The organism is Pseudomonas rustica (assembly GCF_018336155.1).
Classification (GTDB): Bacteria; Pseudomonadota; Gammaproteobacteria; order Pseudomonadales; family Pseudomonadaceae; genus Aquipseudomonas; species Aquipseudomonas rustica.
In genome coordinates this window covers 1-57,671 of the sequence record NZ_JAGYHF010000017.1, presented here as the reverse complement: position 1 = coordinate 57,671, position 57,671 = coordinate 1, and the positions used below count along the sequence as shown (strand labels likewise).

General features: G+C 56.2%; 52 protein-coding genes (1 of these 52 running past the window's edge). 20 read left to right on the top strand and 32 right to left on the bottom strand.

Features of this window, described 5'->3' with window-relative positions:
• The 10 genes from aauR to KFS80_RS25270 form a co-directional block, all read right to left on the bottom strand.
• Positions 1-1,147: the 5' portion of a two-component response regulator AauR gene (aauR, locus tag KFS80_RS25315; RefSeq protein ID WP_053123444.1), read on the bottom strand. Its footprint begins 182 nt before the window's first position; only the first 1,147 of its 1,329 coding nucleotides appear in the window; it begins with the start codon at positions 1,145-1,147; its stop codon lies off the left edge, out of view.
• The gene (aauS, locus tag KFS80_RS25310) at positions 1,144-3,045 is read right to left on the bottom strand and encodes a two-component sensor histidine kinase AauS (RefSeq protein ID WP_212546294.1); all 1,902 of its coding nucleotides are present in this window, start codon (positions 3,043-3,045) and stop codon (positions 1,144-1,146) included. Before aauS ends, aauR begins: the two co-directional genes overlap by 4 nt.
• A gap of 241 nt (positions 3,046-3,286) precedes the next feature.
• Positions 3,287-4,021 (bottom strand): amino acid ABC transporter ATP-binding protein, encoded by a 735-nt coding sequence (locus tag KFS80_RS25305; RefSeq protein ID WP_212546293.1) that lies wholly within the window; start codon positions 4,019-4,021, stop codon positions 3,287-3,289.
• Entirely contained in the window at positions 4,018-4,689 is a 672-nt protein-coding gene (locus KFS80_RS25300) for an amino acid ABC transporter permease (protein ID WP_003227756.1), read from the bottom strand. Before KFS80_RS25300 ends, KFS80_RS25305 begins: the two co-directional genes overlap by 4 nt.
• Positions 4,689-5,435: an amino acid ABC transporter permease gene (locus KFS80_RS25295; RefSeq protein WP_053123437.1), complete on the bottom strand. Its 747-nt coding sequence runs from the start codon at positions 5,433-5,435 to the stop codon at positions 4,689-4,691. Before KFS80_RS25295 ends, KFS80_RS25300 begins: the two co-directional genes overlap by 1 nt.
• A gap of 193 nt (positions 5,436-5,628) precedes the next feature.
• Positions 5,629-6,555 carry a glutamate/aspartate ABC transporter substrate-binding protein gene (locus tag KFS80_RS25290; protein WP_159815120.1) on the bottom strand — a complete coding sequence of 309 codons (927 nt, stop codon included), beginning with the start codon at positions 6,553-6,555 and terminating at the stop codon, positions 5,629-5,631.
• Between the two features lie 523 nt (positions 6,556-7,078).
• On the bottom strand, positions 7,079-8,620 hold the full coding sequence (gene glpD, locus KFS80_RS25285; RefSeq protein WP_212546292.1) for a glycerol-3-phosphate dehydrogenase: 1,542 nt from the start codon (positions 8,618-8,620) through the stop codon (positions 7,079-7,081).
• Between the two features lie 244 nt (positions 8,621-8,864).
• Complete coding sequence (locus KFS80_RS25280; protein WP_007916700.1) at positions 8,865-9,620, bottom strand: DeoR/GlpR family transcriptional regulator; 756 nt, start codon at positions 9,618-9,620, stop codon at positions 8,865-8,867.
• A 95-nt stretch (positions 9,621-9,715) separates the two neighbouring features.
• Positions 9,716-11,218 (bottom strand): glycerol kinase GlpK, encoded by a 1,503-nt coding sequence (glpK, locus tag KFS80_RS25275; RefSeq protein ID WP_212546291.1) that lies wholly within the window; start codon positions 11,216-11,218, stop codon positions 9,716-9,718.
• A 77-nt stretch (positions 11,219-11,295) separates the two neighbouring features.
• Positions 11,296-12,147, bottom strand: a complete 852-nt coding sequence (locus tag KFS80_RS25270) for an MIP/aquaporin family protein (protein ID WP_212546290.1) — start codon at positions 12,145-12,147, stop codon at positions 11,296-11,298.
• Between the two features lie 361 nt (positions 12,148-12,508).
• On the opposite strand from KFS80_RS25270, the gene ybaK reads away from it, so the two are divergent.
• Both ybaK and KFS80_RS25260 read left to right on the top strand, forming a co-directional pair.
• The gene (gene ybaK / locus KFS80_RS25265; protein WP_053123427.1) at positions 12,509-12,979 is read left to right on the top strand and encodes a Cys-tRNA(Pro) deacylase; all 471 of its coding nucleotides are present in this window, start codon (positions 12,509-12,511) and stop codon (positions 12,977-12,979) included.
• A gap of 98 nt (positions 12,980-13,077) precedes the next feature.
• Complete coding sequence (locus KFS80_RS25260) at positions 13,078-13,860, top strand: PhzF family phenazine biosynthesis protein (protein ID WP_159815123.1); 783 nt, start codon at positions 13,078-13,080, stop codon at positions 13,858-13,860.
• Between the two features lie 59 nt (positions 13,861-13,919).
• Here KFS80_RS25260 and KFS80_RS25255 read toward each other — a convergent pair whose 3' ends face one another.
• Positions 13,920-15,029, bottom strand: a complete 1,110-nt coding sequence (locus KFS80_RS25255; protein WP_212546289.1) for an ABC transporter ATP-binding protein — start codon at positions 15,027-15,029, stop codon at positions 13,920-13,922.
• A complete protein-coding gene (gene argF, locus KFS80_RS25250; RefSeq protein WP_045123046.1) occupies positions 15,026-15,946 on the bottom strand; it encodes an ornithine carbamoyltransferase in 921 nt (306 codons plus the stop codon). The genes KFS80_RS25255 and argF overlap by 4 nt, the downstream gene beginning before the upstream one ends.
• Positions 15,947-16,349: 403 nt before the next feature.
• On the opposite strand from argF, the gene KFS80_RS25245 reads away from it, so the two are divergent.
• The 3 genes from KFS80_RS25245 (at position 16,350) to grxD (ending at position 19,319) form a co-directional block, all read left to right on the top strand.
• Positions 16,350-16,640, top strand: coding sequence for a hypothetical protein (locus KFS80_RS25245; protein ID WP_053123421.1), 291 nt, complete (start codon positions 16,350-16,352; stop codon positions 16,638-16,640).
• A gap of 134 nt (positions 16,641-16,774) precedes the next feature.
• The gene (locus KFS80_RS25240; protein WP_212546288.1) at positions 16,775-18,880 is read left to right on the top strand and encodes a molybdopterin oxidoreductase family protein; all 2,106 of its coding nucleotides are present in this window, start codon (positions 16,775-16,777) and stop codon (positions 18,878-18,880) included.
• 97 nt (positions 18,881-18,977) lie between these two features.
• Complete coding sequence (grxD, locus tag KFS80_RS25235; RefSeq protein WP_007916674.1) at positions 18,978-19,319, top strand: Grx4 family monothiol glutaredoxin; 342 nt, start codon at positions 18,978-18,980, stop codon at positions 19,317-19,319.
• A gap of 213 nt (positions 19,320-19,532) precedes the next feature.
• Here grxD and bfr read toward each other — a convergent pair whose 3' ends face one another.
• Both bfr and KFS80_RS25225 read right to left on the bottom strand, forming a co-directional pair.
• Positions 19,533-20,006, bottom strand: a complete 474-nt coding sequence (gene bfr, locus KFS80_RS25230) for a bacterioferritin (RefSeq protein WP_042560739.1) — start codon at positions 20,004-20,006, stop codon at positions 19,533-19,535.
• Positions 20,007-20,207: 201 nt separating this feature from the next.
• Positions 20,208-20,426, bottom strand: a complete 219-nt coding sequence (locus KFS80_RS25225; protein ID WP_003227725.1) for a bacterioferritin-associated ferredoxin — start codon at positions 20,424-20,426, stop codon at positions 20,208-20,210.
• Positions 20,427-20,740: 314 nt separating this feature from the next.
• Between KFS80_RS25225 and KFS80_RS25220 the strand changes: the two genes are divergently transcribed.
• On the top strand, positions 20,741-21,343 hold the full coding sequence (locus KFS80_RS25220; protein ID WP_003227723.1) for a peroxiredoxin: 603 nt from the start codon (positions 20,741-20,743) through the stop codon (positions 21,341-21,343).
• A gap of 72 nt (positions 21,344-21,415) precedes the next feature.
• Here the strand turns inward: KFS80_RS25220 and rnt are convergent, their stop codons facing one another.
• Positions 21,416-22,093, bottom strand: coding sequence for a ribonuclease T (gene rnt / locus KFS80_RS25215; protein WP_007916667.1), 678 nt, complete (start codon positions 22,091-22,093; stop codon positions 21,416-21,418).
• Complete coding sequence (pyrC, locus tag KFS80_RS25210; protein WP_008079419.1) at positions 22,090-23,136, bottom strand: dihydroorotase; 1,047 nt, start codon at positions 23,134-23,136, stop codon at positions 22,090-22,092. Before pyrC ends, rnt begins: the two co-directional genes overlap by 4 nt.
• A 160-nt stretch (positions 23,137-23,296) precedes the next feature.
• Between pyrC and KFS80_RS25205 the strand changes: the two genes are divergently transcribed.
• A complete protein-coding gene (locus tag KFS80_RS25205; RefSeq protein ID WP_159815395.1) occupies positions 23,297-24,205 on the top strand; it encodes a flagellar protein MotY in 909 nt (302 codons plus the stop codon).
• Between the two features lie 129 nt (positions 24,206-24,334).
• Positions 24,335-25,552: an argininosuccinate synthase gene (locus KFS80_RS25200; RefSeq protein ID WP_053123414.1), complete on the top strand. Its 1,218-nt coding sequence runs from the start codon at positions 24,335-24,337 to the stop codon at positions 25,550-25,552.
• Between the two features lie 113 nt (positions 25,553-25,665).
• On the opposite strand, the gene KFS80_RS25195 is transcribed toward KFS80_RS25200, so the two are convergent.
• The 6 genes from KFS80_RS25195 to KFS80_RS25170 all read right to left on the bottom strand — a co-directional run bounded on the left by KFS80_RS25195 (position 25,666) and on the right by KFS80_RS25170 (position 34,319).
• Positions 25,666-26,310, bottom strand: coding sequence for a hypothetical protein (locus KFS80_RS25195; RefSeq protein WP_212546287.1), 645 nt, complete (start codon positions 26,308-26,310; stop codon positions 25,666-25,668).
• Between the two features lie 585 nt (positions 26,311-26,895).
• Positions 26,896-27,297: a TetR/AcrR family transcriptional regulator gene (locus tag KFS80_RS25190; RefSeq protein WP_212546286.1), complete on the bottom strand. Its 402-nt coding sequence runs from the start codon at positions 27,295-27,297 to the stop codon at positions 26,896-26,898.
• Entirely contained in the window at positions 27,294-29,189 is a 1,896-nt protein-coding gene (locus KFS80_RS25185) for a site-specific integrase (RefSeq protein ID WP_212546285.1), read from the bottom strand. Before KFS80_RS25185 ends, KFS80_RS25190 begins: the two co-directional genes overlap by 4 nt.
• The gene (locus tag KFS80_RS25180) at positions 29,186-30,865 is read right to left on the bottom strand and encodes a hypothetical protein (RefSeq protein WP_212546284.1); all 1,680 of its coding nucleotides are present in this window, start codon (positions 30,863-30,865) and stop codon (positions 29,186-29,188) included. The genes KFS80_RS25185 and KFS80_RS25180 overlap by 4 nt, the downstream gene beginning before the upstream one ends.
• Entirely contained in the window at positions 30,865-32,007 is a 1,143-nt protein-coding gene (locus tag KFS80_RS25175) for a tyrosine-type recombinase/integrase (protein ID WP_212546283.1), read from the bottom strand. Before KFS80_RS25175 ends, KFS80_RS25180 begins: the two co-directional genes overlap by 1 nt.
• A 1,001-nt stretch (positions 32,008-33,008) precedes the next feature.
• Entirely contained in the window at positions 33,009-34,319 is a 1,311-nt protein-coding gene (locus KFS80_RS25170) for a DUF6161 domain-containing protein (RefSeq protein ID WP_212546282.1), read from the bottom strand.
• A gap of 255 nt (positions 34,320-34,574) precedes the next feature.
• On the opposite strand from KFS80_RS25170, the gene KFS80_RS25165 reads away from it, so the two are divergent.
• Together KFS80_RS25165 and KFS80_RS25160 are read left to right on the top strand one after the other, a co-directional pair.
• A complete protein-coding gene (locus tag KFS80_RS25165) occupies positions 34,575-37,706 on the top strand; it encodes an SIR2 family NAD-dependent protein deacylase (RefSeq protein WP_212546281.1) in 3,132 nt (1,043 codons plus the stop codon).
• A 938-nt stretch (positions 37,707-38,644) separates the two neighbouring features.
• Positions 38,645-39,235 carry a response regulator gene (locus KFS80_RS25160; protein WP_212546311.1) on the top strand — a complete coding sequence of 197 codons (591 nt, stop codon included), beginning with the start codon at positions 38,645-38,647 and terminating at the stop codon, positions 39,233-39,235.
• Between the two features lie 88 nt (positions 39,236-39,323).
• Here KFS80_RS25160 and KFS80_RS25155 read toward each other — a convergent pair whose 3' ends face one another.
• The 8 genes from KFS80_RS25155 to metG all read right to left on the bottom strand — a co-directional run bounded on the left by KFS80_RS25155 (position 39,324) and on the right by metG (position 46,324).
• Entirely contained in the window at positions 39,324-39,506 is a 183-nt protein-coding gene (locus tag KFS80_RS25155) for a PA3496 family putative envelope integrity protein (protein ID WP_212546280.1), read from the bottom strand.
• 107 nt (positions 39,507-39,613) lie between these two features.
• On the bottom strand, positions 39,614-40,252 hold the full coding sequence (gene nth, locus KFS80_RS25150) for an endonuclease III (protein WP_212546279.1): 639 nt from the start codon (positions 40,250-40,252) through the stop codon (positions 39,614-39,616).
• On the bottom strand, positions 40,249-40,818 hold the full coding sequence (locus KFS80_RS25145; protein ID WP_212546278.1) for an Rnf-Nqr domain containing protein: 570 nt from the start codon (positions 40,816-40,818) through the stop codon (positions 40,249-40,251). The genes nth and KFS80_RS25145 overlap by 4 nt, the downstream gene beginning before the upstream one ends.
• Positions 40,815-41,420, bottom strand: a complete 606-nt coding sequence (locus tag KFS80_RS25140) for an RnfABCDGE type electron transport complex subunit G (RefSeq protein WP_212546277.1) — start codon at positions 41,418-41,420, stop codon at positions 40,815-40,817. Before KFS80_RS25140 ends, KFS80_RS25145 begins: the two co-directional genes overlap by 4 nt.
• Complete coding sequence (locus KFS80_RS25135; protein WP_212546276.1) at positions 41,417-42,400, bottom strand: RnfABCDGE type electron transport complex subunit D; 984 nt, start codon at positions 42,398-42,400, stop codon at positions 41,417-41,419. Before KFS80_RS25135 ends, KFS80_RS25140 begins: the two co-directional genes overlap by 4 nt.
• Positions 42,387-43,592, bottom strand: coding sequence for an electron transport complex subunit RsxB (gene rsxB, locus KFS80_RS25130; protein WP_212546275.1), 1,206 nt, complete (start codon positions 43,590-43,592; stop codon positions 42,387-42,389). The genes KFS80_RS25135 and rsxB overlap by 14 nt, the downstream gene beginning before the upstream one ends.
• Complete coding sequence (locus KFS80_RS25125; protein ID WP_212546274.1) at positions 43,589-44,158, bottom strand: electron transport complex protein RnfA; 570 nt, start codon at positions 44,156-44,158, stop codon at positions 43,589-43,591. The genes rsxB and KFS80_RS25125 overlap by 4 nt, the downstream gene beginning before the upstream one ends.
• 114 nt (positions 44,159-44,272) lie before the next feature.
• Positions 44,273-46,324, bottom strand: coding sequence for a methionine--tRNA ligase (metG, locus tag KFS80_RS25120; protein WP_212546273.1), 2,052 nt, complete (start codon positions 46,322-46,324; stop codon positions 44,273-44,275).
• A gap of 322 nt (positions 46,325-46,646) precedes the next feature.
• On the opposite strand from metG, the gene apbC reads away from it, so the two are divergent.
• Positions 46,647-47,741, top strand: coding sequence for an iron-sulfur cluster carrier protein ApbC (gene apbC, locus KFS80_RS25115; protein ID WP_212546272.1), 1,095 nt, complete (start codon positions 46,647-46,649; stop codon positions 47,739-47,741).
• Between the two features lie 129 nt (positions 47,742-47,870).
• Here apbC and KFS80_RS25110 read toward each other — a convergent pair whose 3' ends face one another.
• Positions 47,871-48,629, bottom strand: a complete 759-nt coding sequence (locus tag KFS80_RS25110) for an SDR family oxidoreductase (protein WP_053123391.1) — start codon at positions 48,627-48,629, stop codon at positions 47,871-47,873.
• Between the two features lie 164 nt (positions 48,630-48,793).
• Here KFS80_RS25110 and KFS80_RS25105 point away from each other — a divergent pair, with 164 nt between their 5' ends.
• The 4 genes from KFS80_RS25105 to groL all read left to right on the top strand — a co-directional run bounded on the left by KFS80_RS25105 (position 48,794) and on the right by groL (position 52,317).
• Positions 48,794-49,525, top strand: coding sequence for a HugZ family pyridoxamine 5'-phosphate oxidase (locus tag KFS80_RS25105; protein WP_053123387.1), 732 nt, complete (start codon positions 48,794-48,796; stop codon positions 49,523-49,525).
• A 65-nt stretch (positions 49,526-49,590) separates the two neighbouring features.
• A complete protein-coding gene (locus KFS80_RS25100) occupies positions 49,591-50,067 on the top strand; it encodes an FxsA family protein (RefSeq protein ID WP_212546271.1) in 477 nt (158 codons plus the stop codon).
• Positions 50,068-50,326: 259 nt separating this feature from the next.
• Positions 50,327-50,620, top strand: a complete 294-nt coding sequence (locus KFS80_RS25095; RefSeq protein WP_007916610.1) for a co-chaperone GroES — start codon at positions 50,327-50,329, stop codon at positions 50,618-50,620.
• 50 nt (positions 50,621-50,670) lie between these two features.
• Positions 50,671-52,317 (top strand): chaperonin GroEL, encoded by a 1,647-nt coding sequence (groL, locus tag KFS80_RS25090; RefSeq protein WP_053123383.1) that lies wholly within the window; start codon positions 50,671-50,673, stop codon positions 52,315-52,317.
• Between the two features lie 165 nt (positions 52,318-52,482).
• Here the strand turns inward: groL and KFS80_RS25085 are convergent, their stop codons facing one another.
• Positions 52,483-53,226: a phosphatase PAP2 family protein gene (locus KFS80_RS25085; RefSeq protein ID WP_212546270.1), complete on the bottom strand. Its 744-nt coding sequence runs from the start codon at positions 53,224-53,226 to the stop codon at positions 52,483-52,485.
• 221 nt (positions 53,227-53,447) lie between these two features.
• On the opposite strand from KFS80_RS25085, the gene KFS80_RS25080 reads away from it, so the two are divergent.
• The 5 genes from KFS80_RS25080 to KFS80_RS25060 all read left to right on the top strand — a co-directional run bounded on the left by KFS80_RS25080 (position 53,448) and on the right by KFS80_RS25060 (position 57,171).
• Positions 53,448-54,119, top strand: coding sequence for a response regulator transcription factor (locus tag KFS80_RS25080; RefSeq protein WP_053123379.1), 672 nt, complete (start codon positions 53,448-53,450; stop codon positions 54,117-54,119).
• On the top strand, positions 54,119-55,393 hold the full coding sequence (locus KFS80_RS25075; RefSeq protein WP_212546269.1) for a sensor histidine kinase: 1,275 nt from the start codon (positions 54,119-54,121) through the stop codon (positions 55,391-55,393). Before KFS80_RS25080 ends, KFS80_RS25075 begins: the two co-directional genes overlap by 1 nt.
• 161 nt (positions 55,394-55,554) lie before the next feature.
• Positions 55,555-56,223, top strand: coding sequence for a class I SAM-dependent methyltransferase (locus KFS80_RS25070; protein WP_053123376.1), 669 nt, complete (start codon positions 55,555-55,557; stop codon positions 56,221-56,223).
• 4 nt (positions 56,224-56,227) lie between these two features.
• Positions 56,228-56,941, top strand: coding sequence for a lipopolysaccharide kinase InaA family protein (locus tag KFS80_RS25065; protein ID WP_212546268.1), 714 nt, complete (start codon positions 56,228-56,230; stop codon positions 56,939-56,941).
• A 2-nt stretch (positions 56,942-56,943) separates the two neighbouring features.
• Entirely contained in the window at positions 56,944-57,171 is a 228-nt protein-coding gene (locus KFS80_RS25060) for a hypothetical protein (protein ID WP_053123372.1), read from the top strand.
• Positions 57,172-57,671: the final 500 nt, after the last annotated feature.

The following is a 57,671-nucleotide window of genomic DNA, read 5'->3' as shown; positions in this document are numbered from 1 at the left end:
ACTTTTTGAACGCCGGCAGGCCGAGAGCAAATCGCTCAGCAACGTTACGTAATTCACGCACGTTGCCCGGCCAGTCGTGGCTCATCAGGTTCGACAAGGTCTGGTTGTCCAGCTCCGGCAGCGCGCGGTCGAAGCGCAGGGCCGATTGCTGAGTGAAGTGTTCGAACAGTTGCAGAATGTCTTCGCGGCGCTCGCGCAGGGGCGGCAATTCCAGCGTCACCACGTTGAGGCGGTAGTACAAATCGCTGCGGAATTCGCCAGCCTTGCTCGACTCGTCGAGATCGGATTTGGTCGCTGCGATCACCCGGCAATCTACTGCCACGCTCTGGTTCGAGCCGAGGCGTTCGAGGGTGCGTTCCTGCAACACGCGCAGCAGTTTGATCTGCAACGGCAGCGGCATGCTTTCCACTTCATCGAGGAACAGCGTGCCGCCGTCGGCGTGTTCGATTTTGCCGATGCGCCGTTTGCCGGCACCGGTGAAGGCGTTGGCCTCGTGGCCGAAGATCTCACTTTCGAAGAGGTTTTCCGGCAGACCACCGCAGTTCAGCGCGACGAACTGTTTGCTGTGGCGCCGACTGAAATCGTGCAGGCAACGGGCGACCAGTTCTTTACCGGTGCCGGTTTCGCCTTCGATCAACACGTTGGCCGAGGTGTCGGCGACGTTGGCGATCAGTTCGCGCAGGTTCTGCATGGCCGGCGAGCGACCGATGATGCGTCCTTCGAGCGAATCACGTTCGGCCAGTTGCCGACGCAGCGACGACACTTCGCGAGCGAGGCTGCGTTGCTCCAGCGCACGTCGCGCAACATCGACCAGACGTTCCGGCGAGAACGGTTTTTCCATGAAGTCGTAGGCGCCTTTCTGCATCGCGCCGACGGCCATGGAGATGTCGCCATGCCCGGTGATCAACACCACTGGCAGGCTACGGTCGCGCTGCTTGAGGCGCGTGAGCAGTTCGAGGCCATCGATGCCCGGCAGGCGAATATCGCTGATGACGATGCCGGCAAAATTGTCGCCGACCCGCTCCAGCGCTTCTTCGGCACTGCCGACGCCGACGCAGGGAATGTCTTCCAGCGTCAGCGCTTGTTGGCAGCCGAGCAGCACATGGGGGTCGTCTTCGACGATCAGCACACTGAGTTCTTGGTTCATATTGGCTCGGCGGGAGTAGGGCTTACCAACGGTAAACTGAGGACGAAGGTGGTTCCGCCGCCGCCCGGGTGTTCGACACCCAGATGACCGCCGGTGGCAGCGGCGAGGCTGGCGGAAAGCGTCAGGCCCAGACCCAGGCCTTGTTCGCCGGGTTTGGTGGTGAAGAACGGTTCGAACAGATGCTTGCGCGCTTCGGCGTCGATGCCGTGACCGTTGTCGCGCACGCGCAGGCGATATTTGCCGTTGAATTCTTCGCCCTCCAGCCACAGTTCGGGCTGCGGTTGCGCCTGCATCGCATCGAGGGCGTTGCCGACCAGATTGACCAGAATCTGTTCGAGGCGAGTCTGGTCGATCTGCACTTGCACATCGATGAACTGCCGATGGATTTGCAGCGCCGCATGTTCAACACGCGCGCCGAGCAATTGCAGTGCGGCGTCCACGGCTTTGCCGAGACTGGCCTGACCCTGATTGTCACCCCGGCGGGCGAACGAGCGCAGGCTCGCGGTGATTCGGCCCATGCGGTCGATCAGGTCATTGATGGTCTTGAGGTTGGTGCTGGCGACGTCGAGCTGACCGCGTTCCAGAAAACGTACGGTGTTGCCCGAGAGCGTGCGCATCGCGGCCAGTGGCTGATTCAATTCGTGGGCAATGCTGGTCGACATCTGGCCGATGGCGGCGAGTTTACCGGCCTGCACCAGTTCATCCTGCGCGCGGCGCAAGGTCTCTTCGGCTTGACGGCGTTCGCGGATCTGACTCTTCAAGCGCTCGTTGCTGGCGCGCAGGTCGGTGGTGCGTTCGGTAATCCGACGCTCCAGTTGATTATTGGCTTCCTGCAAGGCTTCGCGGGCGGCGAGGCGGGTGGCGATCACTTTGCGCCGCTCGTTCCAGGCGATCAGCAGGAAGGCGACCAGTGCGAACGCCACGGCGACGAGAATGCCTTGGTTGATCGCCTCGCGGCGCAAGTCCTGCAACGGCGTGAGCAGGGTGAAATTCCACGGCGTGTCGCTCAATGGCCGGGTCTGCGCCAGGTAGCTGATGTCGTCCTCGCCTGACTGCACTTCGCTGTTGGCCGGGAAGGTGAGTTTTTCCACGCCTTCGGCCAATGTTTCGCGGGCCAGCGGTTGTAGTTCGATTAGCGGGAACCAGTAGTACTGCAGGCTGCGGGCGAGTTTTTCTTTGGTTTCCTCGCTCAGCGGAATCACTGATTTGAGCCGGCGTGCCGGATCGCTGGAAAGAATGATGATGCCGTTTTCATCGCTGACAAACGCTTCGAGACGCGCGCGCTGCCAGCGTTCTTCCATGGCTTCCAGACGCACTTTGACCACGGCGACGCCGATGATCTTGCCGTGCTCTTCGAGGCCGTGGGCGAGGTAGTAACCGGGTTCGCCGTTGGTGCTGCCGATGCCGTAGAAACGCCCGGGTTCACCGCGCACGGCTTTCTGGAAATAGGCACGGAAGGACAGGTCTTCACCGAGATAACTGTCGACATCGCGCCAGTTGCTGGTGGCCATGACGCGGCCGGTGGTGTCCATGACGTAGATGGCCCGACTGCGACTGCGTCGGTTCAGGCCTTCAAGGTAAGCGTTGACCGTTTGCCGGTGTTCCGTGGTCGGGTCGGCCAGCAGCCGCGACACACTGGTTTCGAGTTCCAGCAGGCTGGGCAGGTAGGTGTATTTGCTGATCTCGCTTTCGACCGCGCGGGCGTTCAGTTCGAGCTGGCGCTGGCCGTTTTCGCTGAGGTTGCGAATGCCAAAGTGCTCACTGACCCAGAACCCGGCGTAACCCAACCCGATCATCAAAATGATGATCAGCGGTGGTAGGAACAAATGACGAATCAGACGGGGCTTCACGGCAAGTGATGGCGGCGCGGCGCGATAGAGATTGGGGTCGCATTTCATCACAGATGCCTTGGGTCAACCACAACACTTGTTTGTGAATCACCGCTGGTTTGGAGGTGGACTCTGTGGCGAGGGGATTTATCCCCGATCGGCTGCGCAGCAGTCGTCAAACCCTTGCATGCGGTTTGACTTTGAACTGCTGGGGCCGCTTCGCAGCCCATCGGGGATAAATCCCCTCGCCACAGGGGATCTCATTGTCAGGCAGCCCGCACCCCACAGACAGGGTGCGGGTGTGTTGCTTTTAGTGCTGCAGGATTTTCTCGAGGAAGTGCTGCGCGCGTTCGGAGCGGGCTTTGATGTCGCCGAAGAACTCCTCTTTCGGGCAGTCTTCGATGATCTTGCCGGCATCCATGAAAATCACGCGATCGGCCACTTTGCGCGCAAAACCCATTTCGTGGGTTACGCACATCATAGTCATGCCTTCGTGGGCCAGTTGCACCATCACGTCGAGCACTTCGTTAACCATCTCCGGGTCGAGCGCCGAAGTAGGTTCGTCGAACAGCATGACGATCGGATCCATCGCCAGCGCGCGGGCAATTGCCACACGCTGTTGCTGACCACCGGACAGTTGCCCCGGATGCTTGTGCGCGTGCGCCGACAAACCCACGCGATCGAGCAGCTGCAGACCTTTTTTGGTCGCCTCTTCCTTGCTGCGGCCCAACACCTTGATCTGCGCGATGGTCAGGTTTTCGGTGATGGTCAGGTGCGGAAACAGTTCGAAATGCTGGAACACCATGCCGACGCGCGAACGCAGTTTCGGCAGGTTGGTCTTCGGATCGGCAATCGACGTACCGTCAACCACAACGTCGCCTTTCTGGAACGGCTCCAGCGCGTTGACGCATTTGATCAGGGTCGATTTACCCGAACCGGACGGGCCGCAGACCACGATCACTTCGCCTTTTTTGACCTCGGTGCTGCAATCCGTCAGTACCTGGAAGTCCCCATACCACTTGTTGATGTTCTTGATAGAGATCATACGGCGAACCTTTTTTGCAGACGCTTGACCAGCAGCGAGGCGGAAAAGCTGATGATGAAGTAGACGACACCGGCGAAGATCAGGAACTCGTTGGAACGGCCAATGATGTCGCCGCTGGAGCGGGCGGAGTTGAGGAAGTCCACCAGACCCACGGTGTAAACCAGCGAGGTGTCCTGGAACAGGATGATCGACTGTTGCAGCAGCAACGGCGTCATCTTGCGGAACGCCTGAGGCAGGATGATCAGACGCATGGTCTGGCCATAGGTCATGCCCATCGCCTGTGCAGCGGCCATCTGACCTTTGGGGATCGACTGCACACCGGCGCGGACGATTTCGCAGAAGTACGCGGCTTCGAACATCATGAAGGCCACGACGCAGGAGGTGAACGCGCCGATCGGCGTGTCTTCACCGGTAATCCAGCGCAGCACGAACGGCACCGCCAGGTAGAACCAGGTGATCACCAGCAGCAGCGGGATCGAACGGAAGTAGTTCACATAAGCGCCGGCCACGCGTGACAACAGTTTGCTCGACGACAGGCGCATCAGCGCCAGGATCGTGCCGAGCACGATGCCGCCGACCACGCCCATGACCATCAACTGCAAGGTCATCACCATGCCGTTCCACAGGCCCGGGATAGCGGGGATGATGCCGCTGAAATCGAAGTCCATTATTTGCCCCCCACGGAGATCAGGCCAGGCACCGCGACTTTCTTCTCGACCACGCGCATCAGCAGCATCAGGCTCATGTTCAGGGTGAAGTAAATCAGCGTGGCCAGGGTGAAGGCTTCAAACAGGTTGGCCGAAAATTCGGCGGTCTGTTTGGTTTGTGCCAGCAATTCCATCAAACCGATCAAGGACGCCACGGAGGAGTTCTTGAAGACGTTGAGGAATTCCGAGGTAAGCGGCGGAATGATGATGCGGTAGGCCTGGGGCAGCAGCACGTTCCAGTAGATCTGCGGCAGCTTGAAACCCATGGCACGCGCGGCGGATTCCTGGCCGCGTGGCAGCGCCTGAATACCGGTACGCACTTGCTCGCAAACACGCGCAGCGGTGAACAAGCCCAGGCACACGACAACGCTCAGGTAAGCCGAGGTGGTCGGGTTGAGGTCTTGTTTGTACCAGTCCTGCAGGTTTTGCGGCAGCAGGTCGGGCACCAGGAAGTACCAGATGAACAGCTGAACCAGCAGCGGCACATTACGAAACAGTTCCACGTAGCAGGTCGCGATGCCCGATACGATGCGGTTTGGCACAGTGCGCATGACCCCCAGAATGGAGCCCAGCAGCAAGGCGATGATCCATGCCACGATGGCAATGGCAATGGTCCAGCCCAAACCGGTGACGTACCAGTCGAGATAAGTCTCGCTGCCGACGCCGGTGGACTTGAAGAACACGCCCCAGTCCCAGTTGTAATTCATTAGGGTCTCCCCTCGAGATCGATCGATGTACAAGCACCCGCTCGGGGAAAATCCTTTCCCGTCCGACGTTGAACGCCGGGCACACGCGATCGGCTCGAAAACCGCCAGGTCGAGTGTTCCACAGTACAGCCAGCAGGTAGTAACAGACGCCTGAGGGAGAGTGGCTCCCTCAGGAGATAAGGTTAGTCAGGAATCAGATTTTTACGTCAGGCGCCGGCTTGTCGCTCGGGGTGGCGATCAGACCTTTTACCTTGTCGCTCATCGGGAAGTTGAGGTTCAGGCCTTTTGGTGGGATCGGGCTCTCGAACCACTTGCTGTAGATCTTGTTGATCTCGCCAGACTTGTACAGACCCACGATGGCGTCATCGACGGCTTTCTTGAAGGCCGGGTCGTCTTTACGAACCATGCACGCATAGGCTTCGAAGGACTGTGGAGTACCGGTGATGATCCAGTCGTTCGGCTTCTTGGCCTTGGCTTCTTCGCCGGCCAGCAAAGCGTCGTCCATCATGAAGGCAACGGCGCGGCCGCTTTCCAGCATGTTGAAGGATTCGCCGTGGTCTTTGGCGGAGATGATGTTCATGCCCATCTGCTTGTCGGCGTTCATCGCTTTGATGATGCGCTCGGACGTGGTGCCCGCGGTGGTCACGACGTTTTTGCCTTTGAGGTCGGCGAAGTCAGCGTAGGACGGCTTGCCATCCTTGTCTTTCTTGACCAGCAGACGGGTGCCGATTTCGAAGATGTTGACGGTGAAGTCGACTTGCTGGGCGCGTTCGGCGTTGTTGGTGGTCGAGCCACACTCGATATCCGCGGTGCCGTTCTGGATCAGCGGGATACGGGTTTGCGAGGTCACCAGGTTGTATTTGACCTGCAGATCGGGCTTGTTCAGGTCTTTTTTCAGGGCTTCAACGATAGCCACCTGAATGTCGTGGGAGTAGCCCACTGGTTTGCCGGAAGCATCTGCAATGTAGGAAAACGGAATGGAGCTGTCGCGGTGAGCGAGCGTGATGGTGCCCGAATCGTTGATTTTCTTCAGGGTGCCGGTGAGTTCGGCGGCGAAAACTGGCGTGCTGATCAGAGCGGCAGCAATGGCTGCGCCCAGGATATGGGGAACGATGCGCATCAAATTTTCCTCGACATTGTTTTTTTTATGGAGCCAGTTCGTCGGCCCTTTTGTGCTTCGAATGCCTGACGGCTCCTGAAGTGTTGGCACAACAGGCATTCGTCGAGAGAGTGTAGAGCATGACTCGTGCCAGACCAGTCTGGATTGGTTAAGGTTATGATTTATAAGGAGATTAAAGTTTTATGGCGGATTTTTTTGTGAGGAGTGATCCGGTTTACCGAATTGACCGGGGAGTCTCGTTCGGAAAACCGAACAGTCAGGAGCCCCTCACCCTAGCCCTCTCCCGGAGGGAGAGGGGACTGACCGCAGTGGATGGTCGAGTTACGCCGACGTGAGATACCGAGTCGAACTTAGATTTTGAAGCCCATGAGGATCGGCTCCCTTCCCCCTCTACCCCTTGGGGGAGAGGGCTGGGGTGAGGGGGAAAAGATCCAACTGACCCAACCAGATTTTGCAGAACCCACAAAACAAAAAGCCCCTGAACCTTACGATTCAGGGGCTTTTTGTTTAACCAATGTTCAAATCACGCCGCTTCAATCTTGCTACGGTTCTGCTCAACCTTACCCAGATACGCGGCAAGCTTCTCCTGCTCCGCCGGAGTGGTAAACAAGCCCAGCTTGCTACGACGCCACAGAATGTCATGCGCCGAGGTCGCCCACTCTTCGCTGCACAGGTAATCGACTTCACGGGTGTAGAGCCCGCCGCCAATGTGTTCGCCCATGTCGGCGAGGGTTTCAACGCCCTCGAGCATGCGCCAGGTGCGGCTGCCGTACGTGGTCGACCAGCGACGCGCGATCTCGGTCGGCACAAAGTCGTACTTGTCGCGAATCAGCGCGCTCAAGGCTTGCGGCGTGGTCATGTCTTCGCCGCCGGGCAGGGTGGCGGTGGCCGTCCAGCTCGGGCGCATCTGGGTGAAGAACGGCATCAGTTGCGCCATCGCCGATTCGGCGAGTTTGCGGTAGGTGGTCAGCTTGCCGCCGAACACCGACAGAAGCGGCGCTTCTTCAGTGCTGCCGGACAGCGCCAAGGTGTAATCGCGGGTGACCGCCGACGGGTTGTCGGATTCGTCGTTGCACAGTGGACGCACGCCTGAGTAGCTGTGCTGGATGTCTTCGCGGCTGACTTGTTTCTTGAAGTGAGCGTTGACCACTTTCAGCAGGTAATCGGTTTCGCCGTCGGTAATCGCCACTTTCGCCGGGTCGCCGGTGTATTCACGGTCGGTGGTGCCGATCAGGGTGAAGTGGTTGTTCAAGTATGGAATGGTGAAGACGATGCGCTGATCTTCGTTTTGCAGGATGTGCGCGTGATCGCCTTCGTACAGTTTCGGCACGATGATGTGGCTGCCTTGAATCAGACGGATGCCGTACGGCGATTCCATCTTCAGATCGTCACGAATGAACTTGGCAACCCACGGGCCGGCGGCGTTCACCAGCGCTTTGGCGGTGATCGAAAACAGGCTGCCGTCGGCGCGTTCCAGGTTCAGGTGCCACAAACCTTTGGCGCGACGGGCGCTGACGCAACGGGTCTGGGTGTGTACGTGGGCGCCTTTTTCGCGGGCGGCCATGGCGTTGAGTACCACGAGGCGAGCGTCGTCGACCCAGCAATCGGAGTATTCGAAGCCTTTCTTGATTTCGCTTTTCAGCGCGCTGTCGGCGCCGAACTTGAGGCTTTTCGAACCTGGCAGTTTTTCGCGCTTGCCGAGGTTGTCATACAGGAACAGGCCGGCACGAATCATCCACGCCGGGCGCAGGTGCGGACGGTGCGGTAGCACGAAGCGCATCGGCTTGACGATGTGCGGGGCTTTGGCCAGCAGCACTTCGCGCTCGGCCAGTGCTTCGCGCACCAGGCGGAATTCGTAATGTTCGAGGTAGCGCAGGCCACCGTGGATCAGCTTGCTGCTGGCCGACGAAGTGTGGCTGGCGAGGTCGTCCTTTTCGCAAAGGAACACCGAGAGACCGCGACCGGCGGCATCCGCTGCGATCCCCACCCCATTGATCCCGCCGCCGATAACGGCGAGGTCGTAGATCTCGGAGATAGGGGGCGTACGCAAGGTAGATGTGGACATCGGCTGGCCTCAGGCTCTTTTGATTTTCTATATTGGAAATCGAACATGAATGTTCATTTGCGAAAATGGTAGCCGATAAAGACGCGCACAGCCAGTCGACTTCGATTGAAAAAACTCATCGAAGGGCAGAGAAAGGAAAATTTTCGAACATTAAAAGCAAAAGATCGCAGCCTTCGGCAGCTCCTACATGGGTTCACTTGACCTGTAGGAGCTGCCGAAGGCTGCGATCTTTTGATCTTGGGGGTTAAACGACTTCCAGCCGAATCTTGTGCTGACTCAACAACTGCGCCAACGCCGGCACAGGCTGCTGATCGGTCACCAAACAATCAATCAGACTGATCGGGCCAAGACGAATCATCGCATTACGCCCAAACTTGCTCGAATCCGCCGCCAGAATCACCTGCCGAGCATTGGCAATAATCGCCTGGGAAACCCGCACTTCCTGATAATCAAAGTCCAGCAAGCTGCCGTCTTCATCAATCCCGCTAATCCCGACCAGCGCGAAATCAACCTTGAACTGATTGATGAAATCCACACTCGCCTGACCCACAACCCCGCCGTCACGACGCACATTGCCACCGGTCAGCAGCACATCAAAATCATCCTTGGCACTGAGCATCGACGCCACGTGCAAGTTATTGGTGATGATCTTCAGATGGTTGTGATTGAGCAGGGCACGGGCAATCGATTCGGTGGTGGTACCGATGTTGATGAACAGCGAGGCGTGATCGGGGATTTGTGCGGCGATGGCTTCACCGATGCGTTGTTTTTCATCGCGCATCTGATCGGCGCGCATCGCATAGGCAGTGTTTTCAACACTGGAATCGTAGGCCGCGCCGCCATGGTAGCGACGGAGCAAATTGGCTTCCGCGAGCTGATTGATGTCGCGGCGGATGGTTTGCGGGGTAACAACGAACAGCGTGGCCATTTCCTCGATGCTCACATAGCCGCGTTCGCGAACCAGCTCGAGGATTTGCTGCTGACGGGGAGGCAGATTCATGGGGCTTCCTTTGGGCTGCCGTGCAAAATTTGCCCATGATGCCGCAGGAATCTCCTCCCTACCAGTTACAAGCCTTTACAAGTACTCAGGTTGGCTTATTCAGCGTCTTCACGCGCCCAGTCACGGGTGCGGCTGACGGCTTTTTTCCAGCCTTTGTACAGCTTCTCTTTCTCGACTTCGTCCAGGCTCGGCTCGAACTCACGCTCGATCACCGCTTTGCCGCGCAGCTCTTCCAGGCTGCCCCAGAAACCGCACGCCAGACCGGCCAGGTACGCCGCGCCCAGCGCTGTGGTTTCGCGCATTTGCGGACGCTCGACCTGAGTACCGAGGATGTCGGCCTGGAACTGCATGAGGAAGTTGTTCGCCACCGCGCCGCCGTCCACGCGCAGGGCTTTCAGGCGTTCGCCGGAATCTTGTTGCATGGCGTCGAGTACGTCGCGGGTCTGGTAGGCGATCGATTCCAGCGCAGCGCGGATGATGTGATCCACGCGAACGCCGCGCGTAAGGCCGAACAGTGCGCCACGGGCGTACGGATCCCAGTAAGGAGCGCCCAGACCGGTGAAGGCTGGCACCAGGTACACGCCGTTGCTGTCCTTCACTTTATTGGCGAAGTATTCGGTGTCGTGGGCGTCGTTGATGATCTTCAGCTCATCACGCAGCCATTGCACGGTCGAACCGCCGTTAAACACCGCGCCTTCCAGTGCGTAAGCCACTTCGCCGCGCGGGCCGCAAGCGATGGTGGTGAGCATGCCGTGCTGCGATTTCACCGCTTTGTCGCCGGTGTTCATCAGCAGGAAGCAGCCGGTGCCGTAGGTGTTTTTCGCCTGACCTGGTTCTACGCACATTTGACCGAACAGTGCGGCTTGCTGGTCGCCGGCGATACCGCCGATGGCGATGCCGCTCTTGGTGTGGCCGTAGATTTCCGACGACGCTTTGACTTCTGGAAGCATCTCGCGAGGGATGTCGAGAATCTCCAGCATCTTCGCGTCCCACTCCAGCGAGTGAATGTTGAAGAGCATGGTGCGCGAGGCGTTGGTGTAGTCGGTGACGTGTACTTTGCCGCCGGTGAATTTCCAGATCAGCCAGCTATCGACGGTGCCGAACAGCAGTTCGCCGTTGCGCGCACGCTCGCGGCTGCCTTCGACGTTGTCGAGGATCCACTTCAGTTTGGTGCCGGAGAAGTACGGGTCGGTGACCAGACCGGTGGTGTCGCTGATGTATTGCTCGTGGCCATCGCGCTTGAGCTGCTGGCAGATTTCGGTGCTGCGGCGGCACTGCCAGACGATGGCGTTGTAGACCGGGCGACCGGTGGTCTTGTCCCAGACCACGGTGGTTTCACGCTGGTTGGTGATGCCGATGGCCGCGACCTGGTCGTGGTGCAGACCGGCCTGTGCCAGCGCTTCAACCATCACCGCACTTTGGGTGGCGAAGATTTCCATCGGATCGTGTTCGACCCAACCGGCTTGCGGGTAATGCTGAGCGAATTCGCGCTGCGCGGTGCAGACCACGTTCGCGTCGCGGTCAAAAATGATCGCGCGAGAGCTGGTCGTACCCTGATCGAGGGCAATGATGTAGTTCTTATTCTGAATGTCGGTCATGTCGATTGCCTTGGACGAAATAAGGGTGATTGGGCCGTGGCGCAGGCTCGGATGGGCAGGAGTCTGCGCCGACTGTTTCAAGAAGTTCTTGGTTTGCCGTCAATGGCCGGTTCTGCATCCTTTGTAGCAGGTGTGGCGCCGGTCAGGTGACGGGCGATGAACCCGCGATACCCGGCAGCGCCGAGGCAGGCACCGACAATCGGTGCAAAAATCGGAATCAGGAAGTACGGAATATCGCGGCCGCCAGTGAGGGAAATTTCACCCCAGCCAGCGAAGAAAGTCATCAGTTTCGGACCGAAGTCACGCGCCGGGTTCATCGCAAAACCGGTCAGCGGGCCCATCGAGCTGCCGATCACCGCGATCAGCAAGCCGATCAGCAGCGGCGCCATCGGACCTCTTGGCAGACCATTGTTGTCGTCGGTCAGGGCCATGATCACGCCCATCAGGATTGCGGTGATGATCATCTCGACCAGGAATGCCTGGGCGGTGGACAGCACTGGATTCGGGAACGTCGAGAACACCGAGGCCAGCTCAAGGCTGGCGGCCGAGCCGCGAACCATTTGGTGAGTTTGTTCGTAATCGAAGAAAAGATTGCTGTACAGCGTGTAAACCAGCAGCGCGCCGCAGAAGGCGCCGGCGATCTGCGCAAGAATATAGAAGGGCAGTTTGCGCTTTTCGAAGTCGGCGAAGATTGCCAGCGCAATGCTCACGGCCGGGTTCAGGTGCGCGCCGGAAACGCCCGCCGTGAGGTAGATCGCCATGCTCACGCCGACGCCCCAGATGATGCTGATTTCCCACAGGCCGAAGCTGGCGCCCGCGACTTTGAGCGCGGCGACACAGCCAGTGCCAAAAAAGATCAGAAGTGCAGTACCCAGAAATTCGGCCATGCATTGGCTCGAGAGCGATGGTTGCTGTAAAGCAGTTGTCATTGAAAACCTCAATTTTTGTTGTTGTCTGGCGCGATTGCCGACAGGGCAAGGCGCGATTTTCACCGGGTCGGAATCCCCATTCGTTTCCCGGTTTACTGCTGAGTGCTGCAATGATGATAATTCTTACATTATTCAGATTCGAAAAAATATAGACAAGAAACAAACCTGTCAAAGGTCGAAAGTGAACCGTCAGTCACAATAGAACTATCAGTCGCATGAATGACTCACCGGGTGACTGCTTTCTTAGCGTTGTGAATTACCTGCAAAGCCGCGTAATTCGGGGCCGGGATAGAGCCTTTTACGGCTCGATGTCCTAGAATCCGGCGCAGGATTTTCTGCCATTGCCGAGCCTGGAGCTGCCATGACCCCTGCGTTGGACTTGTTAAAAAAAGTTCGTGCCGAACATCGCGTGCACAGTTACGAACATGATCCAAAGGCCGCGTCCTACGGGCTGGAGGCTGCGGAAAAACTGGCACTTGAGCCGGCGCAGGTGTTTAAAACCTTGCTGGCGGCGAGTGAAAAAGGTGAGCTGCTGGTGGCCGTAGTGCCGGTCGTCGGAAGCCTCGACCTCAAAGGTCTGGCGCAGGCGGCGGGGGTGAAAAAAGTCGAGATGGCTGACCCGGCAGCGGCGCAGCGATCCACCGGTTATCTGCTGGGCGGTATCAGTCCGTTGGGGCAGAAAAAGCGTCTGCGCACCTTCATCGATAATTCGGCTCAGGCTTTTGCGACTATTTATGTCAGCGCCGGCCGGCGTGGGCTGGAAGTCGAATTGGCACCCGCCGTGCTCGCAGAACACACCCAGGCCAAATTCGCCGACATCGGTCGTGCGTAACGTCGGCTGATTCTGTATGAAGAAAATTGGCCGGTTCTGTCGCTGGCGCTGATCCGGCCCGCATTGCATGCTCTGCCGACTGACTTAAGGAGAAGGTTATGCAGCTCGAGTTTCATCAGGTCGACGCATTCAGTGAGCGTCCGTTCAGTGGCAACCCGGCGATGATTTATCGACTGGATGCGTGGCTCGCCGATGATTTGATGCAAAAGATCGCGGGTGAACACAATCTGGCGGAAACCGCGTTTCTGGTGCGTGAAGGTTCGGCCTGGCATATCCGCTGGTTTACTCCTACCACTGAAGTGCCGTTGTGCGGGCATGCGACGCTGGCCAGCGCTTATGTGTTGTTCGAGATCTACAAGGAAACGGCCGAGCGTATCGACTTCACCTGCAAGTCCGGGCCGTTGAGCGTGACGCGGGCAGACGGGCGTTTGTGGCTGGATTTCCCCTCGATCGTGCCGTCAGAGATTGGCGTGACCCTGGATGTCGAGCGTGCGCTGGGCGTTGAAGCGGTTGATGTGCTCGGCTCGAACGAACTGTTTGTGGTGCTGGAGTCGGAGCAGGCCGTACTCGATTGCAAGCCGGATATGGTCGCGCTGGCCAAACTGCCGTGGCTCGGTGCAATCGTCACCGCGCGGGGCAATCAGCACGATTTTGTCTCGCGCTATTTCGCCCCGGCGATTGGCATCAATGAAGATCCGGTGACCGGGTCGACGCACTGCAGCTTGATTCCGTATTGGTCAAAACGTCTGGGCAAATCGAGCCTGACCGCGTGCCAGCGCTCGGCACGGGGCGGGGAGTTGTTTTGTCGGCTGGAAGGTGAGCGGGTGAAGATTGGCGGGCATGCAACGCTCGTCGCCAGCGGCACCCTGTTATTGGGATAAACCCAAAACCAAATGTGGGAGCGAGCAAGCCCGCTCCCACAGTTTTGATCCAGGACTGATCAGAGGGCTGTGTTGTAGCGGCGGACGCCGTTCTCAACTGCCGGGATCTGCGCAGCAGTGCTGCCGGAGGCCTGGAACAGCACCAAGTGTTCAGCCGCAACCCGAATCCCCACCTCTGCACCGACCTGATGATCAGCATGGCTCGGGAAAATCGATTCCAGCTGCGCACCCGTCGGCAGTTGCAGGCGATACAAGGTCGAAGCACCAAGGAATGTCTTGCCAACAATCCGTGCCTTCAACCCACTGTCTGGCGCATAAACAATGTCATCCGGACGCAGCAACACATCCACCGCCCCGCCAATCGGCCAGGTATAAGCCCGATTACCGCGCAACTCACCCAATTCAGTCTGCACCGATTCCGGGCTGTCGAGCTGACCGCGAATGAAGTAACCCTGACCGATAAAACTCGCCACAAATGGTGTCGCCGGTTCGTGATACAGGTTGTACGGCGTGTCCCACTGTTCCAGCCGACCTTCTTTAAACACGCCAACGTGATCGCTGACGGCAAAGGCTTCTTCCTGATCGTGGGTGACCAGAATCGCGCTGGTGCCACGGGCCTTGAGAATGTCGCGCACTTCGTGGCTGAGCTTGCGGCGCAGCTCGCCATCGAGGTTGGAGAACGGCTCATCGAGCAGCAGCAATTGCGGCTCTGGCGCCAACGCACGGGCGAGGGCGACACGTTGTTGCTGACCGCCGGACAACTCGTGCGGGAAACGCTTGCCGAGATTTTTCAGGTTGACCAGTTCCAGCAGCTCTTCGGTGACGCGCTCCTTGTTCGGATGCTTGCGGATACCAAAGGCAATGTTGTCGGCGACGCTCAGGTGCGGGAACAGCGCGTAGTCCTGGAACACCATGCCGATCCGGCGCTTCTCCGGCGCCAAGGTGAAACCGGCGCTGGAAATGGTCTCGCCGCCAAGGGTGATTTCGCCCTCGTGTACCGGCTCGAAACCGGCGATGGCGCGCAGGGTGGTGGTCTTGCCGCAGCCGGACGAGCCGAGCAGGCAGCCGATGTCACCGGCGTTGAGGTGCAGATTGAGGTTCTGCACCACACGTTGATCTTGATAGCCGCAAGCGAGGTTGCGCAGGTTCAGCAGTAATTCATGGCTCATGCGTGGTGATATGCCGGTTCAACGAGGAACTCAAGCAGGGCCTTCTGTGCGTGGAGACGGTTTTCTGCCTGATCCCAGGCGACGGAGCGCGGGTCATCAAGCAGGTCGAGACTGATTTCTTCGCCACGGTGCGCCGGCAGGCAATGCATGAACAACACGTCCTCGGCAGCGAGGTCGAGCAGCGCACGGTTGACCTGAAACGGCGCGAACAGCTTGAGGCGCTTGGCAGTTTCCTCTTCCTGACCCATCGAAGTCCAGACGTCGGTGCTCACCAGATGCGCGCCGCGCACGGCGTCTTGTGGATCACGGACGATGGTCACGCGATCGCCGGCCTTGGCGACGAATTCCGGGTTCGGCTCGTAACCTTCCGGGCACGCGACGCGCAACTGGAAGTCGAACTGGATCGCCGCTTCTATATAGCTGTTGCACATGTTGTTGCCGTCGCCGATCCAGGCCACGGTTTTGCCCTGGATCGAACCGCGATGTTCAAGGAACGTCTGCATGTCGGCCAGCAGCTGACACGGGTGCAGATCATCGGACAGGCCGTTGATCACCGGCACGCGCGAGTTGGCGGCGAATTCGGTCAGGGTGCTGTGGGCAAAGGTACGGATCATCACCGCATCGAGCATGCTCGACATGACGATGGCGCAGTCACCGATCGGCTCGCCACGGCCCAGTTGGGTGTCGCGCGGCGAGAGGAAGATCGCCTGACCGCCGAGCTGGATCATGCCGGCCTCGAAGGAGATCCGGGTGCGGGTCGAGGATTTTTCGAAGATCATGCCCAGCACGCGGTTTTTCAGAGGCTCGAACAGTACGCCGCGGTTACGCAGGTCCTTGAGCTCAACGCCTCGACGGATCACGCTGACCAGCTCTTCGGGCGTGCAATCCATCAGGGAGAGAAAGTGCCTTGCGCTCATCATTGACTACCTTTTTGCTACAAACCGCAGATGCTCAAAGCCTTGTTTAACGGAACAACGGGCGAGACCTGCGGCGTAAGCCGCACGGGGCGACGAAATAGGGGGAGGCGCGATATTGACATTAAATGTCGCGTTTTTCCAATAGGCTACGGTTTTGCGGGATTCGGAGAGCGGACAGGATGTTGCAGTCGCGCATTTGAAGCCGGGTTCAGGACAGCAGCGAGTCCCTTTGTACACTGGCCTCGCGGGGCTTGGCAATCCGCCGTGGCGGGGATCGGGTCGCTTGAGTCGGTTTACGACCGTGGCGGCATGCCATCACTTGGTCGGATGCTCAGGTTGAAACATTTGCTAAAGCAAAGTGCTGGGTTATAAATAAGTTTCGAGCGACGCAGGAAGCCTCCGCATGGAATCGAAAGAAAAATTGTTAATGGAATTGCTGGGCCACACGGCTCGCTCTCTGACCCATCTCACCGCGTCAATGACCTCAATGTCCTTCGAGCTGCTGCGCAGCGAAGACGACGTGGTCAAATCCGCCGGCCGCCATATGATTGACCGCATGGCGACCATCAGTGCCGGGCTCGACGAGCATTGGCGATTGATCGGCGAGCTCACCGGCGTACACGTCGCTCACGAGCAGATCGAAACCATCCAGGAAATCCAGCTGGCCGCGCCGCCGCAACTGCCCTCCAGTTGAGCGAGGCGGTCTATCGGCGCACCTGATAGCCGTCGATTCACAAGACGAACGTCGCTGGCGCCTGACCCGCGACGGGGCCATAGTTTTGTTCCCGCGGGCGTCATTGCCCGCCCAGAACAAGACAGAGACTGGCCATGACCAAGACTCTCCATCACCGTGCCTGCCACCTGTGCGAGGCCATTTGCGGCCTGACCATCGAGACCACTGAAACCGATGGCAACGTGGCGATCACCTCGATCAAGGGCGATGCGCTCGACACCTTCAGCCGTGGCCATATCTGCCCCAAAGCTGTCGCGCTGCAAGATATCCAGAATGATCCTGATCGCCTGCGCCAGCCGATGCGCCGCGTTGGCAGCGAATGGCTGCCGATTGAGTGGGACGAGGCGTTTGCGCTGGTGGCCGAGAAACTGGCGGCGATTCAAGAGCGTCACGGCCAGAACGCGGTGGCGGTCTATCAAGGCAACCCGAGCGTGCACAACTACGGGCTGATGACCCACAGCAATTATTTCCTTGGATTGCTGAAAACGCGCAATCGCTACTCGGCGACCTCGGTCGATCAGTTGCCGCATCACCTGAGCAGCTATCTGATGTACGGCCACGGCTTGCTGCTGCCGATTCCAGACATCGATCACACCGATTTCATGTTGATTCTCGGCGGTAATCCACTGGCCTCTAATGGCAGCATCATGACCGTGCCAGATGTTGAAAAACGTTTAAAAGCGATCCAGGCACGCGGTGGTAAAGTCGTGGTCGTTGATCCACGGCGCAGCGAAACGGCGGCGATGGCCGATCAGCATTTGTTCGTGCGCCCGGGTGGCGATGCGGCGTTGTTGTTTGGCGTGCTCAACACATTGTTCAGTGAAGGCCTGACCCGCGACAGTCATTTGCCGGTCGATGGATTGGACGACGTGCGCGCTGCGGTGGAGACGTTCACCGCCGAGGCCATGAGCCCGCTGTGCGCCGTTCCCGCCGAGCAGATCCGCCAACTGGCGCGTGATTTTGCTGCGGCGCCGAGTGCGGTTTGCTATGGCCGGATGGGCGTTTCGACTCAAGCCTTCGGCACTCTGTGCCACTGGGTGGTGCAACTGATCAATCTGGTTACCGGTAACCTCGACCGGGTGGGTGGTGCGCTGTGCACCGAGCCGGCCGTGGACTTGGTGGCGTCGACGTCGGGCGGGCATTTCAATAAGTGGCAAAGCCGTGTTTCCGGGCGTCCTGAATACGGCGGAGAGCTGCCGGTCTCGGCACTGGCCGAAGAGATGCTCACCGAAGGCGAAGGCCAGATCCGCGCGCTGATTACTGTGGCGGGTAACCCGGTGTTGTCGACGCCGAACGGGCGGCAACTGGAGCAGGCGCTGGATGGCCTGGAGTTCATGGTCAGCATTGACCTCTATATCAACGAAACCACGCGTTACGCCGACCTGATCCTGCCGTCGACGTCGGCACTGGAGAACGATCACTACGACACCACGTTCAACTTGTTCGCGGTGCGTAATGTCACTCGCTTCAACCGCGCGATCCTTGCCAAGCCTGAGGGCGCGCTGCATGACTGGGAGATCTTTGTCGGTCTGGCAAAAGCCTTCGCCGAGAAAACCGGCAAGGAGCTGAAACCGACCATGCCACCGGCGAAGATGATTGATATGGGTTTGCGGATGGGCATGTACGGTGACGCCTCCGAGCAGAAACTCTCGTTGGCGACACTGTTCGATCATCCTCACGGCATTGACCTGGGCGCGTTGAAAGCCAATCTGGCGCCGCGCCTGAAAACGCCGAACCAGCACGTGCAGGCCGCGCCGCCAGAGATCCTCGCTGACCTCGCACGGTTTGCCGCGCTGCAAGCTCCGGCCGCCGACGAGTTGTTGATGATTGGCCGCCGACATGTGCGCAGCAACAATTCGTGGATGCACAACTATCACCGGTTGGTGAAGGGCAAGCCGCGCCATCAGTTGCTGATGCACCCGGACGATCTCGACAGTCGTGGGCTCAACGATGGTCAGTGGGTGCGCGTCAGTTCGCGGGTCGGGCAGATTGAAGTGGAAGTGCTCGGCAGTCTCGACATGATGAAAGGCGTGGTGAGCCTGCCGCACGGTTGGGGGCATGCGCGCCCGGGTGTGCAGATGACGATTGCCAGTGGCCAGCCAGGTTCGAGCGCCAATGACCTGACCGATGAGTGCCAGCTCGACGAATTGTCCGGGAATGCCGCGTTGAACGGCGTGCCGGTCACCGTGGCAGCGGCTTGAGCGTGACCGTCGGGGAGACCGAGCATGGCGCTCGGGATTCCGTTACAATGCGTCACCGTGCCGACCCGTGAGTCGGAAAGTTCAGCCGAGGTGCTCCATGGATATCATCGAAACGATTAAAGAGCAGATTGCCAACAACACCATTCTGCTTTACATGAAAGGCTCGCCGAATGCCCCACAGTGTGGCTTCTCCGCGAAAGCTGCGCAGGCTGTCATGGCGTGTGGCGAAAAGTTTGCGTACGTGGACATCCTGCAGAACCCGGAAATCCGCGCCAACCTGCCTAAGTACGCCAACTGGCCGACTTTCCCACAACTGTGGGTTGGCGGTGAGCTGGTCGGCGGTAGCGACATCATGACTGAGATGGCTGCAGACGGTTCGCTGCAAACCACCATCAAGTCGGCTGTTGAAGCGGCTGCGGCGAACAAGTCCGAAGCCTGATGCTTTTGTTGTAGGAGCAAAGCTTGCTCGCGAAAAACGATAACGCGGTGTGTCTGTAGCACCGCGGCGCTTTCTTCGCTGGCGAGCCATGCTCCTAGAGAAAAGCCAATAAAAAGCCCCGCACCTCGAAAGAGGGCGGGGCTTTTTAGTGCGTCCGAAAAGTTACTGCGAGTTGCCGGTGCAATCTAAAAAGATCGCAGCCTGCGGCAGCTTCTACTCTTCGCCCATCTGCGATTGCAGATAGTTCTCAAGACCTACTTTGCCGATAAGACCCAGTTGGGTTTCCAGCCAGTCGATATGTTCTTCTTCGGATTCAAGAATGTCTTCGAGCAGTTCACGGCTGCCGAAGTCACCGACGGTTTCGCAATGTGCGATCGCAGCTTTCAGGTCAGCGTGGCCGGTCTTCTCGATGCGCAGGTCGCACTCCAGCATTTCCTGGGTGTGCTCGCCGATGTGCAGCTTGCCCAGATCCTGCACGTTCGGCAGGCCTTCGAGGAACAGGATGCGCTTGATCAGCTTGTCCGCGTGCTTCATCTCGTCGATGGATTCTTTGTATTCGTGCTTGCCGAGCTTGTTCAGACCCCAATCTTCATACATGCGCGCATGCAGGAAGTACTGATTGATCGCGACCAGCTCATTGGCAAGGATTTTGTTGAGATGCTGGATGACTGTAATGTCGCCTTTCATGATCGGAGTCCTGCCCTGTATTCGCTGTATATACGGCAGAGTTTGAGCTTCGTATTTATAAGTGTCAAACCTAAGTTATTGAATAATATATGAAAATTAATCGGAATAAGAATGTTTGTGTTCCGCGTCTGGAGCCTAAGCAATTGATTTACAGGCATAAAAAAACCGGACATAAGTCCGGTTCTTTGAAATGGGGTGTTATTACGCGGCAGTAAATTCCACCGGATAGGGGATCGCAGCCTGAGCGGTTTGCAGCTTGGTCAGGGTTTCGCGAACGACTTCCTTGGCAAGGCAGGCACATTTGCCGCATTGGCTGGCGACGCCGGTGGCCTGACGAACTTCTTTATAGCTGCAGCAACCCTCATAGATCGCTTCGCGGATCTGTCCGTCGGTGACGCCAGTGCAGAGACAAACATACATAAGTGAGAACCGTCGCTGGTTGTGACTCAATTGCGATGGATCTTAATGTTAACGAGAATGATTGTCAAAGTGCTTTCCGACCGCTTCAGTGGATTAACAGCTACGACTGACGAACGGTATTTGCTGGCGATTTGCCTGGCCCTGTAAATGCAGCACGGTTCTGCGCCTGCTTTAAAAAACCGTTAAGGACAGGCCAAATTCGCAGTGTATGATGGTCGGCCCTTGCGAAGGGGGTTCGTGTCACAGGGCTGTCGTCTGAGGATGGCAGGCTGGCGCAAACCCTGAACTTCAAGTTTCTACACCAGGAGATATCAATGAGCGTACTCGTAGGCAAACAAGCCCCTGACTTCACCGTCCCGGCCGTACTCGGCAATGGCGAGATCGTTGACAGCTTCACCCTGTCCTCGGCCATCAAAGGCAAATACGGCCTGGTGTTCTTCTACCCACTGGACTTCACCTTCGTCTGCCCGTCCGAGCTGATCGCTCTGGACAACCGCATGGCTGACTTCAAGGCCCGCAACGTTGAAGTGATCGCTGTGTCGATCGACTCGCACTTCACTCACAACGCATGGCGCAACACTCCAGTGAACAATGGCGGCATCGGCCAGGTGAAATACACCATGGCTGCCGACATGAAGCACGACATCGCTAAAGCCTACGACGTTGAGTCGGAAGGCGGCGTAGCGTTCCGTGGCGCGTTCCTGATCGACGACAAAGGCGTTGTCCGCTCGCAGATCATCAACGACCTGCCGCTGGGCCGTAACATGGAAGAGCTGATCCGTCTGGTCGACGCTCTGCAATTCCACGAAGAGCACGGCGAAGTTTGCCCTGCCAACTGGAAAAAAGGCGACAAAGGCATGAACGCTTCGCCAGAAGGCGTTGCGGCATACCTGACCGAGAACGCTGCTGCCCTGTAAGGCGCAACGTCGAGGTACAAAAAACCGGCCCAAGTGGCCGGTTTTTTTATGCGCGGGATTACTCAGCGAGGATCAGTCGTCGAAATCTTCCCAGCCGCCCATCTGTTTCCAGCGGTTGACGATGCCGCAGAACAGCTCTGCGGTTTTCTCGGTGTCGTAACGCGCGGAGTGCGCTTCACGGCCGTCGAAGTCGATGTCGGCTGCCTGACAGGCTTTCGCCAGTACGGTTTGACCGTAGGCCAGACCGGCCAGTGTCGCGGTGTCGAAGCTGGAGAACGGGTGGAACGGGTTGCGCTTCATGTCCAGACGCGCGACGGCGGCGTTGAGGAAGCCGAGGTCGAAGCTGCTGTTATGGCCAACCAGAATCGCGCGCTTGCAGCCGTTGGCTTTCAGCGCTTTGCGGATGCCACGGAAGATGTCGGTCAGCGCTGTTTCTTCGCTGACGGCCATGCGCAGTGGGTGATCGAGTTTGATCCCGGTGAACTCCAGCGCCGCCGCTTCGATGTTGGCGCCTTCGAACGGCTCAACGCGGAAGAAGTAGGTGTGATCCGGGTAAACAAAGCCCTTTTCATCCATGGCGATGGTGGTCGCAGCAATTTCCAGCAACGCGTCGGTGGCCGAGTTGAAGCCACCGGTTTCTACGTCGACGACAACCGGCAGGTAGCCGCGAAAGCGTGCTGCCATCGGGTGACGGGAACCGCCGCCGCCACTTTGACCGTCCAGTTCGTCGTCGAAATGGTCTTCACTCACGCGTGTTCCTCCAGCAGGCGCCAGCGCAGTTTTTCACCGGCGCGCAGCGGGATAACGGTCAGCTCGCCGAAGGGCAGGCTGGTCGGGGCGGTCCATTCTTCACGAACCAGGGTGATGCGATCAGTGTTCGCCGGCAGGCCGTAGAAGCGCGGGCCGTTGAGGCTGGCGAAAGCTTCGAGTTTGTCCAGCGCGTTACGCTGTTCGAAGGCTTCGGCGTACATTTCGATGGCGGCGTACGCGGTGTAGCAGCCGGCGCAGCCGCAAGCGGCTTCCTTGGCGTGCTGGGCGTGCGGTGCCGAATCGGTGCCGAGGAAGAACTTCGCGCTGCCACTGGTGGCGGCGTCGAGCAGGGCTTCCTGATGCGTATTGCGCTTGAGAATCGGCAAGCAATAGAAGTGCGGCCGAATCCCGCCCACCAGCATGTGGTTGCGGTTGTAGAGCAGGTGGTGCGCGGTGATGGTCGCGCCAACGTTGGCCGAAGCCTCGTTGACGAACTGCACGGCGTCAGCGGTGGTGATGTGTTCAAACACCACTTTCAGTGTCGGGAAACGCTCGACCACACGGCGCATGTGCTCATCGATGAAGATCTTTTCGCGATCGAACACATCGACGTCGCCACGGGTGACTTCACCGTGGATCAGCAGCGGCATGCCGACTTCGGCCATGGCTTCGATCGCCGGCAGAATCTTGTCGATGCTGGTCACGCCGGAGTCGGAGTTGGTGGTTGCGCCGGCCGGGTACAGCTTGGCGGCGTAGACAAAACCACTGGCCTTGGCTTCACGAATTTCTTCGGGCTGGGTGCGGTCGGTGAGGTACAGCACCATCAGCGGCTCAAAGCGACTGCCGGCCGGGCGGGCAGCGAGAATCCGCTGGCGATAGCCGTCGGCTTCAGCGGCGTTGCGCACCGGAGGTACCAGGTTGGGCATGATGATCGCGCGGCCAAAAGTGCGCGCAACATCGGCAACGGTATTGGTCAACACGGCACCATCGCGAAGATGAATGTGCCAGTCGTCGGGACGCAGCAGGGTCAGGCGGTCGGACATGAGGGGATTCCAGGCGGGTCAAACTGAGGCGAATGCTACCGGAAAAGACTCTTGCAGGCACTCGCTATCAAGTTTTGCGGGAACCTTCCGATATCCCGTAGGTATGCCGTAAACATCGTGTGAATCGGTCTTTGTGTTTCAGAAGCCAATGGAGCCTCCCGTGCGCCAGCGTTATTTAGCCTTGCTCAGTGTGTTTGCCAGCCTCCCCGCGATGGCGCTCACGTACCAGACACGTCTGGAGAACATTGAGTGGACGGTCGCCGGCGACAAGTTCGAATGCCGCCTGACACAGCCAATTACAGATTTCGGCTCGGGTGAGTTCGTGCGCAAGGCTGGCGAGCAGGCGATATTCCGTCTGAACGCCTACAACGCCATGCTGGGCGGCGGTTCGGCGACGTTGCTCGCAGCGGCGGCGCCATGGCAGCCGGGACGCGGCGATATCAATCTAGGCAGCGTCAGAATTGGCAGCGGCAATGTCTTGTTTAACAGTTCGCAGTCCCAGGCCGGTGGTCTGATCAGCGGTCTGCTGGACGGTCGCAGTCCGGTCGTGCGTCGCGCGTCGGGTGATGGTCGGGTCTCGGAAGTGCGCCTGTTGCCAGTCAAATTCAGCAAAGCGTTTAACGACTATCAAACCTGCGTGGCGAAATTGTTGCCGCAGAATTTCGATCAGGTTAAACAGTCGCAAATCGGTTTTCCCGGCGAAGGCACCGATCTCGACGCCGCCGCCAAAGCCAAACTCGCGGTCATGCTGGAGTACATGAAGGCAGATCCGACGGTTAATCACATTGAGCTCGACGGCCACTCGGACAACAGCGGCAACCGTCTGACCAACCGTGAACTTTCGCGCCGCCGGGCGCTGGCCGTGGTCGACTACTTCAAGGCCAATGGCATTCAAGAGTCGCAGATCACCGTGCGTTTCCATGGTGAGCAGTATCCGGTGGTGCCCAACACCAGTGCGGCGAACCGGGCGAAGAACCGCCGGGTCAATGTGCACCTTGCGCGGGTTACGCCAGTCGCGGCTCCGGCGCCGCAAGCGAGTACACCCGCGAGCACTGCAGCAACTTCCTGACCCGCCGGTCATCGTCGCGCTCTCGACAGATTCTGTCGCTTTGTCGTCTTAAGCTGTCGCGCCTCTGTAAATTATCGCGTTTGGGCGGTAGACTCCTCGGCTTTCCGTAGAACCCCGTGGAGTGATGGCATGGCGGACGTAAACAAGGTCGTTCTGGCGTATTCCGGCGGCCTGGACACTTCGGTGATCCTCAAGTGGCTGCAGGATACTTATAACTGTGAAGTGGTGACTTTCACCGCTGATCTCGGTCAAGGCGAAGAGGTCGAGCCGGCCCGCGCCAAGGCTCAGGCCATGGGCGTCAAAGAAATCTACATCGACGATCTGCGCGAAGAATTCGTGCGTGATTTCGTGTTCCCGATGTTCCGCGCCAACACCGTTTACGAAGGTGAGTACCTGCTGGGTACCTCCATCGCACGTCCGCTGATCGCCAAACGTCTGATCGAAATCGCCAACGAAACCGGCGCTGACGCCATTTCCCATGGCGCCACCGGCAAGGGCAACGACCAGGTGCGTTTCGAACTGGGTGCCTACGCACTCAAGCCGGGCGTAAAAGTGATTGCCCCTTGGCGTGAGTGGGATCTGCTGTCCCGCGAGAAGCTGATGGACTACGCCGAGAAGCACGCGATCCCGATCGAGCGTCACGGCAAGAAGAAATCTCCGTACTCGATGGACGCCAACCTGCTGCACATCTCCTATGAAGGCGGCGTGCTGGAAGACACTTGGACCGAGCACGAAGAAGACATGTGGAAATGGACCGTCTCCCCGGAGAACGCTCCTGATAAACCGCAGTATCTGGAACTGACTTACCGTAACGGCGACATCGTTGCGCTGGACGGCGTCGAAATGACCCCGGCCACTGTTCTGGCAACGCTGAACAAGATCGGCGGCGAGCACGGCATCGGTCGTCTCGACATCGTTGAAAACCGTTACGTCGGCATGAAATCCCGTGGCTGCTACGAAACCCCGGGCGGCACCATCATGCTGCGCGCTCACCGCGCCATCGAATCGATCACCCTGGATCGCGAAGTCGCTCACCTCAAAGACGAGTTGATGCCGAAGTACGCCAGCCTGATCTACACCGGTTACTGGTGGAGCCCTGAGCGTCTGATGCTGCAACAGATGATCGACGCGTCGCAGGTCAACGTGAATGGTGTTGTGCGTCTGAAGTTGTACAAAGGCAACGTGATCGTCACTGGCCGCAAGTCCGACGATTCGCTGTTCGATGCCAACATCGCAACCTTCGAAGAAGACGGCGGTGCTTACAACCAGGCCGACGCGGCGGGCTTCATCAAGCTCAACGCGCTGCGCATGCGTATTGCTGCCAACAAGGGCCGCAAGCTGTTCTAAGCCCCTCGGGCCTGGAATGAAAGGGCAGCCTTGTCATCGCGACAAGGCTGCCACTGTTCAAATCCTTCCTGCTTTTTGCGTTATCTGTGTTCTTCACGATATTCGCCCGCCTTTTAATCCCCTCTCAAAATTGTCGTGATCTGCTGGCTGACGTTGTAGGCGATGTAGAGCGTGTTCGCTGTGCCTTTTTTTGTCTGTTTGCCGGGGCTGAGCCTTATTTGCTTGAGTAATGCGTCTGACACCGGATCAGTCAGAAACACCATGAACCTTACCGATAGCCTACTGGTGACTGTCAGACTTGCCTGCAACTGATCGAATTGCGCCTTGCTGTTCATCGGTCGTACATCAATAACCCGCAGCGCGTTCATGGGTTTGGGCAACTGCACGTGATGTTCGATCCACGGCGGCGTCGCCCAATCGCTGGGAGTGGGTGGATCGGGTACGTTGCCGGTACGCTCGGACGTTTTCGAAAGAGGATCGAGTTGATGGTCGCCGGATCTAAGGTCTTCAAACGCTTTCAGAAAGTTATCATCCTTGTCGAAGTCAGACGGCGCGTAAAGCGATCGGTAGTTGAAGTTCAAGGTGATAAAAAACAAAAACAACAAATAAAACGGAAAGCTGATTAAAAACCATATGTAAATTTCACGTTCGTTGTTATCCAGAAAGGGTAGTGATACCGCTGCGGAAGTTTCCGAAATAAACGCGAAGATCGCGATAACCGTCATTGGGTTGGAGATTTTCTTTTTAAAGTTCCGCATGGTGTTGGCTCTATTGATTTTGAGATCGCTGATTTGATTAAGTGTGTGGTTAAAGTTTTGCGGCTTTAATGTTTATATTAAAAATTGCCGTGTGGGTAGAAGTGTCTTGTTTCAGATTTTTTGCAAAGCGAAGTTAGTTGCCGATATTCTCTGAAGCGCGAGAGCAAGCAGCTTTTCAGAGCTGTATCCGCATGCCCAATGGCTTGGGCGGCGGCGTATTTTTCGGGCAGGCAACGGATCTGTATGAAAATTTTGTACTAAAAATATCAGTAGGTTAAGACGCGCCTGAATGAAGTGAAGAATGCACGTACAGCCCATTCGATAGCAGCAAGTGTATTTCTTGTAGGAATAATCCTCATTGGTTGTAGGGAATGTCTTGCGCTGCAAGTGCAAGAGAACTGCGCTGTGCCACGAGTGAATTGACTAGGCTATTGTGCGGGCTCTAAAAATCGAACAGCGAAATTGGACCTGCCCATGAATAAAGTGCTGATCGTGGATGATCACACATTCCGGACCCTAGTTAACAGTTAGTTTTGTTTTTCTTGAGTTGATTCAATAAGTTGCTGGTTTTAACAGTTGTAGGCACTATTTCTTTACTAGATCGACCACGTTAAACTCTCTGTGTTTGCCTTTTAAAGCGGAGTTTTCCGCTATCAAAACTTCGTTAATGGAGGCGAGGCTAGCAACCTTGTTGCGCAGTGTTTTGATCTCTTCTCGAAGTACGCGGTTCTTCTCACGCTCTTTACTAAGATCCTGTTCTTTTAAATCCCGTTGGATGCGGCTGGAGCGCCCCTGAGCTTCGCGGATCGCCTCGGCAATGTTGGGGTAGTGGTTGTGAATCAGCGCGGTAGAAACGCCGGCCTCGCGTGCCACGGCAGCGATGGTGACCTTTGTTTCTCCTGTGTGTGCACGCCCACGCTGAATGCGGGTTAGCGCGAGCTGTAGGTCCCTCTCGCGTGCTTCCGATGGCTTGCGTTTACTAATCATGATGCGTTCGACTCCGGATCGTATCCAAGTTGCTCGAGCACGTCTCGGCAGCGTCCCAGATTGCGCAAAACCCGCTGACGACCACCGTCACTAATGTCGGGGCAATTCAGCAAACCTTTTAAGCTTTCGTAGAGATGTCGGTAGATGGGAGCGTGGCTGGGACCGATGACCGCATTGTTGCAGCCACTGCAGCGCGTTCGTTCCAACGTATTGCCAATACAGCGATTGTCATCGGCAGTGCACCAGGCGTGACCGTTGCTGCGGATTGAGGTGCTCTCGGCTATTGAGTTCACCATTGCGCTATGAGACTTAAAAATGGCGAGGTTAGATGGATCGCGCTGCCAGCGCTTGATCGCATAGCCATAGCCACCTGATAAGGGGGTATCACCTAGCCAATTGCCAACGACGCCTTGCTTAATGCCCTCGAGTTCTGAATGAATATCGTTGTACAGATCGATGTCGAAGTGCTGCCCCCAATCCCGATCAATGGCGTAGCCCAATGACATGTCTATTGTCCAATGGGCGAAGTGCTCACGTAGGTAGCGAAGGTCGCCGAATCGGCTATGTGCTACGTAATTAGCGAACTTCCGGCGGAACTGGTGGGTGGCAAGGGCCCAGTCTAATCCGAGGTCTTTAGCGAATAATTTAAGGTTGGCATCCCATGAAGCGTTTGACAGGGTGCGAACCTGATTGCCCTTGGCTTGGCTTTCCCCGAGAAATAATGAATAGCGGTGCTGCTGCGCTTTAGATATTTCCGGATCGTGAGGATTGAGCTTTCGCCGAACAGTGATCTCGGCAGCAATCGCAGTCTGGTAAGGCTCAGCCCAGCGCTCCATCAGACGCAATGCTCGCACGGCAGCTTCCGGTATCATCCAGTCATGAACCCCGGTGTCGGTTTTTTCGGATATAGAGCGTATCCAGTGGTAGCGCGTACCTTGGTCGTCTCCGGTACGGCGATGCGCACCCGATTGAAGGTTTGCCAGCTCATGGTTGCGGCAACCGGAGGTGCTAGCGAGTACGACATAGCAAGCGGTGCGTAAATCAAGGATCGACTTATTGAAGGCCCTCATTCCGCCCTCGAAATTAAGGTCGGAGAGATAACGGGATTTGGCAATATAGATCGTGTGAGGATGTTGCCCTTTTCTACGAACAGCGATAGCCGCTAGAGCATCACGTAGATCGAGCAGAGCTTTTCCTTGCTGAACTTGCTCGTAAGCCCTTCCGAAAATTGTGCAGAACACGTCATCCGGCATCAGTCGTGTTTTGCTGTATTGGCTACGATACGAAACACTTCCCGTCAGCCCGGCCATTGCCAATGCCGAGGTATCGGGCCAAGGATGCTGTGATATCGGATCGTCGGTGTATTGGCTCAGCTCATATAGCGCCTCAACGATACTGAAACGATCCCAAAGGCCTCCCGACGACAGCGGTTTGCCGTGGCTTCGGCGCGTTTGCCTGTGCGCTCGGCATACTTCTACATAGCTCATGCAGGCGATTGGGGTCACTGCGCCCAAATGTCCAATATTGAGGGTTTCCAAATGTTTTAGGAAAGGGCGCGCGCATACGAAAAATTTGTGTAGGGTGCTGCCTCTCGGCCGCCCCATTCCCGCACGGCCGCGCCGTAGGTAGCGATAGAGAACGGCTTTCATCACCGCCTGGAATTGAACCGGCAAGCGGGTGAAATCCACTCGCCTGCGACTGTCTGACGTATTGCTGGTAAAGCCGTCGAGCTGCCAGATGTTGTCTCCGTATCGGCTTAGGATGACCCACTGCCCCTCAACCTGGATGGCACTCACGATCAGTGAGTCGCGTTCGCTCACCGGTAAACCGCGGACTTCAGCCGGCAATAACTCGGAGCTTGGCCAAGGCTGCGTTGTGGTGTCTTTAGTCATGCAAAAACGTCCAGTACTTCCACAACATCGGCCGACCAAAAAGGATGGGGATCAACGCGCGCGCGCTGACGTGCGGCTTCGACGGCTGCTGGCTTGAAGGCCCCACGTCGCAGCCCTTCCGCCACAATGTAGTCGTCAATCAGTCGAGGAATATGTGCGTATTCTCGGGCCCAGCGGCGCTTGTCCATGCGCGCGCGCTCAGCAAATACGCGGAAATAGAAACTGTATACTTTGTACAAGTCTTCAGTCGTGACCGCATAGTGCTTACAGCGTAGGCAGTTGAGGAACGAAAAGCACACTGCTCCCGCTTGTTTTGGTGCGTACTGTCCGTTCTTCGGGTCACTACAGAGCCCCACCGGAGTGGTGGTGTAGGTTGTACCGATAGTGCGGTTCATGAGTTCCTGCACCAGGATTTCCCCCATGAACTGCCAATTGCGTTTCGCATTTTCGGCGGGCACCAAATAGTGCTGCTCTGCTACCTTTGGGGTATTGCCGAGAGTAATCGCCGTCGTCGCCAAGTCATCGTCCAATAGCTCGAATATACGGTTGGCGAACGTTTTGCGCAGGCGCGAAACGTTAATTCGCATTGGCTGACCGTCGGAATCGAAGAGCTGATGTTCCGCCACAATCATTTTGATTGCTCTCTCCAGAGTGTTATTGGTCATCACCACGACTTGGCCAGCAGTTGGACCAGATGGCGCGCGGTGCAGCCACACGCGCTCCTTTATGTTGCTTGGAGCTTGCACACGCAATGGTTCGGTGATGGCCAGTACCCGGCGAATTAAACGCTCGACATTGGTCTTTACGGTTGGTGTGGACTCCTGCAAACGCTCAATCGGACTGTCTGTACGGATGACTACTTTGCTGGTGTTGTGCCCGCGCCGCTTCCACAAAACTAAGAAGGTCATGTTGTCCTTGGGATGAGCGCGCAGACAATCGCGCTCCATCTCCAACAGCGGTGTGGTATTTCGTCCTGTGTGGAGTGCCACTATCAGGAGCGCGCAAGCTAGCAACCCGCCGGTTACCTTAGCGTCATCACGCCAGATCGGCATGACAGCCTGCTTGATCCCCGCTGCGAACGCCTGTCGCTGATGTCGTGTTAACGGTTTTTCGCCACAAGACTTACGGTTCGAGTTCGGAAATGGGTTGCGTGGAAAGGTGGCCAAGTCACCTGCGGTGATTAAGCAAATTAGCCCCCTCTGGCCAAGCGGGTAAAGAACACTCTTCATATTGTTGTAACGGTTCTTCTGGCTTACCGTGCTTAACTTCAGGCGGCCGAGGTGGCCGAGGAAACCGTCGATTATCGAGCGGTCAATGTCGGCAAGGGTCAGCTCCCGCATGAGGGCGGTTGCACTCAGGACTAAGTAATCAAGGAAGTCTCGCAAACCACCGCGACAATAAGTAGCAATGCTGCTGGCCTCTATCTCTCCATCCTGCCCGGCTAAAAACCGTTCGATTTGGCGCTGGCATGCATAGGTAATCGGATCAATTCCTACTCCGTACCATCTTACGAAGTCAAAGCCTCGGTAAGCTGTGGCATTGCGCCCAAAAGCGACTGTGGTCTTGATGGGCGGCATCCTATCTGGAAGAACCAAGATACGACCTGCTCCGTCGTAAATATGCTCGACCTCTGGGATGTTGAGATCAGACCGATGGAACACCTTGCGCTTACCCATCAAGCAACTCCCAAGTCGTTCAACTCACTGTCATAGGCCAGCACCGCGTCATCGGCGAGCTCGTTAATCAGGTGCAGGTACACCATTGTTGTATGGATCGAGCGATGACCAAGCTGACGCTGCAAGAACACGAGCGGCTCTACGGTGCTGCGGGTGCGCTGAAGTGCCACCAATGTATGTGTGGCATAGGTGTGTCGAAGCATGTGCGGATGTACTTTTATACCTGCTCGTTTGCCTATTTCTCGGACGATTCGCTCTATTCGCTTACCATCATCGGCGAAGGGCGCGCCGAACTGATTTAAGAACAGCGGCTTGTGTTTTGTATCGCTTAATGAAGATCGCTCACCCCGGATCTGCACCGCATAACGACGCAAGTCATCTACGAAGCGCCGACTGATGTAGATATCGCGTGGTTTGCTGCCCTTTGTCAGCATGCCATGGCCATCATTAGGATCCAGCCGAATCCGAATGTTTCGTTCGGGACTATTGGCCTTGTCCGAATCTAAAATGTACGCAAGTGGAAAAGAGGCGATCTCCTCCCGACGCAATCCCGTCTGAAGCCCAAATCGAATAATCATTCGGTGGTGAGGATTTTCCGCCATTGCCAGCAATACTTTGATATCGGCCATGCTCAGGAACTTCGGCAGCGTGCCATGCTGACGCGGCATTATGTCGTTTGCCATGGACTTGCCACCGCTCGCGTCGACGTGAGAAAGAAAGCCAGGCTCGCGCCTAACCGACCGTTCCTCATAACCAAACGGCAGCCTACTCACCCACTCTTGCTTCTGTGCATATTCGTAAAATTTGCACACATAGAGCAGCCGTTGACGGGTAGTTGATCGTGACAGCTTGCACTCCACAAGGCAGTAGTCGCGGTAGGCTGCTACCAAGCTTTTGGCCTCACCACGATCTACGTTCCGCCAGTCAAGGTCATGCGCCAAGAGGAAACTGAAAAAGTCGTACAGCGCCCGGCCAGTGCTTGCCCATGACTTCTTTGAACCAATAACTCCGCGCAGCAGGTAATAGCGAAAGAAAGCATTGGCTGGGACGCAACTCTCCATCGTGTCCCAAAGTAAGATTGGAAAGCCTGGATACCGACGACCAGCAATTTCAAGATCTTCAGTAGCCCACCAAAGCTCCATATCCCCCCCCCCCCCGACTGCCCTTAGCCCGTATTGCCGAACGCATGCGTGCTTAAGATCGTCAAACGCCTATGATTGATTTCTGCTGTTCAAGAATAGGTCAAAGTGATCTCTAGCTAAAAAAAGTACGATCGATTGCCGAGTCTTTCATCTGAATTTCAAAAAATATTCCTTTCTTAGACATTCCTATACCTATAGAGGCCTCAGGCAAAACGCTTGCATAATTGTGTGGGTTTCGCCACCCCTACTCATTTCCCTGCTGAAACCTGGGCGGCGTGAATCGTGCCCTTGCGTATACCACTGAAGATGCAAAGGCCTTAATATTTCGGGAAAAACCACATAAATTATTTTTATACTTATAAACTACGTAATATTCAGGGAGCCTTTCTATAAGGTACGTATCCCTTGCGCAGAAATATTAAGGCACTTTATGTGCCCGACACGCAGATATGGAAAAAATAATGATTAGATGAGAATTCAATGTTTATGCAAATTCTACTCGCTGCCACCATCCAGCAGCAGGGCTCACGCCTCGCGAGCGTAAGACAACAAACTTTATAAATTCGACGCTCCAAGGCCGGCGGGCTGTCCGCTACCCGTTTAGAATGCTAAAGATTAGCAGCATCGTAAGAACAATAAACCGGGAGCATTCGCCGTTGCTTCTTACTGCCTTACTTTCGGCAAGATACGATAATAATTAAAATGCTGTGGCGGCTGCAATGATACCCTTGCCGTACAATTTACATTAGAACACTCGAGTACTCGACCGAACTGCTTGAGTTGATCAAAGGCGTGTTATTGCTTGCCCGTTTGCGCTCGGTATAGCTAGGAGGCTAAGTCTAAGGCCACTTTGTAGGCAGGCTTCTGTTGCTTGATAACACATATAGAGTAGGAATTCCGGTCTATTCATTCATGATCGCATGCGTTAATTAAGAAATTTTTACGACGAAAATAAAGGGCATGACGACATCTTCGCAAGCCCCTTATCAAGGTATGGGATACTAAACTTTTTTATCGCTAATAGTCTTCAAAATCAACTCGACTGGACTTGCAAAGGGGATTTCATCTACCCCTCCAGACTTGGTGGTGCGAAAGAGACTTTCCAAAACCAAACGCCTATCCTCCTCAGATTTTAACTTTCCTTCGTTGAGTAGCGCGAGGTAAGTCTTCGTAAAGGTTATTCGTTCTTCCGCCTCGAGAGCCAAATGCGAATGTGTATTAAACTGTCTGAGAGATATTCTGATCAATATCCCGAGAAGGGTAATCAACAAAGCTGCGCCTGCCAAATCAGCAACCGCCAATGCCAGCTCGGAACGTGATTTTCCCGCCAGGATTTTCTGTTCACCATTGGCACTAGCTGTAGCATGTGCCCCCTCAGAACTCACCTGGCTGAATAGCTCTGGCACCCCAGAAGCACCACCTAGCCCGTAATAAGAAACCACCGATCCAAATGTCAAAACCATACTCAGAACAACAGCCAAAAACCAATAAATTTTATACTTGGAGTGATTAGTCTTCCGAACACTCCAATATTGTACAGAAGCATCTAAATCGACTTGATCATGGTATGCAGATTTAGCCGATGCCAAAGTTGTTTTAACTTCCTCAACTGCATTTTTTGCAGCTAAACGGGATTTCGAAGCGAAATTAATATAGTTCTTTTTGCGCTTATGGTAAGCCGCGGTAATCGAGTTCACAACTCTATCAGCCCGCTCCTCTAAAGAATCAGTCTTATCAGCAATTTCTGTCACATACTGATTTACTGCATCGGTCGCAAGTTCGGCATGTGAAACAAATCTTTCAACTGTTAGGCGCACGACAGATGAGCGCGCATCAGCAACTAGTGCAGAGAATTCCTGCAGTGATAATCCGATTTGAATTGCAACAGACCTTTCAAATACCAACCTGGGATCTTCCGCAAACTCTCTCACCATACCATCACGATACATAGTGCCTCGTGTAAATTTGTTCATGAAAAGAAGCGTCAGAGCAGCGGTAACTGACCCATACTCGTCCTTGGTTTTTAAGATCAAATAACCTTCATCACTATCAAATGAGGTGTATGGCATTTTCTCACTGCCGAGCTTAACTCTCTTTGCACCTGACGCTAGTTCTTCTCGGACGGAGCTAATGCGGTTAAGAAAGTACGCCAAGTAAAGAGCAGTTCCATTCTCTCTATACTGATCGGGAAGTTTATTAAGCCATTTCCAGTTTTGCTCTTGAGCGTATAAATACTCCTCGACCTCAGAGGTTTTAGCATACTCGACCTTGTGGCCATTAACTATTAAAACTACTGGGTTTGGCTGTTGCATCCATGAACTCCCGCTGTTGACAAATCAAAACATCATAGTCCGCTTATACTAATATTGGGACTCATTTGTGAACGCCAGCCGAGATCCACCAAATGACACTTCGGCGGCTAATCCTGCAACTGAAGGCAGCATCTTAGTCTGCCCTTCCTTGAGTTTAGCTGTTAGTAAAACGTTTCCGCTTTTTCGAGGGCTTTGCAATGCTCTGGCCAATGATGGCATTCTGGGCATCACAATGCACTACCCTGGAGAGCTGTGATGGATGACATGGTGAAGCCGTGGATTTTGGAGAAAATCGCCCAAGGTAAAGCGATTCTGTTCCTGGGAGCTGGGGCAGCTTATGGCTCAAAAGGCCTGCAAAATGAGCTTCCTCTATCAGGATTTGGTCTCCGGGATGCGATTTCTGATCAATTTCTTGGAGGCGAGGAAAAACAAAAATCGCTTGTCCAAGTCGCAGACTACGCGAAACACGAGGCAGGCCTCCCAGAGGTGCAACAATTCATTAAGAAGAAGTTCTATCCCTTATACCCCTCTGATTTCCATAAGCTCATTCCAACATTCAGATGGCACTCCATATTTACCACAAACTACGATTTGGTCATTGAGCGAGCTTATGCCAACTCTAGTGCCCGGATGCAAGAATTGGCGCCTATAATTCGCGACGGCGACAATTTTAGCGAAGTAATGAGTGATATAAACTTTCTTCCTTACTTTAAGCTCCATGGCTGCATAAATACAATAAATGATCAAGATCTTCCTCTGATTTTGGCAAGCGAAGAATACGCTAAGCATAAAAAGAATCGAACGCGACTTTTTAGACATCTTTCCGATTTTGGCCGCGAACACCCTATTATTTTTTGCGGTTATCAGCTTAGCGACCCAAACATACAACAGATTATGTTTGACCTATCCGACATGGGAATACATAGGCCCACTTACATGCTTGTTGATCCAGGCCTCGGTAAATATGATATGAAGATGTGGGCTGGACAGCGTGTCGATCCTATAAAAGCTACGTTTGAAGATTTTATCAACTTTTTAAATGTCAAAATTGACAAACAAAAACGGATTTTAGCCAAGCTCGCAATATCCGATTTAAGTCCGATTTTCAAACATCTAAAGCCCCAGGTAGCTTTGTCGGAGCAATTGCAAACTTATCTCAATACTGAGCTCGAGCATGTATATCCAGGCCTATCAGGCGCAGGAGTTAAGCCAATTGACTTTTATCGTGGATTAGACTCGGATTGGGGTGGGATACTTCAAAACTTAGATATAAAACGTAGAGTCAGTGATCAAGTGATTATCGACTCTATCATTGACAATGCTATAGAGGGAGTAAACACGTTCTTAGTTAAGGGCTATGCCGGCAGTGGAAAGAGCACGGTGTTGAAGCGTGTGGCTTGGTATGCCGCCCATGACTTAGGTGCAACTGTCGTAAGACTACGAGAAGGAGCGGTACTAAGACCGACTTTGATCAAAGAGCTTGCACTAAAATGCGAATCGAAGCTGATCTTTATTTTAGATGATGCTATTGCGAGTGCCGATGATTTATCAAAGCTTTATCGCGCCTTCGAGTATGAGCCAGCAAACATTTCTATTCTTACTTCTGCAAGGAATAACGAATGGAATCAGTTTGGTGATGACCTTGACCAATTTGTGACATCAGAGTATGAGCTTTCCACCCTCACAGACTTAGAAATAACCGAGCTAATTGATAAGCTGCAAAAGCACAACTGTCTAGGTAACTTTAAGAACAACAATATCGATGATATAAGAACTCACTTTAACTTAAGTGCGGACCGTCAACTGCTTGTTGCATTGCACGAGGCGACCTCTGGAAAACCTTTTGAAGAAATAGTTCTTCATGAATATTCTCGGGTAGTTCCTGTGGAAGCACAAATCCTCTACATGGATGTGTGTACTCTCAATAGGTTGGACGTGCCTGTAAGGGTAGGACTGATTTCGAGAATATCAGGAATAGGAATAGAGCAATTTAGGAGTAGGTTTTTTGCGCCGCTTGAACATGTTGTTAAAGTATACATGGACTATGAGTCCCGAGATTACGCATTCAAAGCCCGACATTCGCTGATCGCAAAGTTTGTTTTCGAGCATGCTCTGAAGACACCTAATGAAAAAGCTGATCAGATAATCAGAGTGCTGGAGCACCTTAACTTAGAGTATTCCGCCGATAGTGAAGCTTTTTCTCACCTCATTAAAGGCAAGCAGTTGGCTGAGATTTTCGGTGATAAAGCTCTTGCAAATAAAATTTACGATGCGGCCAGCAGGACTGGCGCCAGCATGCATTATATTCTTCATCAAAAAGCTGTCTATGAACTAAATCATGCAGGATGCGATACAAAAGCTGCGTTGAGCATAATTTTAACCGCTGAAAAATCGCTTACCGAAGGTCGAACCGACAGAGCCATTCTGCATACAAAAGCTATGATATATAAAAAGCTTGCTCGCGAATCCCGGGCTATTTTGGAGATTGAGAAATACCGAACTGAGGCACGTATAATTTTCGATAGACTTGTCACAGGCAATAAGGACTCGCGCGCATATAATGGCCTAGCCGAGCTTCAGCTTGATGAGCTTGAAGATCGTATTAATGCAATCAGCGATGATAGCTCTGACGAGCTCACTAATCGGGCTTTCATCGAACTGGTGAAAAAAATCGAGGCTACAATTTATAATGGGCTTCAGAAGTTTCCGAGTGATGAGTATCTTTTAACCCGGCAAGAAAATCTCGCGCTTAAATTGCAAGATAGCGGACGCGCAAAGAAAATTCTTGAGGAGGCGTACAGAAGCAATAATTCTAGTGAGTTTGTTACTATTCGACTCGCTCGACAACGTCTAACAGTTGAAGATTCTGAAGATGCAGAGAAGATCTTGAGGACTGGTTTGGTGCATAACCCGAATAGTAAACCCCTTCATCTTGAACTTGCGAAGCATCTAATAAGCTTCAATGACGATCATAAAAATATAGAAATTGAACACCATCTTAAGCGAAGTTTTTCTCCATCTGATGCGAATTATGATGCTCAATTTTGGTACGCGAGGCATCAGTACCTCCATGGAGACCGCGGAAAATCGAAGGAAACATTCGCATTTCTTAAGAAAGCTCGTATGTCTCCATGGCAAAAGAACGCGCTGCACGGAAAAACTGTCGGCCCTGACGGGCAAGATATAGTTTACCGAGGCACAATTTCACAAGAACATGTCAGCTTTTGCTTCATTAGGTGTGCAGAGTTGAACGACAGCATTTTTGCTCATAGTGCCAAATTTGAAAATTTGCCAAGTGAAGGCTTAAAAACTAATGTCGACGTGAGTTTCAAGCTTTCGTTTTCCATGCGGGGGCCAACTGCTCACTCAGTAACCATAATTTTCTAATTCTGATCGGCAGGCGCTAGACTTCTTTAACCAAGGAAGACTAAGCCTGCCCGTTATGAACAAAGATGCCTGCTCAGAAAAAAGATGTGTACGGGATACGTGCGGGTTTACCAATACGGCTCCTGCCTAGGGCACGACGTAGATTGCCGAGCGGCATCGCGATACTTACACGCATCATCAGAAAGTGTTCTTCACAGGCAATTTGCCGCTAGTGCTTTATGTCGACCATCATCTAGGTTCATGTAGGGAAGAAGTCGATAGGACTGGTATCTGGCCAGCTGTTGACTGTACGAAGGCCTTGCGCGCTACATCCTTCTTCAAACTTACTACTCATCTAGTGATGATGTTGATAAGGAATCTCATTATTCTGCATAAAACTGGCTGCATCTACATCCCCTTCAGTAGGAGGAGTATAGAGTCGGGTGTCGAGATGTTGATAGACTGCTGCGAGCAACCAGTATGGCGCGATCGGCAGATCGCCGGTGCGACACCAACTACAGATATTTGAAGCTCGGTACCCAAGTATTTCATTATTTTCAGCGACTGCTTCTGCTTGCTGAAAACATTAACCTGGAAGACCGCAAAAGCGTTGACTTCTCGCACTCGATTTTTTATGTCTGTCCACGATCTATGGAATGTGGACACTTCAATAATCAAGAAAACGCTTCTGTCAAGTACTAACTGCCGTCGCCCATCCCCGCTCTAGGGGATAAAGTCCTCACGTGTGTAGACTTATGTTTCCATCGACGTGGGGGGCTAACGATTAGATCGAGTGGGTAGAGAGTGCGTCATGAGAGCAGATATGCATCAGGCATCGAACTCCATCCTAGCAACAGGACAAAAGCGCTAGGCAAGCTATAGCTCTACTGGTGTCTTTTAACTCTTTGTTTTAAAGCTGTTTAATTCCTAGCGTTTGATAGGCCCCGAATCACCCCGTCATTCGTCTTGCGGTACGTATGCTGATGGAGCGTCATGGCTACGAAGTGATTGCTGAAACCGATAATGGTGTCGATGCATTGCAACTGGCGCGCGAACAAATGCCGGATATCGTGATTCTGGATATTGGAATTCCAAAACTGGACGGCCTGGAAGTTATTGCGCGCTTGAGTTCGGTGGCCATGCCGATGAAGGTTCTGGTGCTGACTTCACAGGCCCCCGGACACTTCTCCATGCGTTGCATGCAGTCGGGCGCGGCGGGTTATGTGTGTAAACAACAGGATCTGACGGAGTTGCTCAGCGCGATCAAAGCCGTACTCTCCGGTTACAGTTATTTTCCGAATCAAGCGCTGCATACCGTGCGTACAAGTCTTGGCAATGCCAGTGAAGCCGATATGGTCGATCGCCTTTCAGGACGAGAGATGATGGTGTTGCAACAGTTGGCGCGGGGCAAAACCAACAAGGAGATCGCCGACGGCATGTTTTTGAGCAATAAAACGGTCAGTACGTACAAGACCCGTTTATTGCTGAAACTCAATGCCCGCTCACTGGTTGACCTCATCGAGCTGGCGCAACGCAACGGACTGGTCTGAGCATGACCAACGCTGACGTAATCATGGGCGATCGAATTCAGCGACCAGTAGAAAGTAAAAAGCCTCCGTTTCGGGAGGCTTTCAAGTGTCAGTCATCAAAATCGTACTCGGCCAATTGCTTTTGCAGTCGGCGCTCCTCCAGCAGGTTATCGATGGTGCGGCGTTTACTCAGATTGGTCTTGGCGACCTCGACGACCGGTTCGGCATCATCAGCGTCCGCGGCTACAAAATCTTCGTCAGCTTCTTCCAGTTGCTCTTTGCTGGTACTCATAGGTTAACTCCAGGCTAAGAGGGGCCTTTGGCGCTCCTTATATCGACAATCCTGCGGCGGGTAAAAAAGATTTTTTCAATCGACGAATCGATAAACCTAATAGCCAGTCAATCGTCGGACGTTTTGGCTTTGTATTCGCACAAGTCTTCAATCCGACAGCTGCCACAGCGCGGCTTGCGGGCAAGACACACATAGCGTCCGTGAAGAATCAGCCAGTGATGGGAATCGAGCAGGAATTCCTTGGGTACAAATTTCATCAGCTTCTTTTCCACCTCAACCACATTTTTGCCGGGGGCGATGCCGGTGCGGTTGCTGACGCGGAAAATGTGCGTGTCGACGGCCATGGTCAATTGGCGAAACGCGGTGTTGAGCACCACGTTGGCGGTTTTACGGCCAACGCCGGGCAGGGCTTCGAGCTCTTCGCGGGTCTGCGGGACTTCACTGCCATGGAGTTCGACCAGCATGCGGCAGGTCTCGATGACGTTTTTCGCTTTGCTGTTGTAGAGGCCGATGGTCTTGATGTATTCGGACAGGCCTTCGACGCCCAAGGCATGAATGGCGGCGGGCGTATTGGCGATCGGGAACAGTTTCGCCGTGGCCTTGTTGACGCCGACGTCGGTTGACTGCGCCGAAAGAATCACCGCAATCAGCAGTTCGAAGGGCGAGGAGTAGGCCAGTTCTGTCTTCGGCTCGGGATTGTCTTCATGCAGTCGGCGAAAGATCTCAAGACGTTTTGCAGCATTCATGGGCGATGCGTTTCCTTGGAAATAGAGTTCGGGCGCGTCCACCCCTGACGGGCCGCGAGCAGCAGCCCCAATACAATAAAGGCGCCAGGCACCAGGGTTGCCAGATGCAGCCCTTCGCCGAATAAAACAAGACCTGAGCCATGCGCGGACAACCCACGGCCAAGGCTTCCCTGCCCGATGAGTTCACGCAGCGCGGCGAGCACCAGCATCAAACCGCCAAACAATGCGCAAAGCTTGAAGCGCTGCGCCAGCGGTTGGCGGAAGAAGCCGTTGCGCTCGAGCACCACGCACTGCAAGGCGATCAATCCGCCATAAAGGCCGAACGACTGATGCCACGCCAGGAACCAGCGTTGCGCCAACAGATCGGCACAACTGGCCAACGTTGCAGCAAGCAACACACCGGCCAGCAAGGCACTTCCATCTGTCAGGCGCGAACGCAGTGGTGACATGCCCAAAGCATAAATGCCGACCACTGCGACGAACATCAACATCGTGCCCAACGCACCGGCCAAAGAAACGGTGGTGCCCAGCAATAGCACCAGCATCAGCGAGTTGGTCAGGCTCATGGTGCGCTCCCCAGCAATGCGCTTCGATGCTCGTCAAAGTAGCGCAATGCATCGTGGATCGCGTTGATGGCTGCGCGGGAAGTAATGGTCGCCCCAGCCATTTGGTCGAATTGCCCCTGATCTTTTTTCAATGCCCAGCCAGCGTCATTCGGTTCGCCGCGTGATTTGCCGGTGAATAACTGAAGCCAGTGGTTCGGCCAATCGCCAATGGGCCCGCCGAGCGCCGGGGTTTCGTTTTGCTTGAGGGTTTTCACGCCGAGCAATTTGCCGTTGGTATCGATGGCGATCAGCAATTCGATGGCAGCGGCGTAACCCTCGGTCTGATTGCGCAGCAACACTGCAACGGTCTGGCCATTCCTGGTTGCACGGTAACCCGCTGTAAGCGTGCTGTGGCTCAGCCCCGTATCGGTCAGCGGAAGCGGCTGTTCCAGCGGTTGGTTGTCGTAGCTGTCAGTGGGCAGCACGTCGAGCAGTTTGCGGTTGTCGGCCAAAAGTTGTTCGGCAGCAATCTGCGGTGCACTGTTGCGTTGCAGCAGATACGTCGTGCCGATGCCGACCATCGCCAACAGCAATAACGTCAATGCGCTGCCCGTGCGGTTCATGGGCTCACCTGTGGCTGACGGCTAGCGGCAAACCGTTCCAGCGCCGGCACGCAAAGGTTCATCAACAAAACGGCAAACGCGACGCCATCCGGGTAACCGCCCCACGTGCGAATCAGATAGGTCAGAAGGCCGACGCCGACGCCAAACAGCAATCTGGCAAGCGCCGTTCTGGCACCCGAGACCGGCTCGGTGATGATGAAGAACGCACCGAGCATGGTCGCGCCGCTGAGCAGGTGAAATAGCGGCGATCCATGGGAGTCCGATCCCGATCCGTTCCAGCACAGCAGGCTGATCACAAAAAGGCTGGCGAGCATGCCGACCGGCGCGTGCCAGGCGATCACTCGCCGCTGCAGCAAAAACAGCCCGCCGGCGAAAAACGCCAGATTCACCCATTCCACGCCGCGACCGCCGAAACGCCCGAAGGCCGAATCACTGGCGAACAGCTCATCCATGGTCAGGCTTTTGTTGATGCGCAGACTGTCCAGTGCGGTGGCCTGCACCCAGGCATCCGGCGCCTGACCGATGTTGAATACCTGTTGAAAGCTTGTCGTGAGATCCAGGCCATGGGCGGGCCAATGAGTCATCGGCTGCGCAAACATCACCATCGCCAAAACAAAACCGAGCATCGCCGGATTGAACGGATTTTTGCCGACACCGCCGTACAAATGCTTGCCGAACAGCAAACCCGCAGCCACCGCCGTCACCGTCAGCCACCACGGGCAATAGGGCGGCAGGGCGGCAGCGAGCAATGTGGCACTGACAATCGCGCTGCCATCACTTAGCGTCGGCGGTAAGGGTTGACGGCGCAGTCGAGTAACAATCGCCTCGACAATCAAAGCGGTGGTAACAGCCAGAATCAGGTTGATCAACACACCCCATCCGTACAACCAGAACAACGCCAGCAGCCCCGGCAGCAGGGCCAGCAGCACAAGCTTCATCGCTTGTTGCAGGCGCTCGTCCGGTGCCTCAAAGGGCGACATGGTCTTGCACCTGGCGCTCGGCGGTTTGCAGGCGGGCGCGGGCCTTGTCGAGGATGTCGTCGGGCGTGTCGGCGCGGCGTTCGAGTTTGTTGAGGTCGGCGCGGGCGTAGGCCAATTCGGTTTTTAGTTGGCGAAGCTGGCTGTCGATCGGGCGTTTTTCGACGCGCACCAAGTCAGGCACTGGTTGATCGCTTGTGGCTTCGGCGTCGTGCAACGCTTGTTCGGCGTCGCGCAGTGCGTGTTCCAGTGTGGCGATCTGCTCCGGTGATGCTTCGGCGGTTTGCGCTTTTTTCAGCTCGGCGCGGCGCATCGCCAACTGGATTTTCGCGCGTTTCAGGTCGGCATCTTTCGCGGGGGCTGGTGCCGCAACTGCCGGGGCGTTGCTTTCCAGTTGCGCCAAGGCCTGTTCCGCCGCTTCAAATTGTTGCTGGAGCACGATCAATTGCGACTGTTGCTCGAAGGTCGGCGGATGGCCGAAAGCTTTCAGCGATTTGTGCAGTTGCGCGCGGCTCATCGCCACATCGATCTTGGCTTTTTTCAGTGCCGCATCGGCGGTCGCGGTTTTCTGGGCGCGTACGCGCTCCAGCGCAGCCTGCACTGGATCCGACGCGGTCGCCTCAGGCTGAGCAGCACGTTTGGCGCGGGCTTCACGTTCGGCCTGCTTTTGCTGTTCTTCGCGCAGCAATCGGTCATTGCGTCGTTCGAATCGCAGGCGCGCGTGATCGCGTTTGGCGGCGCGCGCGCGTTGTTCTTCAAGACTGAAGGCCAAGCCGCCGACCACCGGCAACGTGCTCAAAGGCAAAGGATGCATTTCGATGCAATCCACCGGGCACGGCGCTACACACAGGTCGCAGCCGGTGCATTCATCGATGATCACCGTGTGCATCAATTTCGCCGCGCCGACGATGGCATCGATCGGGCAGGCCTGAATGCACTTGGTGCAGCCGATGCATTCGGCTTCGCGGATATAGGCGACTTGCGGCGGCGCCGAACCGCGACTGATATCGAGTTCCAGCACCGGCACTTTCAACAGCTCGGCCAACGCTGCGATGGTTTCATCGCCACCGGGCGGGCATTTGTTGATCGGCTCGCCGTCAACGATGCCTTGCGCATAGGGTTTGCATCCGGGATGGCCACACTTGCCGCATTGGGTCTGCGGCAGAAGGGCATCGATGCGTTGAATCAGACTCATGTTTTGATCAGTCCACTGAATCCGAGAAAAATCACTGCGATCAGTCCGGCGCCGATCAAGTCGATCGGCAAGCCGCGAAAGGGCAGGGGAATGTCGTTGTCGGCGGTGCGCTCACGCAAATCGCAGAACAGGCTCAGCACCAGCCAGAAACCCAGCCCGGCGCCGAGGCTCAGCGCTGTCGCGTGGAGCAGGCCTTGATCGTTTTGCGCATTGATCAGCGCCAGTCCGAGTACGCCGGCATTGCCCAACAACAGCGGCCATAATCCGTCGAAAGGCAGATGCGGACGCCAGCGCGCCAACCGTTTCAACAGCGGCGCGATCAGCAAGACGCTTAACGGCAGAAACACGAACAGGCGCAGCGCCTCAAGTTGCAGCGGCACCAGCAGCCAATGCCAGATCGCGTAACCGATGACGCCGACGATCAACATCAGACACAACGTCGCCAGCCCCAGCGCATGCACCTGCCGACGACTTCCCGCCAACAGCGGATCGACGCCCAGCGGCCAGTGCAACACGAAGTTGTTGAGCAGCGCAGCACTGATGAGCGTAAGCACAAGTTCGGTCATGGTTCTGCCAGCGAAACGGGCGGCTGTCTCTTAAGGTTAGGCATTATCCGGGCAGATATGAAAAATCCCACAGGCATGCCGGGCACGCCTGTGGGATCGATTCACCGCCGAGTGTTACTTGATGCGTTGACCCGGCTTGGCGCCGCTGTCAGGGCTCAGCAGGTAGATTTCTTCACCGCCAGGGCCGGCTGCCATGACCATGCCTTCGGAAATACCAAACTTCATTTTCCGTGGCTTGAGGTTGGCGATCATCATGGTCAGACGGCCGTCGAGTTTGGACGGATCCGGATAAGCGCTCTTGATCCCCGAGAACACGTTGCGTTGCTCGTCACCGATATCCAGCGTCAGGCGCAGCAGCTTGTCGGCACCTTCCACGTGTTCGGCTTTGACGATCAGCGCAACGCGCAGGTCGATCGCGGCGAAAGCGTCGAAGTCGATTTCCGCCGACAGCGGATCCTTGGCCAGTTCGCCATTGCCCGCAGGGGCGGCGGCACCGGTGTCGGTCTGGCTGGCGGTCAGGTCTTCTTTCGAGGCGTCGGTCATGGCTTGGACTTTTACCGGGTCGATGCGAGTCATCAACGGCTTGAACTCGTTCAGTTGATGATTGGCCAGCAGGGTCGCGTGGTCGTTCCAGGTCAGCGGGGCGACGTTGAGGAACGCCTCGGCATCGGCGGCCAGCAGCGGCAGCACCGGTTTGAGGAAGATCACCAGTTGGCGGAACAGATTGATGCCAGTGGCGCAGATCGCCTGGACTTCATCGTGTTTGCCTTCCTGCTTGTTCAACGACCACGGCGCCTTGTCGGCAATCCAGGCGTTGGCGCGGTCGGCGAGACCCATGATTTCACGCATGGCGCGGGCGAAGTCGCGGGCTTCATAGGCATCGGCAATGCTTGGCGCGGCGGCAAGGAAAGCCTCGGTCAGCTCTGGCGCAGCATTGTTGTCGACCAACAGGCCGGCGTTGCCTTTTTGAATGAAACCGGCGCAACGGCTGGCGATGTTGACGACTTTGCCGACCAGGTCGGAGTTGACCTTCTGCACGAAGTCTTCGAGGTTCAGGTCGAGGTCATCAACGCCACGACCGAGTTTTGCCGCGTAGTAGTAGCGCAGGTATTCCGGCGACAGGTGATCCAGATAAGTGCGGGCCTTGATAAAGGTGCCGCGCGACTTGGACATCTTCTGGCCGTTGACGGTCAGGTAGCCGTGCACGTTGATGCCGGTCGGCTTGCGGTAGCCCGCGCCTTCGAGCATGGCTGGCCAGAACAACGCGTGGAAGTTGACGATGTCCTTGCCGATGAAGTGGTACAGCTCGGCGGTGGAATCCTTGGCCCAGAACGCGTCGAAATCCAGCTCCGGCGTACGGTCGCAAAGGTTCTTGAAGCTGGCCATGTAGCCGATCGGTGCATCCAGCCACACGTAGAAGTACTTGCCAGGCTCGCCCGGAATCTCGAAACCGAAGTACGGCGCATCGCGGGAGATGTCCCACTGTTGCAGGCCGGCGTCCAGCCATTCGGCGATTTTGTTGGCGACGGCGTCTTGCAGGGTGCCGCTGCGGGTCCAGGTTTGCAGCATTTCCTGGAAGTCCGGCAGTTTGAAGAAGAAGTGCTGGGAATCCTTGAGCACCGGGGTGGCGCCAGAGATCGCCGACTTCGGATCCTTCAGATCAGTCGGGGCGTAGGTCGCACCGCATTTTTCGCAGTTGTCGCCGTACTGGTCTTCGGTGCCGCATTTCGGGCAAGTGCCCTTGATGAAGCGGTCGGCCAGGAACATTTTCTTTTCCGGGTCGAAATACTGGGTGATCGAGCGTTGAGCGATGTGCCCGGCGTCACGCAGCTTGATGTAGATCTGGCTCGACAGCTCACGGTTTTCTTCAGCGTGAGTGGAGTGGAAGTTGTCGAAATCAACCAGGAATTCGGCAAAGTCGGCGCTGTGTTCAGCCTGCACGTTAGCGATCAGTTGTTCCGGGGTGATGCCTTCCTTTTCCGCGCGCAGCATGATCGCCGAACCGTGGGCGTCGTCGGCGCAGACGTAGATGCATTGATTGCCGCGATGCTTCTGGAAGCGCACCCACATATCGGTCTGGATGTATTCCAGCATATGGCCAAGGTGAATCGAACCGTTGGCGTAGGGCAGGGCGCTGGTGACGAGGATCTTGCGTGGTTCGGACATGTGGGGCTTCGCTACTTGATGAAACGGAGGTCGGCCACTATAAAGCGCTGGCGCATATTTTTCACCCCTGCGCCGCTGGGTACTTTGAGTGCATTTGTGGCGAGGGGATTTATCCCCGTCCGGCTGCACAGCAGTCGTAAAACCAGAGAGCTCGGTCTACCTGATACACCGAGCTTTGCGATTTTGGGGCGGCTTCGCCACCCAGCGGGGATAAATCCCCTCGCCACAATGGTTTTCCAGCTCAAGTAATCTGTTCGCCTCAAATCGGTGTCCAGCGTACGATACCCACCATCTTTTCCCAGTCTTGTTATCGGAGTTGCCCATGAGCGCCGTCACTCGCGCAGCGGTGGAAGCCGTCCTCAGCCAATACACCGACCCTTACCTGAACCAGGATCCGGTCAGCGCCGGTTGCGTGAAGAACATCGAGATCGTCGGTGATCGCGTCAATGTGCAGCTGGAAATCGGTTACGCCGCCGGTCTGTTCAAGAGCGGCTGGGCGCAATTGCTGCAACTGGCCATCGAAAACCTCGACGGCGTGGTGATTGCCAGGGTTGAAGTCAACACGGTGATCGCCGCGCACAAGGCGCAGGCGCAGATCCCGGGCCTGGCCAACGTCAAGAACGTCGTCGCCGTGGCCTCCGGCAAGGGCGGTGTGGGCAAGTCGACCACCGCCGCAAACCTCGCGCTGGCGCTGGCCCGTGAAGGCGCCAAGGTCGGTATTCTCGACGCCGATATCTATGGCCCGAGCCAAGGCATCATGTTTGGCATTCCCGAGCGCACCCGCCCGGAGGTCAAGGATCAGAAGTGGTTCGTGCCGCTCAAGGCCCACGGTGTCGAAGTCATGTCGATGGCGTTCCTCACCGACGACAACACGCCGATGGTCTGGCGCGGGCCGATGGTTTCCGGCGCGTTGCTGCAACTGGTCACGCAAACCGCGTGGGGCGATCTGGATTATCTGGTTATCGACATGCCGCCAGGCACCGGCGATATCCAGCTGACCCTGGCGCAGAAGGTTCCGGTGGCCGGGGCGGTAATCGTCACTACGCCGCAGGATCTGGCCCTGCTTGACGCGCGCAAAGGCGTGGAAATGTTCCGCAAGGTCAACATTCCGGTGCTGGGCGTGGTGGAAAACATGGCCGTGCACATCTGCTCGAACTGCGGGCATGCCGAGCATCTGTTCGGTGAAGGCGGTGGTGAGAAACTGGCGACGCAGTATGGCGTTGAACTGCTGGCTTCGCTGCCATTGTCGATGCTGATTCGCGAACAGGCCGATGGCGGCAAGCCAACGGTGATCGCCGAGCCGGACAGCCAGATTGCCATGGTCTACCAGGAACTGGCCCGCCACGTTGGCGCGCGGATTGTATTGCAGGAAGCGGCATCGCCGGCGATGCCGAACATCACCATCAGCGACGATTGATCACCTGAAACACAATTAACTGTGGGAGCGGGCTTGCTCGCGAAGGCGGTGTATCAGTCGACGAAAATGTTGTCTGATCCACCGTATTCGCGAGCAAGCCCGCTCCCACATTTGTTTCTGGGGTGGCTGTTAGATACGCAACCCGCCATCCATCTCCAGAATCCGCCCGGTGTAGTAGTCGTTCTCGAAGATATACGCCGCCGAATGCGCGATCTCTTCCGGCTTGCCCATACGCTTGAGCGGAATCCCCGAGGTCATCTTCTCCAGCGCTTCCGGCTTCATGCCCAGGGTCATCTCGGTTTCGATGAAGCCCGGCGCAATCCCCGCCACGCGAATCCCGTAACGCGCCAATTCCTTAGCCCAAGTCACCGTCGCCGCTGCCACGCCAGCCTTGGCTGCGGAATAGTTGGTTTGGCCAACGTTGCCGGCACGCGAGATCGACGAGATGTTGATGATCGCACCGCTGTTCTTCAGCTCGACCATTTTCGCCGCCACTTCACGGGTGCACAGGAACACGCCGGTCAGGTTGACGTCGATCACGGCCTGCCACTGTGCCAGGCTCATCTTGGTCATCTCGCCGTCCTTGACCTTCAACAGCAGGCCATCACGGAGGATCCCGGCGTTGTTGATCAGGCCGTGGATCGCGCCGAAATCGGCGGCCACCTGAGCGACCATGTGCTCTACCTGTTCTTCATTGGCGACGTTGCACAGATAGCTGCGCGCCTCGACGCCCTTGGCTTTACACGCCGCGACCGCGTCGTCGAGTTTTTCCTGATTGAGGTCGACGAGCGCAAGCTTCGCGCCCTTGCCAGCGAAATACTCGGCCATGGAGCGGCCCAAACCCTGGCAACCGCCAGTGATAATGATTACTTTGTCGTTGAGTTGCATTCGCATGCCCCGATAGCAGGTCTGAGTAGTTTTTATTGTCAGCGACTCCCGATCTGCACCGGCCGTGGCTGGTTTGCACATGAGAATTGCCCGATGGCGTGACCGAAACTTTCTTCCGGGCGCCTGTCCGTTTTTTCGACGGATTCTATTTAAGGAGTCATAAATTGAGCGTTGAAGTGGCCAAGAATGCCCGAGAATTGCTTCTCAAGGAATACCGTGGAGTGCTGTCGACGCACTCCAAATCGATGCCCGGTTTTCCCTTTGGCTCCGTGGTGCCGTACTGCCTCGACGAGCAGGGCCGCCCGCTGATCCTCATCAGTCGCATCGCCCAGCACACCCACAACCTGCAGAAAGATCCGAAATGCTCGCTGTTGGTGGGTGAGCGTGAAGCCGACGACGTGCAAGCCGTTGGTCGCCTGACCTACCTCGCCGAAGCGCAAAAGCTCGAAGACGGCGCTGCGATTGAAGCCGCCGCCGAGCGTTACTACCGCTACTTCCCGGATTCGCAGAACTACCACAAGGCCCACGATTTCGATTTCTGGGTGCTGACCCCGGTGCGCCATCGTTACATCGGCGGTTTCGGCGCGATTCACTGGATCGATCAAGTGACGCTGGCCAACCCGTTCGCCGGCAAGGGCGAGATCAGCATGGTCGAGCACATGAACAGCGACCACGCCAAAGCCATCGCGCACTACGTCGACCTCGCCGGTCTGCCGAAAACCGTGCCGGCGCAATTGGCGGGCATCGACACCGAAGGCATGCACCTGCGCATCGGTCAGGCGCTGTACTGGCTGCCGTTCCCAGCACCTTGTAATACGCCGACACAAGTGCGCGAAGCCTTGGTTTCTCTGGCTCACGCCGAGGTCTGGCCAAAAAATGAAGTGGCCGATGCTTGAATTCACGAAAGGCCGACGTCATCTAAGGCTTACTGCAAGGCATTTCTTGCGTTGAGGAAACTTTGATGCGCCCTTTTCTGTTGCTCTTTCTGCTGTTTCCGGTGCTGGAGCTGTTCGTATTCGTCAAAGTGGCAGGGGCTATCGGGTTTTTCCCGGCCCTGCTGCTGATCATTGTCGGCTCGATGTTCGGTGTGTTCGTACTGCGCGTCGCCGGTCTGGCCACGGCACTGCGTGCCCGTGAAAGCCTGAACCGCGGCGAACTGCCTGCGCAAACCATGCTCGAAGGCCTGATGTTGGCACTGGCCGGTGGTCTGTTGATTCTGCCGGGCTTTATCAGCGACGTCGTCGGTCTGGTCATGCTGCTGCCGTTCACCCGTCGTCTGCTGGCGAACAAAATGCGCCAGCGCGCCGAAGAACAGGCCATGCGTCAGCGCGCCTTTGCTGACGACCTGCAACCGCGTGGCGGTCCCGCACCGCGTCAGCCTCTGGGCCGCGAGGGTGATGTGATCGAAGGCGAGTTCGAACACCGCGACCCGAAGTAACGTCTGCATCGACACGGCACCTTCGGGTGCCGTGTTCGTTTGGGGCTGATTTTGTCCGCAGAATCCGCGAAATTTTTTTCGCCTCGCCCTTGTAATAAGCTTATGCGCCCTTATGTATCGGTCACCGAAAGGTTTCTGGCATTTGCGCCAGTCAGTCTTCCGCGTCTCGCTCGACGAGGCGCAACCGGCGAAGGCCGGATTTGTTAAACCCGCCGGGACTACACCGGCCGATGAAAACCACAATTAGGAGAGATCGACAATGAAGCTTCGTCCTCTGCATGACCGCGTCGTAATCCGTCGCAGCGAAGAAGAAAAGAAAACCGCTGGCGGTATCGTCCTGCCAGGTTCGGCTGCTGAAAAAGCCAACCACGGTGTGATTCTCGCTGTAGGCCCGGGCAAAGCTCTGGAAAACGGCGAAGTGCGCGCACTGTCCGTTAAAGAAGGCGACAAGGTTGTGTTCGGTCCTTACTCCGGCAGCAACACAGTGAAAGTCGACGGCGAAGACCTGCTGGTAATGAGCGAGAACGAAATCCTCGCTGTTATCGAAGGCTGATACCCCCGTTCATTTTCCCGCTACTACAAAGTATTTAAGGAATATCGATCATGGCTGCTAAAGAAGTTCTGTTTGGCGATTCCGCCCGTAAAAAAATGCTCAAGGGCGTCAACGTCCTGGCTGACGCAGTAAAAGCGACCCTGGGCCCGAAAGGCCGTAACGTGATCATCGAGAAGAGCTTCGGCGCTCCGACCATCACCAAGGACGGCGTTTCCGTCGCCAAAGAAATCGAACTCGAAGACCGTTTCGAAAACATGGGCGCGCAGCTGGTCAAAGACGTTGCCTCCCGTGCCAACGATGACGCTGGTGACGGTACTACTACCGCTACCGTTCTGGCTCAGTCGATCGTCAACGAAGGCCTGAAAGCCGTCGCTGCCGGCATGAACCCGATGGATCTGAAGCGCGGTATCGACAAAGCGACCATCGCTATCGTCAAAGAGCTGAAGAACCTGTCCAAGCCTTGCGCTGACACCAAGGCAATCGCTCAGGTAGGCACCATCTCCGCCAACTCCGACAGCTCCATCGGCGACATCATTGCCGAAGCCATGGAAAAAGTCGGCAAAGAAGGCGTGATCACCGTTGAAGAAGGCACTGGCCTGGAAAACGAACTGTCGGTTGTTGAAGGCATGCAGTTCGACCGTGGCTACCTGTCCCCGTACTTCGTCAACAAGCCAGAAACCATGGTTGCCGAGCTGGACAGCCCGCTGATCCTGCTGGTCGACAAAAAGATCTCGAACATCCGTGAAATGCTGCCAGTACTGGAAGCCGTTGCCAAAGCCGGCCGTCCACTGCTGATCGTTTCCGAAGACGTTGAAGGCGAAGCCCTCGCGACTCTGGTTGTGAACAACATGCGTGGCATCGTTAAAGTCGCAGCCGTCAAGGCTCCAGGCTTCGGCGACCGTCGCAAGGCCATGCTGCAGGACATCGCTGTTCTGACCGGCGGTACCGTTATCTCCGAAGAAATCGGCCTGAGCCTGGAAGCAGCAACCCTGGAAAACCTGGGTAGCGCTAAAAAGGTCAGCATCTCCAAGGAAAACACCATCATCGTTGACGGTGCTGGCGTTGAAGCAGACATCCAGGCGCGCATCACTCAGATCCGTGCCCAGGCTGCTGAAACTTCCTCGGACTACGACCGTGAAAAACTGCAAGAGCGTCTGGCCAAGCTGTCCGGCGGCGTTGCAGTGATCAAGGTTGGCGCTGGTTCCGAAGTAGAAATGAAAGAGAAGAAAGCCCGCGTTGAAGACGCCCTGCACGCAACCCGTGCAGCCGTTGAAGAAGGCGTGGTACCTGGCGGTGGCGTTGCGCTGATCCGCGCTCTGCAAACCCTGAACGACCTGAAAGGCGACAACGCTGATCAGGACGTTGGTATCGCTGTTCTGCGCCGCGCTGTTGAAGCTCCGCTGCGTCAGATCGCTGCCAACAGCGGCGACGAGCCAAGCGTTGTAGTCAACGAAGTCAAGAACGGCACCGGTAACTTCGGTTACAACGCTGCAACTGGCGAATACGGCGACATGATCGAAATGGGCATCCTGGATCCAACCAAGGTGACTCGTTCCGCTCTGCAAGCTGCATCGTCGATCGGCGGTCTGATCCTGACCACCGAAGCTGCAGTAGCTGACGCGCCGAAGAAAGATGGCGGCGCTGGCGGCGGCATGCCAGACATGGGCGGCATGGGTGGCATGGGCGGCATGATGTAAGCCAGCCTTACCCCCGTAACGAAAAACCCCGCTGACGCGAGTCAGCGGGGTTTTTTATTGTCCTTCAAAAGATCACAGGCAAAAGATCGCAGCCTTCGGCAGCTCCTACAGGGGATCGCGAACATCTGTAGGAGCTGCCGAAGGCTGCGATCTTTTGATCTCCATTCAGGCACTGATTGGTTGTGTTTTGACGACTGCCTCAGCCCTCACCGCCGGGCGATACAGCACCCAGTAATACGACCCCAGACAAATCAGCCAGCAGAAAATCGCCGTCCACACGTTGTGCGAAAAGAAGTGCGCACCCTGCATCATCCGGCTGATCGAAAACACCGAACCCAACGCAAAGGCAAAGATAAACGCCTGCTTGGCCAAACGCGGACGACGATCACGCAGCACGAAAAACAGTGCAAACAACGTGAACCCTGTCGCTGCATGCCCACCCGGCCAGCAACGCCCCGGCTTGTCGGTCTGCGGGCGATGTTCCATGAGCTTGCTGTAAGTCTCATGGCCGCCAAACTGCTCAAGGCTCCACGGGCATTGCACCGCCGTCATGGCTTTGACCGGCGTGACAAACGAAGTCGCCAGCCCCAGCGACAGCACTAGACAGCCCAGTTCACGCTTGAACGGTTTCAGCCGCTCTATAAAAAACGCGCCAATGAAACCAAAGATCGCAAACACCGAAAACGCAATCACCACCTCCTTGGCGCGGTCATGCAGGATGTCTTCGAGGAAGTAACTGTGTCGCCCGATGAAATCACCCGCGACCGGGTCGTAAAACAGTTGAGCCAGGTACATGTCCAGATCGGTCAGTTCGAGCAGTACCAGAATGATCGCCGCAACAGCGGGTATTCCCAGGCACCACCAGAAATTCAGCGGCCGGGGAGCGGGGCGGGCAGAGGTCGACGCCATGGGTAATTCCTTGGTCGGTAAGTGTGTTCTGAGGAGCGCAACCGCGGGGAGTCTGCGCGCGCTAGCGTCGCTGATTTGTTAATCGAAAGTGAAAAAAACGTTGGCGGCCACAATGAACGTTTTTCTCGCAAAACAACCCAACACACGCCTAGCCGTCAGCCACACTTGGCCGTAAGCTGCGCGGGCCAAGACGGCCATTACTGTGTACGGAAGAGGTGCCCATGCGAATTCTGGTGGTCGAAGACAACCGCGACATCCTCGCCAATCTGGCCGATTATCTGGGCCTCAAGGGCTATACCGTCGATTGCGCGCAGGACGGTCTGTCGGGCCTGCATCTGGCCGCGACCGAGCATTACGACCTGATTATTCTCGACATCATGTTGCCGGGCATCGACGGTTACACCCTGTGCAAGCGCCTGCGTGAAGATGCGCGCCGCGACACACCGGTGATCATGCTCACCGCCCGCGATCAACTCGATGACCGTTTGCAGGGTTTCAAATCCGGTGCCGACGATTACCTGATCAAGCCGTTCGCTTTGTCCGAACTGGCTGCGCGGGTCGAAGCGGTGATGCGCCGTGCGCAAGGTGGCGGACGCCGAGCGTTGCAGGTTGGCGAGCTGAATTACGACCTCGACACGCTGGAAGTGACCCGCGAAGGCAAGTTGCTCAAGCTCAACCCGGTGGGCCTCAAGTTGCTCGCTGTATTGATGCAGAAGAGCCCGCACGTACTGCGTCGCGAGGTGCTTGAAGAAGCGCTGTGGGGCGACGACTGCCCGGACAGCGACAGCCTGCGCAGTCATGTGCACCAGTTGCGTCAAGTGATCGACAAACCGTTCGCCAAACCACTGCTGCATACCGTGCACGGCGTGGGTTACCGCCTGGCCGATGCGTAATGGAGTTTAGACAGAGCCTTTCGCAACGGATCATCATCGCTTTTGCATTGATGAGTGCGCTGGTGGCCGGCGCGTTTGCCATGGGCATTGTCGCCACGGTGCATCTGGTCGAAGAGAAACTGATTTCGGCGGGACTGGGTGGCGACTTGCAGCGCTTGCTGCTGATGGACAACGTCTCGGACTGGAGCCACCGCCCCGAGCCGGATCAGTTGTTCTACTTTAGCGGCGGGCCGGGCGATTTCGAGTTGCCGAAAGATCTGCGTCACCTTGATTCCGGATTCCACGAAGTGTTCCGCGAGCAGCTGTCGTATCACGCGATGGTCGAGATCGTCGACGGTCGGCGTTATGTGCTGCTGCAGGATCAAAGTGATTTCGAAGAGCGCGAGCGCGTGCTGTTCGCCGTGGTGCTGGTGGGTTTTGTGCTCAGTCTGGCGCTGGCGGTGTTCCTCGGCTGGGTGCTCGCGCGTAAGGTGATGGCGCCGGTGGTGCGCCTGGCGCGTCAGGTTCGCCATCGCGACCAATTACTTGGGCTGGCGCCACCGTTGGCGCCGGATTATGCCGCTGACGAAGTCGGTGAACTGGCAGTGGCGTTTGATGCCACGCTGGGGCGCCTGCGTCAGGCCCTGACCCGTGAGCGGCTGTTTACCAGCGACGTCAGCCATGAGTTGCGCACGCCGTTGATGGTTTTGGCCAGTTCCTGTGAGCTGCTGCTGGAAAACCCGGCGATCGACGCTCGGGGACGTTCGCAGGTCGAGCGCATCGCCCGCGCCAGTGAAGAAATGCGCGAACTGGTGCAAACCTTTCTGATGCTCGCCCGAGCCCAGCGTGAAGACGCGGGTGCAGCACCTCAGCAAAGCCTCTCGCAAGTCGCTGAAGGGTTACTGTGTGTGTGGCGTGAGCCGATTGAATCCAAGGGCTTGAGGCTGGATTTCGCCCCAGGACAACCAACGCAGACCCGTTTCAATGCGACCTTGTTGGGGGCGGTGATGGGCAACCTGTTGCGCAACGCCTGCCACTACACCGAAAAAGGTTTTATTCGCCTGACGCTGACGGGCAACGGCTTTATCGTCGAAGATTCCGGCGTGGGCATTCCGGAGGAAAAACGCGAGGCGATGTTTCAGCCTTTCGTGCGCGGGGCCGAGAAACGCGGCGAGGGTCTGGGACTCGGATTGTCGCTGGTGCAGCGCATCTGCGAGAACGAGGGCTGGAGCGTCAGTTTGAGCACGATGGAACCCAATGGCTGCCGCTTCGAAGTGGATCTTGGCAAACTTTGAAGCCCGTAGTGGCCCCGCGCTACTCCCGCTTACCTGTCTAAATCCTGTATAACTCTGAAATAGTTTGGCGGTTTACCCAACGAAATTTTCACAATTGGATGACCTGACACTGACACCCCCATCCCTAAGGTGGGGGCATCAGTAATTCAGGAGTCCTGGTGATGGCCGGCCCGATCAAGCTCGATTTTTCCGAAAAGTACGACGACAACCATGCGCAGAAATATCTGCACAAGCATCAAGCCAATCTGGGGCGCCGCTTGTCCCATTGGCGCGATGTTCAGTTGGCCCGCAAGGCGCTGACTCTGGCCGGCGAGCCGGGGCTGGTGTTGGATTTGCCCTGCGGTGCAGGCCGTTTCTGGCCGATGCTGGCGGAAAAATCGAATCGGGTAATCATCGGTGCGGACAACTCCGAATCAATGATCAAGACCGCGATGCAGGCGCAACCGGCTGATGTGGTGAAAAGGGTACAACCCTTGCACACCTCCGCGTTCGACATCGCTTTACCGGACAACGCCGTCGACAGCATTTTCTGCATGCGCTTGCTGCACCACATCGGTGAAGCCGAGCATCGGATGGCAATCCTGCGTGAATTCGAGCGTGTGACCCGCGACAGCGTGATTATTTCGCTGTGGGTGGATGGCAATTTCAAGTCCTGGAAGCGCAAGCGCTCCGAGGCAAAACGTGGGCAGGAAGGTTACCAGAACCGTTTTGTGTTACCGGCCGCTACGGTCGAGAAAGAATTCGAAGCCGCCGGTTTCCGCATTCAGGAACAATTGGATTTTATCCCGCTATACGCGATGTGGCGGGTCTACGTATTACGCAAGAGGTAGCAGGATGGCAGTGCAATTTGCAGCAGAGACGGACGTCGCTCCGCAGGATCGTTTCGACTACTACTGGAACCAGCAAGGCGAATGGGTAGAAGAACCCAATGTCCGCCGTGGTGGCCAAAGTGGTGTTCAGCGAGTCGTGGGGCGTGATGGTCAACTGCTGTATGCCAAGCGCCAGACCGGACACATTTATCGTAGCTGGCTGCACCCGTTTGGCCGTCCGACCGTATTGCGTGAGCTGGATGCCCTGACCGGCGTCAGCAAGCTCGGCGTGCGTGTGCCGGAGATCGTCTTCTGCGGCGCGCAGCCGGATCCGCAATACAAGTGGCGTGCGCTGCTGGTGACCAAATCCCTGGACGGCTTTGACGAGCTGGAAAAGTGGGAAGCCGCCGGTGGTCGTGCGCAGTACGGCGAAGCGGTGTATGAGCGCGTGCTCAAAGACCTCGCCGAAAACATGGCGCGCATGCACAAGGGCCGTTGGCAGCACAGCTGCATCTACATCAAGCACGTTTTTGTACGGGTGACCGGCGAAGGGGATTCGGCCAAGGTTGAAGTGGCCTTGATCGATCTTGAGAAGTGCCGTCAGCGTCTGACCGCCTATCGCGCCGCCTCCCATGACATGAAACAAATGCGCCGCCATTCGTCGTTCAGCGATGCTGACTGGAAGAAACTCGTCTACTTTTACGAGACGGCGTTTGGCAGCGCTATCAAAGGTTTATAGCGATGAAACTCGAAATTGCACGAGGTTTGTTTCTGGTTGGCGCCTTGGCAGTTGCTTCATTGGCGGTGGCTGCCTGGGAGCAGCCACGCATGCAGGTCATCGGTGCGTCCGTAGAGGGCGAACACTGCGCAATACCACGGGTGGCGAAAGCCTCCGTGGCGACCAAACCCGACCATGATTTATTGCTGTTCATGTTCGGGATGGCACAGGGAATGAGGCCGCAAAGTTGAACCGATTGAAGCCAAAATAAAAGGCCTCGCAGATGCGAGGCCTTTTTTATGGCCAAATTTTATGGCCATCCCAATTCACTGTAGGAGCAAAGCTTGCTCGCGAAGGCAGTGTGTCAGCCCAAATATTAATCGGCTGGTAAACCGTCTTCGCGAGCAAGCTCTGCTCCTACAAGGGTTATGCGGTGGGTTTGGGATCGGATTTCGCCAGCAGGGTGTAGATGCATGGCAACCCAAATCTTAATGCCGTGCATAGGCCAAAATGTGGGAGCGGGCTTGCTCGCGAATGCGGTGTGTCAGTCGACATATGCATTAATTGACCCGCCGCCTTCGCGAGCAAGCCCGCTCCCACAGGGGGATATCGGTTTTACTTGGGATCAGGCTTTGCCAGCAGGGTGGGAATGCACCGCAATACAAACAGCGTGCACAGGTCAAAATGTGGGAGCGGGCTTGCTCGCGAAGGCGGTGTCTCAGTCGACAAATGCATTAATTGACCCACCGCC

Coding starts and splice junctions, on each gene's coding strand:
- metG (WP_212546273.1), bottom strand. CDS start 46,324: ATGTCCGAACCACGCAAGATCCTCGTCACCAGCGCCCTGCCCTACGCC.
- KFS80_RS25245 (WP_053123421.1), top strand. CDS start 16,350: ATGGAATCGAAAGAAAAATTGTTAATGGAATTGCTGGGCCACACGGCT.
- KFS80_RS25125 (WP_212546274.1), bottom strand. CDS start 44,158: ATGACCGAACTTGTGCTTACGCTCATCAGTGCTGCGCTGCTCAACAAC.
- KFS80_RS25195 (WP_212546287.1), bottom strand. CDS start 26,310: ATGCGGAACTTTAAAAAGAAAATCTCCAACCCAATGACGGTTATCGCG.
- glpD (WP_212546292.1), bottom strand. CDS start 8,620: ATGTCCACATCTACCTTGCGTACGCCCCCTATCTCCGAGATCTACGAC.
- pyrC (WP_008079419.1), bottom strand. CDS start 23,136: ATGTCCGACCGCCTGACCCTGCTGCGTCCCGACGACTGGCACATTCAT.
- KFS80_RS25110 (WP_053123391.1), bottom strand. CDS start 48,629: ATGCAACTCAACGACAAAGTAATCATTATCACTGGCGGTTGCCAGGGT.
- aauS (WP_212546294.1), bottom strand. CDS start 3,045: ATGAAATGCGACCCCAATCTCTATCGCGCCGCGCCGCCATCACTTGCC.
- KFS80_RS25170 (WP_212546282.1), bottom strand. CDS start 34,319: ATGCAACAGCCAAACCCAGTAGTTTTAATAGTTAATGGCCACAAGGTC.
- KFS80_RS25100 (WP_212546271.1), top strand. CDS start 49,591: ATGCGCCCTTTTCTGTTGCTCTTTCTGCTGTTTCCGGTGCTGGAGCTG.
- bfr (WP_042560739.1), bottom strand. CDS start 20,006: ATGAAAGGCGACATTACAGTCATCCAGCATCTCAACAAAATCCTTGCC.
- KFS80_RS25280 (WP_007916700.1), bottom strand. CDS start 9,620: ATGAATCTGCCTCCCCGTCAGCAGCAAATCCTCGAGCTGGTTCGCGAA.
- grxD (WP_007916674.1), top strand. CDS start 18,978: ATGGATATCATCGAAACGATTAAAGAGCAGATTGCCAACAACACCATT.
- KFS80_RS25155 (WP_212546280.1), bottom strand. CDS start 39,506: ATGAGTACCAGCAAAGAGCAACTGGAAGAAGCTGACGAAGATTTTGTA.
- KFS80_RS25255 (WP_212546289.1), bottom strand. CDS start 15,029: ATGAGCCATGAATTACTGCTGAACCTGCGCAACCTCGCTTGCGGCTAT.
- KFS80_RS25190 (WP_212546286.1), bottom strand. CDS start 27,297: ATGATTAGTAAACGCAAGCCATCGGAAGCACGCGAGAGGGACCTACAG.
- KFS80_RS25075 (WP_212546269.1), top strand. CDS start 54,119: ATGGAGTTTAGACAGAGCCTTTCGCAACGGATCATCATCGCTTTTGCA.
- ybaK (WP_053123427.1), top strand. CDS start 12,509: ATGACCCCTGCGTTGGACTTGTTAAAAAAAGTTCGTGCCGAACATCGC.
- KFS80_RS25220 (WP_003227723.1), top strand. CDS start 20,741: ATGAGCGTACTCGTAGGCAAACAAGCCCCTGACTTCACCGTCCCGGCC.
- nth (WP_212546279.1), bottom strand. CDS start 40,252: ATGAATGCTGCAAAACGTCTTGAGATCTTTCGCCGACTGCATGAAGAC.
- KFS80_RS25200 (WP_053123414.1), top strand. CDS start 24,335: ATGGCGGACGTAAACAAGGTCGTTCTGGCGTATTCCGGCGGCCTGGAC.
- groL (WP_053123383.1), top strand. CDS start 50,671: ATGGCTGCTAAAGAAGTTCTGTTTGGCGATTCCGCCCGTAAAAAAATG.
- KFS80_RS25135 (WP_212546276.1), bottom strand. CDS start 42,400: ATGTCGCCCTTTGAGGCACCGGACGAGCGCCTGCAACAAGCGATGAAG.
- KFS80_RS25065 (WP_212546268.1), top strand. CDS start 56,228: ATGGCAGTGCAATTTGCAGCAGAGACGGACGTCGCTCCGCAGGATCGT.
- rsxB (WP_212546275.1), bottom strand. CDS start 43,592: ATGAGTCTGATTCAACGCATCGATGCCCTTCTGCCGCAGACCCAATGC.
- KFS80_RS25085 (WP_212546270.1), bottom strand. CDS start 53,226: ATGGCGTCGACCTCTGCCCGCCCCGCTCCCCGGCCGCTGAATTTCTGG.
- KFS80_RS25060 (WP_053123372.1), top strand. CDS start 56,944: ATGAAACTCGAAATTGCACGAGGTTTGTTTCTGGTTGGCGCCTTGGCA.
- KFS80_RS25175 (WP_212546283.1), bottom strand. CDS start 32,007: ATGGAGCTTTGGTGGGCTACTGAAGATCTTGAAATTGCTGGTCGTCGG.
- KFS80_RS25165 (WP_212546281.1), top strand. CDS start 34,575: ATGGATGACATGGTGAAGCCGTGGATTTTGGAGAAAATCGCCCAAGGT.
- KFS80_RS25240 (WP_212546288.1), top strand. CDS start 16,775: ATGACCAAGACTCTCCATCACCGTGCCTGCCACCTGTGCGAGGCCATT.
- apbC (WP_212546272.1), top strand. CDS start 46,647: ATGAGCGCCGTCACTCGCGCAGCGGTGGAAGCCGTCCTCAGCCAATAC.
- KFS80_RS25070 (WP_053123376.1), top strand. CDS start 55,555: ATGGCCGGCCCGATCAAGCTCGATTTTTCCGAAAAGTACGACGACAAC.
- KFS80_RS25290 (WP_159815120.1), bottom strand. CDS start 6,555: ATGCGCATCGTTCCCCATATCCTGGGCGCAGCCATTGCTGCCGCTCTG.
- KFS80_RS25295 (WP_053123437.1), bottom strand. CDS start 5,435: ATGAATTACAACTGGGACTGGGGCGTGTTCTTCAAGTCCACCGGCGTC.
- KFS80_RS25140 (WP_212546277.1), bottom strand. CDS start 41,420: ATGAACCGCACGGGCAGCGCATTGACGTTATTGCTGTTGGCGATGGTC.
- KFS80_RS25305 (WP_212546293.1), bottom strand. CDS start 4,021: ATGATCTCTATCAAGAACATCAACAAGTGGTATGGGGACTTCCAGGTA.
- KFS80_RS25095 (WP_007916610.1), top strand. CDS start 50,327: ATGAAGCTTCGTCCTCTGCATGACCGCGTCGTAATCCGTCGCAGCGAA.
- KFS80_RS25270 (WP_212546290.1), bottom strand. CDS start 12,147: ATGACAACTGCTTTACAGCAACCATCGCTCTCGAGCCAATGCATGGCC.
- KFS80_RS25225 (WP_003227725.1), bottom strand. CDS start 20,426: ATGTATGTTTGTCTCTGCACTGGCGTCACCGACGGACAGATCCGCGAA.
- glpK (WP_212546291.1), bottom strand. CDS start 11,218: ATGACCGACATTCAGAATAAGAACTACATCATTGCCCTCGATCAGGGT.
- KFS80_RS25300 (WP_003227756.1), bottom strand. CDS start 4,689: ATGGACTTCGATTTCAGCGGCATCATCCCCGCTATCCCGGGCCTGTGG.
- argF (WP_045123046.1), bottom strand. CDS start 15,946: ATGAGCGCAAGGCACTTTCTCTCCCTGATGGATTGCACGCCCGAAGAG.
- KFS80_RS25080 (WP_053123379.1), top strand. CDS start 53,448: ATGCGAATTCTGGTGGTCGAAGACAACCGCGACATCCTCGCCAATCTG.
- KFS80_RS25180 (WP_212546284.1), bottom strand. CDS start 30,865: ATGGGTAAGCGCAAGGTGTTCCATCGGTCTGATCTCAACATCCCAGAG.
- KFS80_RS25145 (WP_212546278.1), bottom strand. CDS start 40,818: ATGAGCCTGACCAACTCGCTGATGCTGGTGCTATTGCTGGGCACCACC.
- KFS80_RS25260 (WP_159815123.1), top strand. CDS start 13,078: ATGCAGCTCGAGTTTCATCAGGTCGACGCATTCAGTGAGCGTCCGTTC.
- KFS80_RS25185 (WP_212546285.1), bottom strand. CDS start 29,189: ATGACTAAAGACACCACAACGCAGCCTTGGCCAAGCTCCGAGTTATTG.